General features: G+C 71.2%; 57 protein-coding genes (1 of these 57 only partly in view). 28 read left to right on the forward strand and 29 right to left on the reverse strand.

Features of this window, described 5'->3' with window-relative positions; all coding sequences use genetic code 11:
* A partial coding sequence (locus RIC31_RS04710) for a FliG C-terminal domain-containing protein (protein ID WP_350103612.1) occupies window positions 1–261 on the forward strand: 261 nt, incomplete at its 5' end.
* A gap of 39 nt (window positions 262–300) precedes the next feature.
* On the opposite strand, the gene RIC31_RS04715 is transcribed toward RIC31_RS04710, so the two are convergent.
* The 5 genes from RIC31_RS04715 to RIC31_RS04735 form a co-directional block, all read right to left on the reverse strand.
* The gene (locus RIC31_RS04715) at window positions 301–912 is read right to left on the reverse strand and encodes a hypothetical protein (protein WP_350103614.1); all 612 of its coding nucleotides are present in this window, start codon (window positions 910–912) and stop codon (window positions 301–303) included.
* 82 nt (window positions 913–994) lie between these two features.
* On the reverse strand, window positions 995–2,095 hold the full coding sequence (locus tag RIC31_RS04720; RefSeq protein ID WP_350103617.1) for an ABC transporter ATP-binding protein: 1,101 nt from the start codon (window positions 2,093–2,095) through the stop codon (window positions 995–997).
* A 58-nt stretch (window positions 2,096–2,153) separates the two neighbouring features.
* The gene (locus RIC31_RS04725; RefSeq protein ID WP_350103619.1) at window positions 2,154–3,083 is read right to left on the reverse strand and encodes a carbohydrate ABC transporter permease; all 930 of its coding nucleotides are present in this window, start codon (window positions 3,081–3,083) and stop codon (window positions 2,154–2,156) included.
* A complete protein-coding gene (locus RIC31_RS04730) occupies window positions 3,080–4,015 on the reverse strand; it encodes a carbohydrate ABC transporter permease (protein ID WP_350103621.1) in 936 nt (311 codons plus the stop codon). The genes RIC31_RS04725 and RIC31_RS04730 overlap by 4 nt, the downstream gene beginning before the upstream one ends.
* A 91-nt stretch (window positions 4,016–4,106) precedes the next feature.
* Complete coding sequence (locus RIC31_RS04735; protein WP_350103623.1) at window positions 4,107–5,444, reverse strand: ABC transporter substrate-binding protein; 1,338 nt, start codon at window positions 5,442–5,444, stop codon at window positions 4,107–4,109.
* Window positions 5,445–5,696: 252 nt separating this feature from the next.
* Between RIC31_RS04735 and RIC31_RS04740 the strand changes: the two genes are divergently transcribed.
* The 5 genes from RIC31_RS04740 to RIC31_RS04760 are packed head-to-tail and all read left to right on the forward strand — an operon-like array spanning window position 5,697 to window position 11,872.
* Window positions 5,697–6,296 carry a TetR/AcrR family transcriptional regulator gene (locus RIC31_RS04740; RefSeq protein ID WP_350103626.1) on the forward strand — a complete coding sequence of 200 codons (600 nt, stop codon included), beginning with the start codon at window positions 5,697–5,699 and terminating at the stop codon, window positions 6,294–6,296.
* A gap of 3 nt (window positions 6,297–6,299) precedes the next feature.
* Window positions 6,300–7,904 carry an acyl-CoA carboxylase subunit beta gene (locus tag RIC31_RS04745; RefSeq protein WP_350103630.1) on the forward strand — a complete coding sequence of 535 codons (1,605 nt, stop codon included), beginning with the start codon at window positions 6,300–6,302 and terminating at the stop codon, window positions 7,902–7,904.
* A 19-nt stretch (window positions 7,905–7,923) separates the two neighbouring features.
* Window positions 7,924–8,724 (forward strand): enoyl-CoA hydratase-related protein, encoded by an 801-nt coding sequence (locus tag RIC31_RS04750; RefSeq protein ID WP_350103632.1) that lies wholly within the window; start codon window positions 7,924–7,926, stop codon window positions 8,722–8,724.
* Window positions 8,721–10,730 (forward strand): acetyl/propionyl/methylcrotonyl-CoA carboxylase subunit alpha, encoded by a 2,010-nt coding sequence (locus RIC31_RS04755; protein WP_350103634.1) that lies wholly within the window; start codon window positions 8,721–8,723, stop codon window positions 10,728–10,730. The genes RIC31_RS04750 and RIC31_RS04755 overlap by 4 nt, the downstream gene beginning before the upstream one ends.
* A complete protein-coding gene (locus RIC31_RS04760) occupies window positions 10,727–11,872 on the forward strand; it encodes an acyl-CoA dehydrogenase family protein (protein WP_350103637.1) in 1,146 nt (381 codons plus the stop codon). Before RIC31_RS04755 ends, RIC31_RS04760 begins: the two co-directional genes overlap by 4 nt.
* A gap of 4 nt (window positions 11,873–11,876) precedes the next feature.
* Here RIC31_RS04760 and RIC31_RS04765 read toward each other — a convergent pair whose 3' ends face one another.
* Window positions 11,877–13,535, reverse strand: a complete 1,659-nt coding sequence (locus tag RIC31_RS04765; RefSeq protein WP_350103639.1) for an SH3 domain-containing protein — start codon at window positions 13,533–13,535, stop codon at window positions 11,877–11,879.
* Window positions 13,536–13,712: 177 nt separating this feature from the next.
* On the opposite strand from RIC31_RS04765, the gene RIC31_RS04770 reads away from it, so the two are divergent.
* Window positions 13,713–15,971, forward strand: coding sequence for a hypothetical protein (locus RIC31_RS04770; RefSeq protein ID WP_350103641.1), 2,259 nt, complete (start codon window positions 13,713–13,715; stop codon window positions 15,969–15,971).
* Between the two features lie 9 nt (window positions 15,972–15,980).
* Here RIC31_RS04770 and RIC31_RS04775 read toward each other — a convergent pair whose 3' ends face one another.
* On the reverse strand, window positions 15,981–16,883 hold the full coding sequence (locus tag RIC31_RS04775; RefSeq protein ID WP_350103643.1) for a Rossmann-fold NAD(P)-binding domain-containing protein: 903 nt from the start codon (window positions 16,881–16,883) through the stop codon (window positions 15,981–15,983).
* 195 nt (window positions 16,884–17,078) lie between these two features.
* Between RIC31_RS04775 and RIC31_RS04780 the strand changes: the two genes are divergently transcribed.
* From RIC31_RS04780 to RIC31_RS04810, 7 genes are all read left to right on the forward strand, one after another.
* Window positions 17,079–18,167 (forward strand): sirohydrochlorin chelatase, encoded by a 1,089-nt coding sequence (locus tag RIC31_RS04780; RefSeq protein ID WP_350103646.1) that lies wholly within the window; start codon window positions 17,079–17,081, stop codon window positions 18,165–18,167.
* A gap of 199 nt (window positions 18,168–18,366) precedes the next feature.
* Window positions 18,367–18,993, forward strand: a complete 627-nt coding sequence (locus tag RIC31_RS04785; RefSeq protein ID WP_350103648.1) for a precorrin-8X methylmutase — start codon at window positions 18,367–18,369, stop codon at window positions 18,991–18,993.
* 2 nt (window positions 18,994–18,995) lie between these two features.
* Complete coding sequence (cbiE, locus tag RIC31_RS04790; RefSeq protein WP_350103650.1) at window positions 18,996–20,219, forward strand: precorrin-6y C5,15-methyltransferase (decarboxylating) subunit CbiE; 1,224 nt, start codon at window positions 18,996–18,998, stop codon at window positions 20,217–20,219.
* A complete protein-coding gene (gene cobI / locus RIC31_RS04795; protein ID WP_350103652.1) occupies window positions 20,216–20,920 on the forward strand; it encodes a precorrin-2 C(20)-methyltransferase in 705 nt (234 codons plus the stop codon). The genes cbiE and cobI overlap by 4 nt, the downstream gene beginning before the upstream one ends.
* The gene (gene cobJ, locus RIC31_RS04800; protein ID WP_350103654.1) at window positions 20,917–22,701 is read left to right on the forward strand and encodes a precorrin-3B C(17)-methyltransferase; all 1,785 of its coding nucleotides are present in this window, start codon (window positions 20,917–20,919) and stop codon (window positions 22,699–22,701) included. The genes cobI and cobJ overlap by 4 nt, the downstream gene beginning before the upstream one ends.
* Window positions 22,698–23,471 (forward strand): precorrin-4 C(11)-methyltransferase, encoded by a 774-nt coding sequence (cobM, locus tag RIC31_RS04805; RefSeq protein ID WP_350103655.1) that lies wholly within the window; start codon window positions 22,698–22,700, stop codon window positions 23,469–23,471. The genes cobJ and cobM overlap by 4 nt, the downstream gene beginning before the upstream one ends.
* A 20-nt stretch (window positions 23,472–23,491) precedes the next feature.
* Window positions 23,492–23,932, forward strand: coding sequence for a GNAT family N-acetyltransferase (locus RIC31_RS04810; RefSeq protein WP_350103658.1), 441 nt, complete (start codon window positions 23,492–23,494; stop codon window positions 23,930–23,932).
* 102 nt (window positions 23,933–24,034) lie between these two features.
* On the opposite strand, the gene RIC31_RS04815 is transcribed toward RIC31_RS04810, so the two are convergent.
* The 4 genes from RIC31_RS04815 to RIC31_RS04830 all read right to left on the reverse strand — a co-directional run bounded on the left by RIC31_RS04815 (window position 24,035) and on the right by RIC31_RS04830 (window position 26,624).
* Window positions 24,035–24,790, reverse strand: a complete 756-nt coding sequence (locus RIC31_RS04815; protein ID WP_350103660.1) for a cobalt-precorrin-6A reductase — start codon at window positions 24,788–24,790, stop codon at window positions 24,035–24,037.
* Complete coding sequence (locus RIC31_RS04820; protein ID WP_350103662.1) at window positions 24,783–25,871, reverse strand: cobalt-precorrin-5B (C(1))-methyltransferase; 1,089 nt, start codon at window positions 25,869–25,871, stop codon at window positions 24,783–24,785. The genes RIC31_RS04815 and RIC31_RS04820 overlap by 8 nt, the downstream gene beginning before the upstream one ends.
* 45 nt (window positions 25,872–25,916) lie before the next feature.
* Complete coding sequence (locus RIC31_RS04825; RefSeq protein WP_350103664.1) at window positions 25,917–26,246, reverse strand: putative quinol monooxygenase; 330 nt, start codon at window positions 26,244–26,246, stop codon at window positions 25,917–25,919.
* 90 nt (window positions 26,247–26,336) lie between these two features.
* Complete coding sequence (locus RIC31_RS04830) at window positions 26,337–26,624, reverse strand: helix-turn-helix domain-containing protein (protein ID WP_350103667.1); 288 nt, start codon at window positions 26,622–26,624, stop codon at window positions 26,337–26,339.
* A gap of 247 nt (window positions 26,625–26,871) precedes the next feature.
* Between RIC31_RS04830 and cobA the strand changes: the two genes are divergently transcribed.
* A complete protein-coding gene (gene cobA, locus RIC31_RS04835; protein WP_350103669.1) occupies window positions 26,872–27,711 on the forward strand; it encodes a uroporphyrinogen-III C-methyltransferase in 840 nt (279 codons plus the stop codon).
* Window positions 27,708–29,075: a cobyrinic acid a,c-diamide synthase CobB gene (locus RIC31_RS04840; protein WP_350103671.1), complete on the forward strand. Its 1,368-nt coding sequence runs from the start codon at window positions 27,708–27,710 to the stop codon at window positions 29,073–29,075. Before cobA ends, RIC31_RS04840 begins: the two co-directional genes overlap by 4 nt.
* A gap of 52 nt (window positions 29,076–29,127) precedes the next feature.
* On the opposite strand, the gene RIC31_RS04845 is transcribed toward RIC31_RS04840, so the two are convergent.
* On the reverse strand, window positions 29,128–29,622 hold the full coding sequence (locus tag RIC31_RS04845; RefSeq protein WP_350103673.1) for a GNAT family N-acetyltransferase: 495 nt from the start codon (window positions 29,620–29,622) through the stop codon (window positions 29,128–29,130).
* Complete coding sequence (locus tag RIC31_RS04850) at window positions 29,619–30,170, reverse strand: GNAT family N-acetyltransferase (protein WP_350103675.1); 552 nt, start codon at window positions 30,168–30,170, stop codon at window positions 29,619–29,621. Before RIC31_RS04850 ends, RIC31_RS04845 begins: the two co-directional genes overlap by 4 nt.
* Before the next feature lie 84 nt (window positions 30,171–30,254).
* Here RIC31_RS04850 and RIC31_RS04855 point away from each other — a divergent pair, with 84 nt between their 5' ends.
* On the forward strand, window positions 30,255–31,415 hold the full coding sequence (locus RIC31_RS04855) for a M20 aminoacylase family protein (protein WP_350103678.1): 1,161 nt from the start codon (window positions 30,255–30,257) through the stop codon (window positions 31,413–31,415).
* Window positions 31,416–31,426: 11 nt separating this feature from the next.
* Window positions 31,427–32,593 (forward strand): M20 aminoacylase family protein, encoded by a 1,167-nt coding sequence (locus RIC31_RS04860; protein WP_350103680.1) that lies wholly within the window; start codon window positions 31,427–31,429, stop codon window positions 32,591–32,593.
* A gap of 21 nt (window positions 32,594–32,614) precedes the next feature.
* Here RIC31_RS04860 and RIC31_RS04865 read toward each other — a convergent pair whose 3' ends face one another.
* The 6 genes from RIC31_RS04865 to RIC31_RS04890 all read right to left on the reverse strand — a co-directional run bounded on the left by RIC31_RS04865 (window position 32,615) and on the right by RIC31_RS04890 (window position 37,527).
* A complete protein-coding gene (locus tag RIC31_RS04865; RefSeq protein ID WP_350103682.1) occupies window positions 32,615–33,163 on the reverse strand; it encodes a PAS domain-containing protein in 549 nt (182 codons plus the stop codon).
* Window positions 33,164–33,283: 120 nt separating this feature from the next.
* Entirely contained in the window at window positions 33,284–34,195 is a 912-nt protein-coding gene (locus tag RIC31_RS04870) for an NAD(P)-dependent oxidoreductase (RefSeq protein ID WP_350103684.1), read from the reverse strand.
* Between the two features lie 26 nt (window positions 34,196–34,221).
* Window positions 34,222–34,863, reverse strand: a complete 642-nt coding sequence (locus RIC31_RS04875) for a 2-dehydro-3-deoxy-6-phosphogalactonate aldolase (protein ID WP_350103686.1) — start codon at window positions 34,861–34,863, stop codon at window positions 34,222–34,224.
* Window positions 34,860–35,801: a 2-dehydro-3-deoxygalactonokinase gene (locus RIC31_RS04880; RefSeq protein ID WP_350103691.1), complete on the reverse strand. Its 942-nt coding sequence runs from the start codon at window positions 35,799–35,801 to the stop codon at window positions 34,860–34,862. Before RIC31_RS04880 ends, RIC31_RS04875 begins: the two co-directional genes overlap by 4 nt.
* Complete coding sequence (locus RIC31_RS04885; protein ID WP_350103693.1) at window positions 35,798–36,514, reverse strand: glutathione S-transferase N-terminal domain-containing protein; 717 nt, start codon at window positions 36,512–36,514, stop codon at window positions 35,798–35,800. Before RIC31_RS04885 ends, RIC31_RS04880 begins: the two co-directional genes overlap by 4 nt.
* Window positions 36,511–37,527 (reverse strand): NADP-dependent oxidoreductase, encoded by a 1,017-nt coding sequence (locus RIC31_RS04890; RefSeq protein WP_350103695.1) that lies wholly within the window; start codon window positions 37,525–37,527, stop codon window positions 36,511–36,513. Before RIC31_RS04890 ends, RIC31_RS04885 begins: the two co-directional genes overlap by 4 nt.
* A gap of 326 nt (window positions 37,528–37,853) precedes the next feature.
* Here RIC31_RS04890 and RIC31_RS04895 point away from each other — a divergent pair, with 326 nt between their 5' ends.
* From RIC31_RS04895 to RIC31_RS04910, 4 genes are all read left to right on the forward strand, one after another.
* The gene (locus RIC31_RS04895; RefSeq protein ID WP_350103697.1) at window positions 37,854–38,270 is read left to right on the forward strand and encodes a hypothetical protein; all 417 of its coding nucleotides are present in this window, start codon (window positions 37,854–37,856) and stop codon (window positions 38,268–38,270) included.
* A gap of 522 nt (window positions 38,271–38,792) precedes the next feature.
* Window positions 38,793–39,638, forward strand: a complete 846-nt coding sequence (locus RIC31_RS04900) for a fumarylacetoacetate hydrolase family protein (RefSeq protein ID WP_350103700.1) — start codon at window positions 38,793–38,795, stop codon at window positions 39,636–39,638.
* Window positions 39,639–39,643: 5 nt separating this feature from the next.
* On the forward strand, window positions 39,644–40,822 hold the full coding sequence (locus RIC31_RS04905) for a fumarylacetoacetate hydrolase family protein (RefSeq protein ID WP_350103702.1): 1,179 nt from the start codon (window positions 39,644–39,646) through the stop codon (window positions 40,820–40,822).
* 14 nt (window positions 40,823–40,836) lie between these two features.
* A complete protein-coding gene (locus RIC31_RS04910; RefSeq protein WP_350103705.1) occupies window positions 40,837–41,592 on the forward strand; it encodes an SDR family NAD(P)-dependent oxidoreductase in 756 nt (251 codons plus the stop codon).
* 6 nt (window positions 41,593–41,598) lie between these two features.
* Here RIC31_RS04910 and RIC31_RS04915 read toward each other — a convergent pair whose 3' ends face one another.
* Window positions 41,599–42,630 (reverse strand): calcium-binding protein, encoded by a 1,032-nt coding sequence (locus RIC31_RS04915; protein WP_350103708.1) that lies wholly within the window; start codon window positions 42,628–42,630, stop codon window positions 41,599–41,601.
* 113 nt (window positions 42,631–42,743) lie between these two features.
* Between RIC31_RS04915 and RIC31_RS04920 the strand changes: the two genes are divergently transcribed.
* Both RIC31_RS04920 and RIC31_RS04925 read left to right on the forward strand, forming a co-directional pair.
* Complete coding sequence (locus RIC31_RS04920) at window positions 42,744–43,625, forward strand: SMP-30/gluconolactonase/LRE family protein (RefSeq protein ID WP_350103710.1); 882 nt, start codon at window positions 42,744–42,746, stop codon at window positions 43,623–43,625.
* A 72-nt stretch (window positions 43,626–43,697) separates the two neighbouring features.
* Window positions 43,698–44,105 (forward strand): nuclear transport factor 2 family protein, encoded by a 408-nt coding sequence (locus RIC31_RS04925; RefSeq protein WP_350103714.1) that lies wholly within the window; start codon window positions 43,698–43,700, stop codon window positions 44,103–44,105.
* 110 nt (window positions 44,106–44,215) lie between these two features.
* On the opposite strand, the gene RIC31_RS04930 is transcribed toward RIC31_RS04925, so the two are convergent.
* Window positions 44,216–45,070, reverse strand: a complete 855-nt coding sequence (locus RIC31_RS04930; protein WP_350103716.1) for an OmpA family protein — start codon at window positions 45,068–45,070, stop codon at window positions 44,216–44,218.
* 434 nt (window positions 45,071–45,504) lie between these two features.
* On the opposite strand from RIC31_RS04930, the gene RIC31_RS04935 reads away from it, so the two are divergent.
* From RIC31_RS04935 to RIC31_RS04950, 4 genes are all read left to right on the forward strand, one after another.
* Window positions 45,505–46,311 (forward strand): DUF2189 domain-containing protein, encoded by an 807-nt coding sequence (locus RIC31_RS04935; protein ID WP_350103719.1) that lies wholly within the window; start codon window positions 45,505–45,507, stop codon window positions 46,309–46,311.
* Between the two features lie 142 nt (window positions 46,312–46,453).
* Window positions 46,454–47,938 carry a L,D-transpeptidase family protein gene (locus RIC31_RS04940; protein ID WP_350103722.1) on the forward strand — a complete coding sequence of 495 codons (1,485 nt, stop codon included), beginning with the start codon at window positions 46,454–46,456 and terminating at the stop codon, window positions 47,936–47,938.
* 67 nt (window positions 47,939–48,005) lie between these two features.
* Window positions 48,006–48,557, forward strand: a complete 552-nt coding sequence (gene mepK, locus RIC31_RS04945) for a peptidoglycan L,D-endopeptidase MepK (protein ID WP_350103724.1) — start codon at window positions 48,006–48,008, stop codon at window positions 48,555–48,557.
* Window positions 48,558–48,631: 74 nt separating this feature from the next.
* Window positions 48,632–48,886 carry a DUF6460 domain-containing protein gene (locus RIC31_RS04950; protein WP_350103726.1) on the forward strand — a complete coding sequence of 85 codons (255 nt, stop codon included), beginning with the start codon at window positions 48,632–48,634 and terminating at the stop codon, window positions 48,884–48,886.
* Window positions 48,887–48,889: 3 nt separating this feature from the next.
* Here RIC31_RS04950 and ccoS read toward each other — a convergent pair whose 3' ends face one another.
* The 8 genes in view from ccoS to ccoN are tightly spaced (at most 38 nt apart) and all read right to left on the reverse strand, a layout consistent with a single transcriptional unit that may run on beyond the window.
* Window positions 48,890–49,060 (reverse strand): cbb3-type cytochrome oxidase assembly protein CcoS, encoded by a 171-nt coding sequence (gene ccoS, locus RIC31_RS04955; protein ID WP_350103728.1) that lies wholly within the window; start codon window positions 49,058–49,060, stop codon window positions 48,890–48,892.
* A gap of 17 nt (window positions 49,061–49,077) precedes the next feature.
* Complete coding sequence (locus RIC31_RS04960) at window positions 49,078–51,351, reverse strand: heavy metal translocating P-type ATPase (protein WP_350103729.1); 2,274 nt, start codon at window positions 51,349–51,351, stop codon at window positions 49,078–49,080.
* A 12-nt stretch (window positions 51,352–51,363) separates the two neighbouring features.
* Entirely contained in the window at window positions 51,364–51,882 is a 519-nt protein-coding gene (locus RIC31_RS04965; protein WP_350103732.1) for a FixH family protein, read from the reverse strand.
* 2 nt (window positions 51,883–51,884) lie between these two features.
* Window positions 51,885–53,375 (reverse strand): cytochrome c oxidase accessory protein CcoG, encoded by a 1,491-nt coding sequence (ccoG, locus tag RIC31_RS04970; RefSeq protein ID WP_350103736.1) that lies wholly within the window; start codon window positions 53,373–53,375, stop codon window positions 51,885–51,887.
* Window positions 53,376–53,413: 38 nt separating this feature from the next.
* Window positions 53,414–54,286, reverse strand: a complete 873-nt coding sequence (gene ccoP / locus RIC31_RS04975) for a cytochrome-c oxidase, cbb3-type subunit III (RefSeq protein WP_350103738.1) — start codon at window positions 54,284–54,286, stop codon at window positions 53,414–53,416.
* Window positions 54,287–54,289: 3 nt separating this feature from the next.
* On the reverse strand, window positions 54,290–54,439 hold the full coding sequence (locus RIC31_RS04980) for a cbb3-type cytochrome c oxidase subunit 3 (protein ID WP_350103740.1): 150 nt from the start codon (window positions 54,437–54,439) through the stop codon (window positions 54,290–54,292).
* 10 nt (window positions 54,440–54,449) lie between these two features.
* Window positions 54,450–55,190 (reverse strand): cytochrome-c oxidase, cbb3-type subunit II, encoded by a 741-nt coding sequence (gene ccoO, locus RIC31_RS04985; RefSeq protein ID WP_350103743.1) that lies wholly within the window; start codon window positions 55,188–55,190, stop codon window positions 54,450–54,452.
* Between the two features lie 4 nt (window positions 55,191–55,194).
* Window positions 55,195–55,353, reverse strand: the 3' end of a protein-coding gene (gene ccoN, locus RIC31_RS04990) for a cytochrome-c oxidase, cbb3-type subunit I (RefSeq protein ID WP_350104690.1). It continues 1,308 nt past the right edge of the window; only the last 159 of its 1,467 coding nucleotides appear in the window; its start codon lies beyond the right edge, outside the window — the gene reads right to left on this strand; its stop codon occupies window positions 55,195–55,197.

Below are 55,353 nucleotides of genomic sequence, written 5' to 3' on the forward strand. Positions count from 1 at the left end.
ACGCTGCTGCGGGCGGTCGACAAGGACAAGCTGGTGATCGCGCTGAAGGGCGCGTCGGAGGAACTGCGCGACCTGTTCTTCTCGAACATGTCGGAACGCGCCGCCAAGCTGATGCGCGAGGACATGCAGGCGCTCGGGCCGGTCCGGCTCAAGGACGTCGAGGACTCCCAGCAGATGATGGTGCAGTCCGCCAAGGACCTGGCCGACCGCGGCGAGATCGTTCTCGGCAGCACCAGCGGCGACGATCAGATCATCTACTAGCCGGTCGGCCCCTGCAGCACCGCGATCCGGCCAGCACCGCTATCCGGCACGCAGTCGCTCGTACTCGGCCTTGCTGATCTCGCCCCGCAGGAACCGGTCCATCAGGTCCTGCAGCCGGTCCCTGCCGACGCCGGTCGATCCGGCCGATGCCTGGACGACCGTCGGCGACGCCACGCCCGAAGTCTGGTGCAGGCGCTGGTCGGTCGGCGTACGCACGCCGGGCGCGTCGACCGGCGTGCCGGCCTCGCGGACCGCCACCTCGGCCGCGACCCGCTCGGCGTCGGCATCGGCGACGGTCAACGGCCGGGCGGTCCGGCACCGCCCCTTGGCCGCCAGCTGCGCCAGCACCGCGTTGCGCTGCTCCAGCGAGTTCGCCTCGGTGCCGGCGGCGTCCTTGAGATCCATCGCCAGGGCCGCCGGCAGGAACAGGATCAGCGCGGCCGCCCCGACCACGATGTTGCGCTGCTCGGTGTCGGCGACCTCGCGCACCTTGGCGCGCAGCAGGTCGTTGTTGCGCTGGATCTCGGTGTCGACCTCGCGACAGGACATCTCCTTGTCGTTCGGCAGGTAAGCCGATACCGGGACGGCATCGCGTCCGGCACAGCCGGCCATCATCAGGCCGGCGCACGTCAAGGCGCACAGTCGGTTCAAGGGCCCCACTCCCCCCGCATTCATCGCGAATGCAGGGTACCGGCGGGCCGGCAGGCGTACAACCCTGGATCGCGGCGCCGGGCTACAGCACCACGCCGGACTGACCGTCGATCAGATGCATGTGGTTGAGGTCGGCCAGCAGCTGCATCGGCTGGCCGGCCTCGGCCCCGGCCGCCGGGTTGACCCGGCCGCACACCTCGACCCCGTCGATCTGGAAGTAGATCAGGGTCTCCATGCCCATCGGCTCCGTGACCTCGAGCGACACTTCGAAGGTCTCCTGCCCCGGTTCGACGTTGCGGTGGGTCTCGGTGATGTGCTCGGGGCGCAGGCCGAGCTGCAGGTCGCCGCGTCCGGCATTATCGCGGTAGCGTGCGGTACGCTCGGCCGGAACCGGAAAGGCGTGGCCACCCGGCAGCACGATGCGCAGCCCGCCGGACGCCTCCTCCAACCGGCACGGCACGAAGTTCATGGCCGGCGAGCCGATGAAGCCGGCCACGAACTTGGTCCGCGGATGGTGGTACAGCTCGTTCGGCGTGCCGACCTGCTCGATCAGACCGGCGTTCATGACGACCACCCGGTCGGCCAGGGTCATCGCCTCGACCTGATCGTGGGTGACGTAGACGGTGGTGGTCCGGACCTTCTGGTGCACCTTCTTGATCTCGGTGCGCATCTGCACGCGCAGCTTGGCGTCGAGGTTGGACAGCGGCTCGTCGAACACGAACACCTTCGGGTCGCGCACGATCGCCCGGCCCATGGCGACGCGCTGGCGCTGGCCGCCGGACAGCTGTTTCGGCTTGCGGTTCAGCAGCTCGGTGATGTCGAGAATCCGGGCGGCATTCTCGACCCGCTGGCGGATCTCGTCCTTGGGCACCCGCTTCAGCCGCAGCCCGAACGACATGTTCTCGAACACGGTCATGTGCGGGTACAGCGCGTAGTTCTGGAACACCATCGCGATGTCGCGGTCCTTGGGCGGCACGTCGTTCACCACGTGGCCGCCGATCACGATGTCGCCGCCGGTGATGTCCTCGAGCCCGGCGATCATGCGCAGGGTCGTGCTCTTGCCGCAGCCGGACGGGCCGACCAGGACCACGAACTCCTTGTCGGCGATGTCGAGGTCGATGCCCCGCACGGCGGGCGTCTCGTCGTAGTTCTTGACGATCTTGTTCAGCGTCACCTGGGCCATGCGTGTTCTCCGAGGGATGGATCGGGATCGGACGGCGGACGGCGGGCCGCGGACACGGTCAGCCCTTGGTGGCGCCGGCGGTCAGGCCGGCGATGTAGTAGTCCATCAGGAAGGCGTAGATGACGAGCGGCGGCGCCGCCGCGATCAGCGCGCCGGTCATGATCTGCCCCCAGTTGTAGACGTCGCCCTTGATCAGAGTGGTTACGATCCCGACCGGCAGCACCAGCTGGTCGGTCGAGGTCGTGAAGGCGAGCGGATACAGGAACTGCGCCCAGGACACCGTGAAGGCGAAGATCGTCGCCGCGATGATCCCCGGCAGGGCCACCGGGATGAAGATCTTGGTCAGGGTCTGCATGTAGGTGGCGCCGTCGATCAGCGCCGCCTCGTCCAGCTCCTTCGGGATGCTGGCGAAGTAGCCGATCATGATCCAGGTGCAGAACGGCACGGTCAGGGTCGGGTAGACCAGCAGCAGCACGTACCACTTGTTCAGCAGCTGGATGCCGGTGAACTGGTGGACCACCGCGAACATCTTGAACAGCGGGATGAACAGCAGGGTCTCGGGGATCAGGTAGCAGAGGAAGATCCCGGTCGCGAGCGTCGCAGACCCCCAGAACCGCATGCGCGACAGCGCGAACGCCGCCATCACGCTGACGATCATGGTCACCGAGACCACGATCACCGAGACCATCGCCGAGTTCAGGATGAAGGTCAGGAACTCGGTCGAGGTCAGCAGCGTCTGGTAGTTCATCAGGGTCGGGTCGAACACCCACCAGGGGTTCCGCGCGCCGGCGATCTCGGTGCTCGACTTGAGCGACGTGATGAACATGTAGACCGGCGGGGTCAGGAAGAAGATCACGAACAGCATCAGGAAGAAGTACGACCAGAACAGCGCCCGCCGGCGGTCCCGGCTCATGCTGCCCTGGTGGACGGGCCGGGTCGGCCCGCCCCGGTCGGATCCGTTCTTGTCGAAGGTTGCGGTCGCCGTCACGCCTCGTTCCCCCGCTTGGTGATGTCACGCAGGATGAAGACCGCCGAGATCCCCAGGATCGGCACCATGAACAGCGATACCGCCGCGCCCAGCGGGATGTCGCCGCCCTGGATGCCGAGCAGGAAGGAGTAGGTGGCGAAGACGTGGGTCGAGTCGATCGGTCCGCCGGCGGTCAGCACGCGGACGATGTCGAAGTTCGCGAAGGTGACGATCAGCGAGAACATCACGGTGATCGAGATGATGTTCCGCATCATCGGCAGGGTGATGTACCAGAGCCGCTGCCACCAGTTGGCGCCGTCGATCGCGGCCGCCTCGTAGAGCTGGTCGGGCACCGACTTCAGGGCCGCCAGGTACATGATCATGAAGAACGGCGCGCCGAACCAGACGTTGACCAGGATCACGCTGAACCGCGCCCAGTAAGGGTTGCCGAGGAACGGCACCGGGTCGATCCCCATATGCACCAGCAGCCAGTTGATGGCGCTGTAGGACGGGTCGAACAGCCAGAACCAGGCGAGCGTCGACATCGCCGGCGGGATCACCCAGGGCACCAGCAGCATGCCGCGCCACTTGCGTTGCCCCTTGGTCGGAATGGCGTGGATGAAATGCGCCACGAAGAAGCCGATCAGCGCCTTGAACACCACCGCGCTGATCGCGAAGACGCAGGACTGCTGCACCACCATCCAGAAGGTTTCGCGCTTGAACAGGAAGAGGAAGTTCCCGAAGCCGACGAACTTGGTCATCGACTTGCTGAGGGTGGCCAGGTGGACGGCGTAGAACGCCGGGTACACGACCAGCGACGCGATGATCAGGATCAGCGGCAGCGTCAGCAGGAACGCGATCGTGGACTTGCGCTGCATCAGCCGCTTCAGGCTGGATCGCGGGCGCGCCGCAGCATCGGCATAGCCGCCGGTCTTCGTCGCGGTATCGACCATGGTGTCGCTCCTCGTGCGGGGTCGCGGGGCCGGGGATGCGGCGCCGCGTCCGGCGCGGCGCCGCCCCCACCCCCCGATCAGCCGGACCGGATCAGGTCCGGCTGTAGCCCTCGAGCTCGGACTCGGCCCAGGACAGCACGCTCTCCAGCTTCTCGCCCTGCAGGTAGCGGACCACCATCTTGGTCTGCAGAGCCTGGTTGTAGATCTGGAAGGCGATGTTCGCCGGCGCCGGGGCGCCCGCAATCGACTTGATCTGCTGCAGGTACGGGTCCGGGTAGTGGAACAGCGTGCCCTTCGGCGGCGCTTCCTCGGCCCAGGTGTCGAACTTGGTGAGCTTGGCGAAGGACGGCAGGTCGTAGCCGCCGCTGGCCGCCACCAGCTTGCCGACGTTGTCCGGCGCCGACAGATGGACCAGCAGGTCCTTGGCCGCCGTCTTGTTGCTGCCGAACTCCCAGATGCCCCAGAAATACGGCAGGTACGGGCCGTAGCGCCCGGCCGGGCCCTTCGGCATGCCGTGGGTCCAGCACTGCTCGGCGATCGCCGGCACGTCGCGCTTGGCGACCGCCCAGGCGCTCGGCGGGTTCAGGATCATCGCGCCCTGGCCGGACACCAGGAACTTGTTGTTGGAGGCGTCGTCCCAGGCCGCGGCATCCTTCGGCAGCACCGAGCCGAGCCGCTTCATGTACTCCATGACCTGCCGGACGTTGTCCGACTTCGCATGGAGGTCGCCCTTCTCGTCGACCAGGTTCGCGCCGAACGAGCTGAAGAACGCCCCCACGCCGTCCACCGAGTCGGAGGTCACGCCGAGGCCGATGCCGAACGGGTTGCCGGCGGCGGCGCATTTCTCGGCCGCGGTCACGAAGGTCTCCATGTCCCAGCCGTCGGCCTTCGGCTCGGCACCCGCCGGATACATGGCCTGGACGTCGATCCCGGCATGCTTCTTCAGCAGATCGATGCGCGAGCACGGCCCCTTGAACTGGCTGCCGGTGGTGGCCGGAACCGCGATCCAGTGGCCTTCCTTGCGGCCGAGATACTTCACGGTGTCGTTGACGTCGCCGTTCTGCTTGATCAGCTCGCCCATGATGTCGTCGACGGGCTCGAGCGCGGCAGCCTTGTCGTTCGGCTGCCAGGTCGGCAGCGCCAGGATGTCGTGACCGGAGCGGGCCTGCATCTCGGCGGCGGCCGTCAGAAGGTTCTTCTGACCCTGCGACGTGATGTAGTCGATCTGGACCTCGATCTTGTTCTTGTCCGCCCACTGCTGGCAGATCTTGGTCATGGTGTCGTTCGCGCCGGGCACCCAGTGATCCCAGAAGCCGACGGTAACCTTGCCGGCGGCGTGGGCCCCCCGGACATAGGGCATGGCCAATGCGGCAGCCGTCGCGGCCGTGGTGGCGAGCACCTGGCGACGGCTCAACTTCGCTTTCGTCATGGGATGTTTCCTCCTCTGAGCGGCGTCGCCTTGCGCGGCGCCCGACCGTTCCCTTGGCCGAAACCGACCCTATGAGGCTGATTCCGGTGGGGTTTCTAACGTCATGGTCGCTGATATGTTAGATAACGGATGGCAGAGGGTCCACGGGGAAATTAACCTAGGCCACGACTCGTCGAGATCCGGTGCCGGCGAATGAAATCCGCAGCGTTGACGCGTCGCGGAAATCTACCTAACGTTCGTTAGATGATCGGCATGGCGACAAAGGCGCAGGACACCCGGCAGCGCGTGCTGGACGTGGCGGCGCGGCGGTTCCGCGAGCACGGCTACGCCGGGGTCTCGCTGCGCGACATCGCCGACGAGGCCGGCATGAAGGCGGGCAGCCTGTACTATCACTTCCGTTCCAAGGACGAGATCGTCGCCACCGTGCTCGACATCGGCATCGAGCTGGTCCACGACGCGGTCGAGCGGGCGGTCGCCGGGCTGCCGGCCGAAGCGCCCGCCCGGGCCGTGATCGCAGCCGCGGTCCGCAGCCACCTGCAGACCTTCCTCGCCTATTCCGACTACACCTCGGCCAACGTCCGCATCTTCGGCCAGCTGCCGCCGGAGGTCCGGCGCGCCAACCTGGCCGCCCGGCGGCGCTACGAGGCGCTCTGGGATTCGGTGATCGAGCGCTGCCGCGCCCGCGGCGGCGTCCGGCCCGCCGTCGACACCGCCACCTTCCGGCTGTTCCTGCTCGGCGCCATGAACGCCACCCTGGAATGGTTCGACCCGGCGAAGGGCGACATCGACCGGCTGGCGGACCGCTACGCCGACCTCGCCCTGGACGGGCTTCTCGAGCGCTCGGAGTCCTGACCCTTGGCCACCCTGACCAGCCGCATCGACACCCGCGCCGACAGCTTCCAGGCGAACGCCGCCCGCTACGACGAACTGCTGGCGCGGTTGCGCGACCGCATGGCGACCGCGATCCGCGGCGGCCCGGACCACCTGCGCGCCCGCCATCGCGACCGCGGCAAGCTGCTGGTGCGCGACCGCATCGACCGGCTGCTCGACCCGGACACCCCGTTCCTGGAGCTGTCGCCGCTGGCCGCCTGGGGGCTGTACGGCGGCGACGTGAACAGCGCCGGCATCGTCACCGGGATCGGCACGGTGGCCGGCCAGCCGATCATGATCATCGCCAACGACGCCACCGTGAAGGGCGGCTCGTTCTTCCACGAGACCGTCAAGAAGCACATCCGCGCCCAGGAGATCGCCGAGCAGAACCGCCTGCCCTGCCTGTATCTGGTGGACTGCGGCGGCGCCTACCTGCCGGAGCAGGACCGGGTGTTCCCGGACCGCGACCATTTCGGCAACGCCTTCCACCGGCAGTGCCGGATGTCGGCCATGGGCCTGCCGCAGATCTCGGTGGTATTCGGCGGCTGCACCGCCGGCGGTGCCTACATCCCGGCGCTGTCCGACCAGGTGATCATGGTCGACGGCAATGCCCGCATCCACCTGGGCGGCCCGTCGATCGTCAAGGTCGCGATCAACGAGGACATCGACGGCGAGGCCCTGGGCGGCGCAGCGATGCACACCCGGGTGTCGGGGGTGTCCGACCACCTGGCGGCCGACGAGCCGGCGGCGCTGGCGCTGGCCCGCGACATCGTCGGCGAGATCAACCTGCACCGCACGACCCCGCCGACGCGCCGTCCGAGCCGGCCGCCGCTGCACGACCCGGCCGAGCTGACCGGCATCGTCGGCCTGGACCGCCGGCAGCCCTACGACGTGCGCGAGGTGGTCGCCCGGGTCGTGGACGCCGGCGAGCTGCAGGAGTTCAAGCCGGGATGGGGCGAGACCCTGGTGTGCGGCACCGCCCGCATCCACGGCTATCCGGTCGGCATCCTCGGCAACAACGGGCCGCTGTTCTCGACCGCCTCGCTGAAGGGCGCGCATTTCATCGCGCTGTGCGAGCAGCGCGGCATCCCGCTGCTGTTCCTGCACAACATCACCGGCTTCATGGTCGGCTCGGAGGCCGAGCGCGGCGGCATCGCCAAGAACAGCGCCAAGATGGTGTACGCCATGTCGACCGCCACCGTGCCGAAGCTGTCGGTGATCCTCGGCGGGTCATACGGCGCCGGCAACTACGGCATGTGCGGCCGCGGGTTCCGCCCGCATTTCCTGTTCGCCTGGCCGACCGCCGAGGTCGCCACCATGTCGGCCGACATCGCCTCCAACGTGATGCTGGAGCTGCGCCGCGGGCGCCACGGCGCCGCCGCCGCGGACCCCGCCGAGCTCGCCGGGATCGAGCGCAAGGTCCGCGCCCAGTATGCCGAGCAGAGCGACCCCTACTACGCGACCGCCCGGCTGTGGGACGACGGCATCATCGAGCCGGCGCAGACCCGCGACGTGCTGGGGCTGTGCCTGGAGATCGTCTGCGGGGTGCCGGCCGACCCGCCGCGCCGGACCCCCGTCTACCGCATGTGACCCTTCGCCCGGAGATCCCATGACTTCCTACGAGACCCTCACCGTCGAGACCGACGACCGCGGTGTCGCCCGCGTCACCCTGAACCGGCCGCAGCGCCACAACGCCCTGAACGACACCATGATCGCCGAGCTGCGCCGGGCGGCCGACGCGCTCGGCAACGACGACCGGGTGCGCGTGGTCGTGCTGACCGGCAGCGGCAGCGGCAAGAGCTTCTGCGCCGGCGGCGACATCACCTGGTTCGCCAGGAACCTGGAGCGCTCGCGGGCCGAGCAGATCCACGAGAGCGGCGAGCTGGCGCGCATGCTGCTCGACCTGTACAGCCTGCCGAAGGCGCTGATCGGCCGGATCAACGGCTCGGCCTATGGCGGCGGGGTCGGCATGATCTCGGTCTGCGACGTGGCGGTCGGGGCCCGCGGCGCCCGCTTCGGCCTGACCGAGGTCCGGCTCGGCCTGGTCCCGGCCAACATCTCGCCCTACGTGGTCAAGCGCATCGGTGTCGCCAACAGCCGGGCCACCATGCTGTCCGGCGCGCTGTTCGACGCCGACCGCGCCGCCGCCATCGGCCTGCTGCACGAGGTGGTCGAGCCCAGCGACCTGGACGCCAGGGTCGAGGCGGTGGTGTCCGAGCACCTGCAGGCCGAGCCCGGGGCGGTCGCCGATACCAAGAAGCTGATCGACTTCGTGTCGCGCAACGCCATCGCCGACAGCATGGTCTACACCGCCGACCGGCTGGCCGACGGCTGGGAGAGCGAGGCCGGCCGCACCGGCGTGCGCTGCTTCCTGGACAAGAAGCTGCCGCCCTGGAGATCGCGGACGTGACCGTCGGCTCGGTGCTGATCGCCAACCGCGGCGAGATCGCGGTGCGGATCGTCCGGGCCTGCCGGTCGCTCGGGCTGCGGTCGGTCGCGGTGTACTCCGACGCCGACCGGGGCGCCCGGCACGTGGCGCTGGCCGACGAGGCCGTGCGGATCGGCGGGGCCGCGGCCGGCGAGAGCTATCTCGACATCGAGGCGGTGGTCGCCGCGGCCCGTGCCGCCGGCGCCGACGCGGTTCACCCCGGCTACGGCTTCCTGGCCGAGAACGCGCGGTTCGCGGCGGCCTGCGGCGAGGCCGGCCTGACCTTCGTCGGCCCGACGCCCGAGGTGATCGCGCGCATGGGCTCGAAGATCGCCGCCAAGGCCGCCGCCGAGCAGGCCGGCGTCGCGGTGGTGCCGGGCTATCACGGCGCGGCCCAGGACGACGCGACGCTGGCGGCGGAGGCCGGCCGCATTGGCTTCCCGCTGATGATCAAGGCGAGCGCCGGCGGCGGCGGCCGCGGCATGCGCCGGGTCGACCGCGCCGAGGACTTCCCCGACGCCCTGGCGATGGCCCGCGGCGAGGCCCGCGCCGCCTTCGGCGACGACGCCATGCTGCTGGAACGCTTCGTCGACCGCGGCCGCCATGTCGAGGTTCAGGTGCTGGCCGACCGTCACGGCAACGTCGTGCACCTGTTCGACCGCGACTGCTCGATCCAGCGCAGCAACCAGAAGCTGGTCGAGGAGGCGCCGGCCCCGAACCTGCCGGCGGCCACCCGCCGGGCCATGCTCGACCAGTCGGTAACGCTGGCGCGCCACATCGGCTACCGCGGCGCCGGCACCGTCGAGTTCATCTACGACGCCTCCGCCGACCGGGCCTGGTTCCTGGAGATGAACACCCGCCTGCAGGTCGAGCACCCGGTCACCGAGATGGTCACCGGCATCGACCTGGTCGCCTGGCAGCTGCGGATCGCGGCCGGCGAGAAACTGGGCTTCGGCCAGGACGACCTGCGCTGCACCGGCCACGCCGTCGAGGCCCGGATCGCCGCCGAGGACCCGGCCGCCGGCTACCGGCCGCAGACCGGCACCGTGGTCGGCTACGACGAGCCGTCCGGCGACGGCATCCGGGTCGACAGCGGCATCGCCGCCGGGTCCGTCGTGACGCCCTACTACGACTCGATGCTGGCCAAGGTGATCGCCCACGGCCCCGACCGGGAGGCGGCGCGGCGGCGGCTGCGGACGGCCCTGTCCGACCTTCGGGTCGACGGGGTGCGGACCAACCGGGCGTTCCTGGCCGAGGTGCTGGACCTGGCGGCGTTCCGGGACGGGAGGCACGACACCGGCCTGCTCGCCGAGGCGTTCCCCGGCGGCTGGACGGCGCCGGCGGTCACCGGCCGCGCCCTGGGAGAGGCGGCGCTGGCGTACTGCCTGGCCGGCGCGGCGACGAACGGGCCGGGCGCGCCGCCCTCGCGGGCCCTCGGCGCCTGGCGGGTGACCGAGCCGGCCGGGCGGCCGGGGTCGAGCCACCTGCAGGTCGCGGTGGACGGCGCCGCGCCACAGACCGTCACCGTCTCCGGCCGCGGACCGGCACGCCGCGTCGAACGCGCCGGCGAGGTCCTGCTCGACGCCGCGGCCCCGGCGCTGGGCGGCGGCGTGCTGGCCTACGAGGAAGCCGGCCGGCGGTACCGGACCCGGCTGACCCTGGCCGCCGATCGGGCCTGGCTGCCGACCGGCGCCGTGGTCGCGTTCCTGGTTCCCGGGACCGGACGGCAGGGCGACCGCGGCGGTGCCGGAAACGACGGCCGGATCCGCGCGCCGATGCCGGGCCGGCTGGTCGAGGTCCGGGTCGCGGTCGGCGACCCAGTGGCGGCCGGCCAGACCGTCGCCGTGGTCGAGGCCATGAAGCTGTTCCAGGAACTGAAGGCGCCGGCCGCCGGCACCGTCGCGGCGGTGCGCGGCCGGGCCGGCGAACCGGTCGACGCCGACACCGTCCTGATCGAGATCGACCTCCCCAGCCAGGAAGCCCCATGACCGACAGCCCGTATTTCGGCGACGAGCACAACGAGCTGCGCCGGCAGATCCGCCGCTTCGTCGAGACCGAGGTCGTCCCGCAGGGCGAGGCGTGGGAGCGCGAGGGCGCGACCCCACGCGAGGTGCTGCGCAGGATGGGCGGGCTCGGCTTCCTCGGCATCCGCTACCCGGAGGCCTACGGCGGCTCGGCCATGGACACCCTGGCGACCATGGTTCTGGCCGAGGAGCTCGGCCGCTCGACCTTCGGCGGCTTCGCGATCACCGTGCTGGTGCACACCGACATGGCGTCGCCGCACCTGGCCAACGCCGGGTCGCCGGAGCAGCAGGAGCGCTGGATGCCGGGGGTCGTCTCCGGCGAGACCATCACCGCGGTGGCGGTGACCGAGCCCGACGCCGGCTCCGACGTCGCCGGCATCCGGACCCACGCCGTGCAGACCCGCGGCGGCTGGCTGCTGAACGGTGCGAAGATGTTCATCACCAACGGCGTCCACGCCGACCTGACCTTCGTCGCCGCCAAGACCGAGGCAGATGAGCCTCGCTCACGGTCGGTCACGATCTTCGCGGTCGAGAAGGGCGCCGAGGGCTTCCGGGTCGGCCGGGCGCTCGACAAGATGGGCTGGCGCAGCTCGGACACCGCCGAGCTCGTGTTCGAGGACTGCTTCGTGCCGGACGCCAACGTGCTGGGCGACGTCCACCGCGGCTTCTACGCGATCATGCGCAATTTCCAGAACGAGCGGCTGGTGCTGGGCGCCCAATGCATCGGCGAGGCCTCGAAGGCGCTGGAGATGACCGTCGACTACGTGCGCCAGCGCAAGGCCTTCGGCGGCACCCTGTGGGACAAGCAGGCGATCCGCCAGCGCCTGTCGCAGCGCCTGGCCGAGGTCGAGGCCGGCCGCCAGCTGCTGTACCACTCGGCCTGGCTCGACGCGCAGGGCCGCGACTGCGTCAAGGAGGTGTCGATGGTGAAGGCCTACTGCGGCGAGCTGGTGAACCGGGTGATGTACGACTGCCAGCAGTTCCACGGCGGCTTCGGCTACATGCGCGAGGCCGCCATCGAGCGCATGACCCGCGACGCCCGCGTCCAGGCGATCGGCGGCGGGGCAACCGAGGTCATGCTGGAGGAGGTGGCGAAGCGGGTGTAGCCGGCTAGAGAATCCGCCAGCTCGCCAGCACGGCCTCGACCGCCCGCCGGCCGGCCTCGTAGGCGTCCGTCGGCGCGGTGTAGTACCAGACCAGGAAGCCACTGTCCGCGGGGCGCACCGCAACCACCATCCATTGCCGGAAACGCCGACCCGCGAGGCTGTAGTCGACCACGAGTTCGTGCGCCGTCGACGGCCCCTGTGTGCCGGGGATCTCCCGGCCCCGATCGACCGGCACCCCGGTGACGTCGGCCGTCGAGTAGAGCTGCGACCACAGGCCGTCGACGGCGTCGGCCAGCGTCCTGTAGGGCCCGCCGTCCCCCGCATGGGACAGGCCCTCGACGCCGACGGTCGGCGTCTCGCCCGGAGGCCCTTCGGCGAGCAGGAACTGAACGATCCCGGGCCGCGGCGTCCGGAAACTCCAGCCGGCGCCGTAGCGGATGGTGTATCCGTCGCGGTCGCCGCCGTAGAGGTTCGGCAACCCGTCACCCGCAGCGGCGGACGAGGTCGCCGCTTGGGGAACGTCGGAACCGCCCGATGCGGGGAGGTCGAGGTAGCGGCCGGAAACGAAGGCCGTCAGGCCGTTCCCGGTGACGACCTGGCGCCAGTCCGCGTCGGCGCGGGCGACCACCGTCACCTCGTCGCCCTTCCGCAGGCGGCCGACGACGGCATGGCCGGTGCCGGGGCCGCTGCGCAGGTTCACCGTGGTCGTGGCCACCATCCGCACCGGCACCGGCAGCTTCTGCACCACGGGTGCCGGCGGCGGCGGCACGACCGCGGGGGCGGGCACGGGCTTCGAGGTCGCGGTCCCGCCGGCGGGCGGACGGGCGTCCGGGGTGGAGAGCCGCTGGCCGGAGACCCGCGAACCGTGCTGGTTCTTGCCCTCGAGGCGCTGGCCGTCGGCCGACAGCACCAGGGTGTCGACGAAGCGGCTGCCCCAGCGCAGCACGAAGGTGCGCGTCTCGGCGTCCTCGCAGGTCCAGACGTTGCCCGGATTGCCGCCTATCGTGCCACCCGGGTCGAGGACCACGGTCGAGCCGGTGAACCATTTCCAGGCGCCGACCACCGAATCGCAGGCCGCCGTGTCGGGAGTCGAGCCGGTCTTCGGCGGCAGCGTCGCCAGCAGCGACGGGACCAGGAACGAGCGCATCACCCGTTCGGCCTCGCCGCCGCGGGCGGCCACGAGATGCGACGGGACGATCCACCAGACGATGTAGCCCTTGCTTCCGAACGCCCCGTAGAACGCGTGCAGGGTGGCGTCGATCCGGCCGCCGGTGCCGTCGTACGGACCACGGTAGACCCCGTAGACGCCGGCCAGTCCGTTCAGGACGTAGGGCCGCAGCGAGGATCGCTGTCCACCAGACAGGATGGTGGTGAGAAGGTTCCCCTCGAATGCCGCATGCACTTCGTCCGACGTCAGCGGCCGGGCGGCATCGATGCTGGTGACGGCGACGGCGACGGCCTCGTCGGGGCTGAGGCCGATTGCGATTCGCCCGCCCTGCTGGTCCTGCCGCTGCACGCGCCAAGCGTCCGGATACTCGACCTGGTAGCCATACTCGGCGTCGCGAGTGGTCCCGGCCGCGGCTCCGGCGCTCCATGCCAGCACGGACGCCAGCACGAAGACTGCCGCCATCCGGCGGGCGCCCCGTTCGCTCGTCAGAGACATCGCTGCCGTCCCCCAGTCGTTCAGCGGAAGGCCAACGCTATGGGCCGCGGCGGAGATGCACACTGACGTACATCAAAGCCCGGGAGACCGGCGGCGGGCAGTCTTCCGGCGGAGAGGGGGGAAGCCATGATCGGTCGCACTGGAATGCACGGACCGGCCCGCCGGCGGAACGCTTCGGTGGTTGCACTGGCACTGGCATGGGTGCTGTTCGCGGTCTGGTCGCCACCGGCGAAGGCCGCGTCCTGGCAGGGCGACGGTCAGCCCGCCGAAATCGCGATGGTCAATGCCATGCTCGGCCGGATCACCGCGGCCTCGGGCGGCGTGAGGACCGAGTTCCAACCGGTCAGGCCGGCCTACAATCAGCCGCTCCGCGCCGTCCACACGGTGGAGAGCTTCGAGGCCCGCGCATTCGCCACGATGCCGCATAGCGCGGGGGTCAGTGCCAAGACCCGTCTGAGCGTCCTCACCTACGAGGCATCCCCGGAGCGGCCGACGGTTCGGCGACCGCCGGAAACAATCGGAAGCACCACGGTCTACATCCTGAACACCGTCGAGATGGGCCGCTTCATCCGCGCCCAGATGGAAGCGGTGTGCGGTCTACACAAGGTCGGCTTCTCCACGGAGATCGACTGGAAAGGCGCGTCGGACCCGGTCGTGCAGGGCCTGCGCACCGCCGACCTGCTCGCCGAGACCCTGGCCGGCGGCAAGGCGTTGCTGCTGGCCGCGTGCGCCGCGACGCCGGCCGCGGCACCGATCAGGCCGACGGTCGCCGCAGCCTGGAACGCTGGCGGCGCCTGGCAACCGTTTCCGGTGCGTCTGGCGCCCGGCGGCAGCGTTGCCGTCCGCTTCACGGTGGCGCCGTCCGAGGGCTATGTCTTGGTCGACCCGGTCGCCTGGGGGACGGCCTCGCGCAAGGGCGGCAAGGTCGCGCCGTCGGAGCCGTTCCAATTCACCGTCGACCTGCCGTCCACCGCCGGCATCTACGGCCTGCACTACAGCGTGAACTTCGGCGACGGGCTCGGCTTCGTGACCGGCGACCTCGCCTTCGACCTGAAGCCCCCGGCGCTCGCCCTCATGAGCGACCGGTACCGTCGCGACCCGGTCGGGAACCCGGCCGCACAGCCGGGCGCCCGGTCCCTGCGCTACCTGCTCTGGCAGAAATACGAGCAGGACATCGACGTCGCGCGCTTCGGCGGCCGCGTCAACGCGCTCACCCACGAACTGCTGCACGATCCGTCCTGGCGCGAGGTCGTCGCCGCGGCCGCCGCGCCGGAGATCGAGCGCATAAAGGCGACGCGAAGCCTGCCGGACACCCCCGGCGCGGAGCGGGCGAAACGCTTCACCAAGGCCTTCGCCAGCTACTGGAAATGGGGCGTCGACGTTCCGGTGAAGATGACCGGCGATGAGCTCGGCAGTCTGGCGCTGAGCATGACCAGCGAGCGCAGCTTCAAGAAGATCGGCCAGCATTTCTGGGCCATCGACGAGGCGGTCGAGTACACCCGCAGCGGCGACATCCTGGGCAAATTCGGGCTGGCCGCGGCGACCATGGAGCTGTGGCTCGGCATGCACGACGCCGTGAACACCTGGGACGTGCAGGAAGCCCAGGCCAAGTTCGGCTTCGGCGTCTTCGACAATGCGCTCGGCGGCGTGATGACCGAGCTCCTGGGGCAGGCAGGCGGTCTGCCGGGCTGGTACGTCAATTTCATGCTCTCCGAGGGACGCGAGATCCTGCTGTCCGAGCACGAGCGCTACTGGAACGCTGCGTTCGCGCGCTGGGCCCACGACCAGCACTGGGTCGGCGGCAACCGAGACCTGGCGGCGCTCGATAAGGTCACCCGGGCGATCCGGTCGGGCATCGGCATCGAAGGAGCGATCCTGGGCGATCTCGAGAAGGCCCTGCGCGACCCGAAGCGGTTCGGCGAGATCTACGCGGTTCGCGGCGAGGATCTGATGCAGGCACGCGGACTCGCCCCGAAATTCGTACGATCCCTGATCTACAGCGAGGAACTGCAGATCGATCCCCTCACCTCCGAGCGGGTCTTTCTGACGCCGAAGCGCTTCTACGCCACCGCCGTCCGCAAGGTGCTGGACGAGGCCCTGGCCAGACGGGCACGCGAGATGGCGCTGATCCTGGTGCGCGGAGAAATGGCGGTCTGGCAGTCCCTGGAGGCGCAACGGTACCGCGGGCGCTTCCGGCTGGTGCGGGCCGACGACCCGGCCGTCGGTGTCGGCGGCCTCCCGGCACGGCGGTTCACCCCGGAGGAGATGGCCGACCAGCCGCGTTGGACCGCCGATCCCGAGGGCTGGATCGACGTCGAGGTGTCGGCGCTGGACTTCACCGAGGCCGAGCAGCTGATGCTGGCGGTCGAGGACGGGTCCGGCGAGCCGAAGGTGTTCTTCACGCAGTTGGCGGACTACCGGCGTGTGACACCTTAGGCCCTCCGCCTATACCGCCCCCGCCGCGATAGCCTGAAGCCCTTCCCGGTAGGTCGGGTAGCTCAGCCGCACCCCGAGTTCGTCGCGTAGCCGGGTGGTGTCCAGCCGCTTGCACTCGGCGTAGAAGCTGCGCGCCATGTCGGACAGCTCGGCGGTGTCGAAGTCGAGCGGCGCCGGCGGCTCGACGCCGATCAGCCCGGCCGCGAACCGGATCGGGTCGCCGGGCGGGCAGGCCTCGTCGTCGGCGACGTTGTAGACGCCGCCGTGCCGCGGCCGCGCCATCCCGGCCAGCAGGATGCTGCCGATGTCGTCGACGTGGATGCGGTTGAACACCTGGCCCGGCTTGTCGATGATCCGCGCCTTGCCGGCCCTGAGCTGCTCGATCGGGTTGCGCCCCGCCCCGGGGCCGTAGATCCCGGCGATCCGGAACACCTGCACCGCGACATCCGTGCCGTCGAACGCCGCGATCCAGGCCCGCTCGGCCGCCGCCCGGCGTTCGCCGCGCACCGAGCCCGGGGTCGGCGCCTCGTCCTCGCGCGCCCAGCCGCCCTGGCGGTCGCCATACACCGCCGGGGTCGAGAGATAGCCGGCCCAGCGCAGGGTCGGGGATGCCCGCATGTCGGCCGCGTGATGCAGCAGCGGCGGCGCGCCCGCGGCCGCCGGCGGGACCGAATCGACCACATGGGTCACCCCGTCGAAGCCGCGCTCGGCCATCGGCGCGCTGCCGTCGAAGACCCGCACGGCCATGCCCTCGGCCGTCGCCAGCGCCGCCGCCTTGGCCGGATCGCGCACCGTGCCGGACACCCGCCAGCCCGCGGCCTTCAGCCGCCGCGCCAGCCTGAGCGCGGTGTAGCCGAGGCCGAAGAAGAACGCATGACCGGCAGCGATGGTCGGTTCCGGCAAAGCGGGCATGGTTGCGGTCCTCCAGCCTCGGGGTCTAGAAAGCAGCATACGGCCCGGGACACGCCAGTCGTGACGGGCGCCCCGAGGGAAACCGAGGGGCCGGATATATCGCAAGCGATATCCGCGACAACCTGGACCGGATGATGACACGGGCGCTCCCCGGTTCATCCCCCCGGCGCGTTGTCCGCGGTCGGAGGGATGGGAATGAGCAAGCTCGGCGTGATGATCTGCGGCCATGGCAGCCGCGACCAGGGGGCGGTGGACGAGTTCGCCGCGGTCGCGCAGCGCCTGAAGGAGCGGCTGGCCGGCCGCTACCCGGTCGACTACGGCTATCTGGAGTTCGCCACCCCGATCATCCGCACCGGGCTCGACGCCCTGCGCGCCCAGGGGGTGACCGAGGTGCTGGCGGTGCCGGGCATGCTGTTCGCCGCCGGCCACGCCAAGAACGACATCCCCTCGGTGCTGAACACCTACGCCGCCGGCCATGACGGCCTGACGATCCGCTACGGCCGCGAGCTCGGCATCGACACCCGCATGCTGCACGCCGCCGGCGAGCGTATCGAGCAGGCGCTTCAGGCCGCCGGCGGCGACGTCAAGCGCGAGGAGACGCTTCTCATGGTGGTCGGCCGCGGCGCCAGCGACCCGGACGCCAACTCCAACGTCGCCAAGGTCATGCGGCTGCTGTGGGAGGGCATGGGCTTCGGCTGGGGCGAGACCTGCTATTCCGGGGTCACCTTCCCGCTGGTCGAGCCGGGTCTGGAGCACGCCGCCCAGCTCGGCTTCAAGCGCATCGTGGTGTTCCCCTACTTCCTGTTCACCGGAGTGCTGGTGCAGCGGATCTACGACGCCACCGACGTGGTCGCCGCCCGCCACCCGGACATCGAGTTCGTGAAGGCGCCGTATCTCAGCGACCACGAGATGGTGCTGCGCACCTTCGAGGCCCGCATCCAGGAGATCCTGGAGGGCACCGGCAACATGAACTGTCAGATGTGCAAGTACCGCGAGCAGGTGCTGGGCTTCGAGGCCGAGACCGGCCTGCCGCAGGAGAGCCACCACCACCATGTCGAGGGCATCGGCAGCGGCGGGCATTCGCACGGGCATGGGCATGGGCACGACCATGGGCACGACCATGGGCACGGCCATCACCATCATGACCATGGCCACGCGCACGGTCATGACCACGGACACGGCCACTCGCACGATCACCATCACCACCCCTACCCGCATGCCGACCACCCGCTCGGGCCGAAGACCCTGAAGACCGAGTACAAGCTCGATCGCGGCGAGGAGTAGGAGGCGGTGGACGCCCGTCGCTTCGTGGGTTCCGGATGCGCTCCGCCTTCGGCGGCCCGCTCCGGAATGACGTCAAGGTGGAAACCTGTCGCGCCCTCCCCACTTCCGTTGTCATTCCGGACGAGGCGGGCCGCACCAGCGGGCCGCGTCGAGCCGGACCCCACCGACGCGCACCGGGCCCTAAGCATGGAGGCCCCTCGTGCCCTCCCGTAGCTGGGTCACCGATCCGGCCGAGATCACCCGGCGGTCGTTCGAGATCGTCGAGACCGAGGCCGACCTCGGGCGCTTCGATGCGACGGAGCGCGGCGTCGCCGTCCGTCTCATCCACGCCTGCGGCATGGTCGAGATCGCCCCGGACCTGCGGTTCGCGCCGGATGCCGCCGCCGCCGGACGGGCGGCCCTGGCGGCCGGGGCGCCAATCCTGGTCGACGCGAAGATGGTCGAGGCCGGCATCACCCGGGCCCGGCTGCCGGCCGGCAACCGCATTCTGTGCACCCTCGACGACCCGGCGGCGGCGGCGATGGCCAGGGAAGCCGGCCTGACCCGATCGGCGGCCGCGGTCGACCTGTGGCTGCCGCACCTGGCCGGCGCGGTGGTGGCGGTCGGCAACGCCCCGACCGCGCTGTTCCGGCTGCTCGAGCTGCTGGCCGGGGGCGCGCCGCGACCGGCGGCGATCCTGGGATTCCCGGTCGGCTTCGTCGGGGCGGCGGAGTCGAAGGATGCACTGGCATCGACCGATCTTCCCTACCTGACCCTGCTGGGCCGGCGCGGCGGCAGCGCCATCGCCTCCGCCGCCGTCAACGCCCTGGCGCGGGAGGGCCACTGAGCATGGCCCCGTGGCTCAGCATCGTCGGGGTCGGCGAGGACGGGCTGGACGCCCTGTCGCCGGCGGCCCGCGCCCTGGTCGACGCGGCCGAGGTGCTGGTCGGCGGCGACCGCCACCTGGCCATGCTGCCGGCCGGGGACCGGCGCGAGCGCATCCCTTGGCCGTCGCCGCTGAGCGCCCTGGTCGGGACCATCGCGACACTGAAGCCGCGCCGGGTCTGCGTGCTGGCGACCGGCGACCCGTTCTGCTTCGGCATCGGCACCACGCTGGCCCGGCGGATCCCGCTCGACGAGATGATCGTGCTTCCCGGGGTTTCCGCCCGCAGTCTGGTGTGCAGCCGGCTCGGCTGGCCCGAGCACATGACCACGCTGCTGACCCTGCACGGCCGGCCGATGGCGCTGCTGGAACCGCATCTGCAGCCGGGCGCCCGGCTGATCCTGCTGTCCGAGGACGCCGCCACCCCGGCCGCGGTCGCCGCCCGCCTCGCCGAGCGCGGCTTCGGGCCGAGTGCCGTCACCGTGCTGGAGCGCATGGGCGGGCCGGCCGAGCGTCGCCTCGACGGTCGCGCCGACACCTGGGACCACCCGCCGGGCGACGACCTGAACACCATCGCCGTGACCGTCGCCGCCGGGCCGGATGCCCGGCCGCTGGCCAGCCTGCCGGGCTTGCCGGACGACGCCTTCGCCCATGACGGCCAGATCACCAAGCGCGAGGTCCGGGCCATGACCCTGGCCGCCCTCGCCCCGCATCCGGGCCAGCTGCTGTGGGACGTCGGCGCAGGCTGCGGCTCGGTCGCGGTGGAGTGGATGCGAACGCATATCTTGAACCGGGCGATCGCGGTCGAGCCGAAGCCGGCGCGGCGGGCGATGATCGCCGCCAACGCGGAGCGGCTGGGCACTCCAGCCCTTACGGTCGTCGACGGCACCGCTCCGGCGGCGCTGGCCGGGCTGGAGGCACCGGACGCGGTGTTCGTCGGCGGCGGCGCCTCGGTGCCCGGCGTGATCGAGTTCTGCTGGGCGGCGCTGCGGCCCGGCGGCAGGCTGGTCGCCAACACCGTCACCCTGGAGAGCGAGGCGGTCCTGCTGGCGAAGCGGGCCGAACTCGGCGGCGAGTTGGTGCGGATCTCGGTCGAGCGGGCCGAGCCGGTCGGGCCGTTCCACGGCTGGCGGCCGCTGATGCCGGTGACCCAGTGGCGGATCGCGAAGCCGTTCGGAGCAGGCGGATGACCGGCACCCTGTACGGCCTCGGCGTCGGGCCGGGCGATCCCGAGCTGCTGACCCTGAAGGCGCTGCGCCTGCTGCGCTCGATCGACCTGGTCGCCTACCCCGCGCTGGAGGACGGCGACAGCCTGGCCCGCGCCATCGTGGCCGAGCATCTGCCGGACGGAGTCGAGGAATACGCCATCCGCATCCCGATGACGGTCGCGCGCGCCCCGGCCCAGGCGGTCTATGACGAGGCCGCCGGGCATCTCGGCGTCGCGCTGGACGCCGGCCGTTCGGTCGCGGTGCTGTGCGAGGGCGACCCGTTCTTCTACGGCTCCTTCATGTACCTGTTCGGGCGGCTGGCAGAGCGCCACCGGGTCGAGGTGGTGCCCGGGGTGTCGTCGCTGACCGCCTGCGCGGCCCGGCTCGGCAGCCCGCTGGCGGCCCGCAACGACACCCTGGCGGTGCTGCCCGCCCCGCTCGACGACGCGGTGCTGGCGGCCCGGCTGGACGGCGTCGACGCCGCCGCCATCATCAAGGTCGGCCGGCACTTTCCGCGGATCCGCGCCCTGCTCGACCGGCTCGGCCTCGCCCACCGGGCGCGCTATGTCGAGCGCGCCACCATGGGGACCGAACGCATCCTGCCGCTCGACGCGGTCGAGGCCGGCGGCGCGCCCTACTTCTCCACCATCCTGATCCACCGTCGCGGCGAGGCCTGGTCGTGAGTCCCGACGTCATCCCCGTTACCGCCTCCGGCCGGGCGACCGCCGGTCGGATCGCCGAGGCCACCGGCGGCCGGGTGGTCGATCCCGCCGCCGGTGTCGCCGAGACCCTGCGGGCCGCCTTCCGCCGCGGGCGTCCGTGCGTGCTGGTCGGGGCCGCCGGGATCGCGGTGCGTGCGCTCAGCCCCCTGATCGCCGACAAGTCCGACGAGCCTCCCGTGCTGGCGGTCGCCGAGGACGGCTCGGCCGTTGTGCCGTTGCTCGGCGGCCACCGCGGCGCCAACGACCTGGCCCGGACCATCGCCGCGGCCCTGGGCGTAGCGCCGGCGATCACCACCGCCAGCGACCTGCGCTTCGGGGTCGCGCTGGACGCCCCGCCGCCGGGCTGGACGCTGGCCAACCCCGGGCGCCACAAGGAAGCCGCCGCCGCCCTGCTGAAGGGCGCGTCCGCCCGGGTCGAGGGACACCTGCCCTGGCTCGACGGATCGTCGATCCCGCGGGCCGAGGACGGCGCCGTCGCCCTGGTCGCGACCACCCGCAGGCTCGAGGACCGGTTGGACCGGCTGGTCTACCACCCGGCCGCCCTGGCGCTCGGGGTCGGGTGCGAGCGCGGCTGCGACCCGGACGAGCTGTGGAACCTGGTACGCGCCACCCTGGCGGAAGCGGGCCTGGCGCCCGAGGCGGTGGCCTGCGTGGTGTCGCTCGACCTGAAGGCCGATGAACCGGCGGTTCATGCAGTCGCATCCAGACTCGGCGTGCCGACCCGGTTCTTCGACGCTACCCGGCTGGAGGCCGAGACCCCGCGGCTGGCCAACCCGTCGGAAGTGGTGTTCCGCGAGGTCGGCTGCCACGGCGTCGCCGAGGGTGCGGCGCTGGCGGCCGCCGGCCCGGAGGCTATGCTGGCGGTGCCGAAGAACCGCTCGACCCGCGCCACCTGTGCGGTCGCCGAGGCGCCGGCACCGATCGACGCGGCCACCATCGGCCGGGCCCGCGGGCTGGTGGCGGTGGTCGGCACCGGCCCCGGCACGCCGGACTGGCGCACCCCCGAGGTCGACGCCCTGGTCGCCGCCGCCGACGACCTGGTCGGCTACGACCTGTATCTCGACCTGCTGGGTCCCGCGGCGGGCCGCGCGGCACGGCACGCCTTCCCGCTCGGCGCCGAGGAGGAGCGGGCACGCTTCGCCCTCGACCTCGCCGCGACCGGACGGAACGTGGCCCTGGTCTCATCGGGGGATCCCGGCATCTACGCCATGGCGACCCTGGTATTCGAGCTGCTGGACCGGGCCGGCCGGCCGGACTGGCGGCGGGTCGAGGTACGGGTCGCCCCCGGCATCTCCGCCCTGCAGGCGGCGGCGGCCCGGGTCGGCGCCCCGCTCGGCCACGACTTCTGCACGGTCTCGCTGTCCGACCTGCTGACCCCCTGGGAGGCGATCGAGGGCCGGCTGCGGGCCGCCGCCGAGGGCGACTTCGTGGTGGCGTTCTACAACCCGGTGTCCCGCCGCCGCCGCACCCAGCTGCACGCCGCCAGGGCGATCCTGATGGGGCATCGCCCGGCCGACACCCCGGTGGTGCTGGCCCGCTCGCTCGGCCGGCCCGAGGAGACCGTGAGCGTCACCACGCTGGCCGAGCTCGACCCGGAGACCGTCGACATGCTGACCGTGGTGCTGGTCGGCTCGTCGGCGACCCGCGCGGTGCCGCGCGGCGACGGCGGCACCTGGGTCTACACCCCGCGCGGCTATGCCGGGAAGCCGGGCTCCGTGCTGACCTTCAAGGATCCGACATGACCGTGCATTTCATCGGCGCCGGGCCGGGCGACCCGGACCTGCTGACCATCCGCGGCCGCGACCTGATCGCGCGCTGCCCGGTCTGCCTGTATGCCGGCTCGCTGGTGCCGGCCGCGGTGGTGGCGCATGCCCCGGCCGACGCGCTGGTGGTCGACACCGCCCCGCTGACCCTGGACGAGATCCTGGCGCTGATCGAGCGGGCCCACGGCGAGGGCAAGGACGTGGCGCGGGTGCATTCCGGCGACCCGTCGCTATACGGCGCCATCGCCGAGCAGATCCGCCGGCTGCGCGCCCTCGGCATCCCGTTCGCCATCACTCCGGGCGTCCCGGCCTTCGCCGCCGCCGCGGCGGCGCTGGGCACCGAGCTGACGGTGCCGGAGGTGGCGCAGACCGTGATCCTGACCCGCACGGCGATGAAGTCGTCGCCGATGCCGGCCGGCGAGGAGCTGGAGAGCCTGGCGCGCACCAAGGCCACGCTCGCCATCCACCTGTCGATCCGCAACCTGCGCGAGGTGCGCCGGGCGCTGGAGCCGCATTACGGCGCCGACTGCCCGGTCGCCGTGGTCTACCGGGTCGGCTGGCCGGACCAGCAGATCCTGCGCGGCACCCTGGCCGACATCGCCGGCAAGGTGCGGGCCGAGAAGATCACCCGCACCGCGCTGATCCTGGTCGGCCCGGCGCTCGACGCGCACGGATTCCGCGATTCGGCGCTTTACGACGGCGCCCACGCCCATATCCTGAGGCCGGTCCGGCGTACCGCCGGCGAGTGACCCGTTGCCCTGGGACGACCATGCCGACGCCGAGACGGGGCCTGCTGCGGCCGGCCGCCGAGACCGACTTCCCGCGGCTTTATGAGATCTGGAGCTCGGTCGACGAGCACCGCTTCCTGCAGGACTGGGGGCGGTTCGTCGAGACCGCCACGGCGATGCTGCGCGGCAGCCGGGTCTGGGTCTGGTCGGACGGCGTCCAGGTGCACGGCTTCGCCGCTGCCGACCCGGTGAGCGCCGAGATCGCGGCGGTGTACGTGCACCCCCGGGCCCAGGGCCGCGGCATCGGCCGGGCGCTGCTGCGCAAGTGCTGCGACGGGCTGGTCAAACGCGGCCACCGCCATGCCTGGCTGGTCACCTCGCCCGGCACCCGGGCCGAGCGGATCTACCGCGATGCCGGCTGGCAGGAGGCCGGCATCGAGGCCAGCGGCGCGGTCCGCCTGCGCAAGCGGCTGGTCGCTTAGCCCTTCGTGGCCCCCGCTTGCGCGGTGGTACCTCAGGATGACGGTCCTTCACTTCCTATCGCCCTGAGGTGCGCGCCGAAGGCGGGCCACGAAGGGCCGGCATCAACGCCTCAACCGTTCGGACAACCACACCGTCGCCTCCGCCACGCTCGCCACGACCGGCGGCTCCGGCGGCGGCGGGCGGCGGATCATCACCACCGGCAGCCCGAGTGCCCGGGCGGCGTCGAGCTTGGCCCGGCCGGAGCCGCCGCCGCTGTTGCGGCAGGCCATGGCGGCGACGGACTCGGTCTCGAGCAGCGTCCGCTCGGCGGCCTCGTCGAACGGCCCGCGCCCGACGACCGTGCGGCAACCCGGCCAGGGCGGCTCGATCGGGTCGACGGTCCGCAGCACGAAGCGCAGGCCCGGGACTTCCGCGAACGCCGCCACCCGCTGGCGGCCGAGCGCCAGGAACACCGCGGACTCCCCGGGCAGCCCGAGATCCCCGAGCGCCGCCGCCGCTCCCGCCTCGTCGGCCGCCTCGATCCAGCGGTCGCGCGCGCCCGGTTCCCAGGCCGGCCGCACCAGCGCCAGTCGCGGCACCGCGGCGGTCCGTGCCGCCTCGGCGGCGTGCGCCGAGATCTGCCGGGCGAACGGGTGGGTAGCGTCGACCAGGGCGGCGTAACCGCCGTCGCGCAGATGCTCGGCCAGCCCCGCCGGGCCGCCGAAGCCGCCGATCCGGACCGCACCCGCCACCGCTGCCGGCTCGGCGGTGCGCCCGGCCAGCGCCGTCACCGGCGCGGCGATGCCGCCGCCGGCCAGCGCGGCGGCGAGCGCCCGCGCCTCCTCGGTGCCGCCCAGGATCAGGACCCGGTCAGCCACCGGCCTCTCCGACCACCGCGCCCTGGCGGTCGACCACCAGCAGCTCGACCGCCACCGGCGCATCGCGCAGGGCCGCGCGCGCCGTGGCGAGCGCCAGTTCCGCGATCCGGTCGGCGACCGGCAGCCCGGCCGCGGTCGCCAGCCCCAGCACCTCGGCGGCGGTGTTGGCGCCCCGCGCCGCCGCGGCCAGGTCCTCGTCGCCGCCGAGATCGGCGAGCTGCCCGGCCAGCCAGTCCATGCCGACCTGGCTGCGGCCCGAGTGCAGGTCGAGATGGCCCTCGGCCAGCTTGGCGAACTTGGCGAATCCGCCGGCCAGAGTGAGATGCGGCACCGGATGGGCGCGCAGGTATTTCAGCAGCCCGCCGGCGAAGTCGCCCATGTCGAGAAACGCGGTCTCCGGCAGGGCGTGGCGCCGCCGCACCGCCTCCTCCGAGGTCGAGCCGGTGCAGCCGACCACGCGGTCGAGCCCGGTCGCCCGGGCGACGTCGATGCCGCGGTGGATCGAATGGATCCAGGCGGCGCAGGAAAACGGCACCACCACGCCGGTGGTGCCCAGGATCGACAGCCCGCCGACGATGCCGAGCCGCGGGTTCCAGGTCTTCCCGGCCAGCGCCTCGCCGCCGGGGATCGAAAGCTCGATCACGACATCGCCGGGGTCGCCATGGGCGGCCGCCAGCTCGGCCACGACCTCGGCCATCATCCGTCGCGGCACCGGGTTGACCGCCGGCTCGCCGGGCGGCACCGGCAGGCCCGGCAGCGTCACGGTACCGACCCCCTCGCCCGCCCGGAAGCACACGCCGGAGCCGGCGGCGCCGCGCCGCACCGTGGCGATCACCGTGGCGCCGTGGGTGACGTCCGGGTCGTCGCCGGCGTCCTTGACGATGCCGGCCGACGCCCAGCCGTCGCCCAGCACCTCGACCGCCAGCGCGAAGGCCGGCTGCTCGCCCTTCGGCAGCCGGATCGTCACCGGGTCCGGAAAGACGCCGGTCAGCAGCGCACCATACGCCGCCTTGGTGGCGGCGGCGGCACAGGCGCCGGTCGTCCAGCCGCGTCTGAGGGGTCCATCGGGCTTGCGGGCCATGGCGCGGTTGTAGCGCGGCCGGCCGGTCAGCGGCCAGTGCCCGGCTCACACCGCCGCATACGGAACGAACGGCAGGCGCTCACGAAACGCGACCCGCTGCACCAGATCCGGGATCGCGGCCTTGAAGTGCGCGGTCTCCTGGTGGGCGGCCCAGGCCGCCTCCTCGGTGTAGAGCTCGAAGATGAAGAACCGCGCGGGATCGATCGGCGAGCGGTAGGGCAGGAACAGTTTCACGCCGGGCTCCGCCATGGTCGGGGCAACCAGCCCGGCGAGCAATTCGGCCACCGACTCCTCCTCGCCGGGCCGGGCGACGATGTCGATGGCGACGACGAAGCCGTCGTTAAGCTGGGCCGGGGTGAAGTTGACGTCGGTCACGACCGTTCTCCTCGAATCTCTGAGTGCGGCCTCAAGGTGCCACGGGGAGGGTCGCGGTGTTTCGGCGAGCGCCGAACCGTCGTGAAGCGTCTACGCAGCGTTCCGATCGGTGAGCTCTATGGTGATCCGCTGGCCGAGCGCCGCCGCCATCTTCACCAGAGCGTCGAGCGAAAACTTGTGGAAATGCCCGCGCAACAGGGCGTTGACCCGCGGCTGGCTGACCCCGCAGCGCCGCGCGGCCTCCTGCTGGGTCCAGCCATTGCGTTCGATGATCTCTTGTACCTGTATCATGAGGTCGGCACGTGCCCGCATATGCGCCGCCTCCTCAGGCGTATCGGCAATCAGGTCGAAGGCGGTCTCGTAGGTTTCGATCTTCACGGCCGGTCTCCTCCCAACAGCTTCTTCAGCCGCAGCTTGGCATGCGCGTAGAACGCGTTGATTTTCCTCCGGGCGTCCCCGAGAAACCTCAGCGGCTTCAGCACAGGCATTATATCCGTTCCGATATAACCAGCAAACTCAGCACAGCTATGGACGGCGCGCGGTGGGCATTCCGATGGCGGCTTTCCACCCCGCCCCGTCGCCTCGGGACTAGGCCCGGCCCCCCGGCCTCGGGTAGGTTTCCGCCATGGAGCGCGTCCCATACACCCCGCCGGTCTTCGAGGCCGGCCATGTCTGGCTGTGCGGCGCCGGGCCGGGCGATCCCGGTCTGCTGACCCTGCATGCCCTGCACGCCCTGCAGAGCGCCGACGTGGTGGTCTACGACGCCCTGGTCAGCGACGGCGTGCTGGGGTTGGCACGGGCCGACGCGACCCTCGAATTCGCCGGCAAGCGCGGCGGCAAGCCGTCGCCGAAACAGGCCGACATCTCGCTGCGGCTGGTGCAGCTGGCGCGCGACGGCCGGCGGGTGCTGCGGCTGAAGGGCGGCGACCCGTTCGTGTTCGGCCGCGGCGGCGAGGAGGCGCTGGCGCTGGTCGCCGCCGGCGTGCCGTTCCGGATCGTGCCCGGGGTGACCGCCGGGATCGGCGGCCTCGCCTATGCCGGCATCCCGGTCACCCACCGCGACACCAACCACGCGGTCACCTTCGTCACCGGGCACGACGCCACCGGCGAGGTCACCGGGGTCGACTGGGCCGCGCTGGCCAAGGGGCCGTCGGTGCTGGTGATCTACATGGCGATGAAGCACCTGGAGACGATCGCCGGGCGGCTGGTCGCCGGCGGCCGGGCCGGCGACACCCCGGTGGCGATCGTCTCGAACGCCGCCCTGCCCGACCAGAAGGTGTTGGAGACCACCCTGGCGAGCGCCGCCGCCGACGCCGCGGCCGCCGGCATGGCGCCACCCTGCGTGGTGGTGGTCGGCCCGGTCGCCCGGCTGCGCGCCGGCCTGGACTGGCTGGGCGCCCTGACCGAGGGACGGGTGCTGGATCCGGACCCGCTGCGGCTCGGCCGGGCGCGCCACGCCGGGTGACCGCCCCGCTGCCAGCGCCGGGCCTGATCGTCGCGGCCCCGTCCTCGGGCGCCGGCAAGACCACGGTCGCGACCGCGCTGATGGCCGGCTTCGCGCGCCGCGGCCTGCGGGTGGCGCCGGCCAAGGTCGGCCCCGACTACATCGACCCGCGCTTCCACGAGGCCGCCGCCGGCCGAACCTCGGTCAACCTCGACGGCTGGGCGATGCGTCCCGACCTGCTCGACGGCCTGGTCGCGGCCCGCGGGAGCCAGGCCGACCTGGTCGTGGTCGAGGGCGTGATGGGGCTGTTCGACGGGGCACCCGCGGCGGGCGCGGTCGACGACGGCTCGACCGCGGCGCTGGCGCGGCGCACCGGCTGGCCGGTGCTGCTGGTGGTCGACGCCGCCCGCCAGGCCGGCTCGGTCGCCGCCCTGGTGCACGGCTTCCGCTGCTTCGATCCGGCGGTGCCGGTCGCCGGCGTGCTGCTCAACCGGATCGGCGGCGACCGGCACGCCGGCCTCCTGCGCCGCGCGCTCGACCCGCTCGGGCTGCCGGTGGTCGGGGCGATCCCGCGCGACGCCGCGGTCGACCGGCCGTCGCGCCATCTCGGACTGGTGCAGGCCGGCGAGGATCCGGCCCTGGGCGACTGGCTCGACCGGCTGGCCGCCCTGGCGGACGCCCATGTCGATCTCGACGCGGTCCGGGCGCTGGCCCGCCCCGCCGGACCGGCGACCGGCGGTACCGGGTCGCTGCCCCCGCTCGGCGCGCGCATCGCGGTGGCCCGCGACGACGCCTTCGGCTTCCTGTACCCGCACCTGCTGGACGGCTGGCGCGCCGCCGGTTCCGACCTGTCGTTCTTCTCGCCGCTCGCCGACCAGGCACCCGACCCGGCGGCCGACGCGGTGTTCCTGCCGGGCGGCTATCCCGAACTGCATGCCGGAAGACTGGCGGCCGCCGAACGGTTCCGGCACGGGCTGCAGGCCGCCGCCGGACGGGACGCCTGGATCTACGGCGAGTGCGGCGGGTTCATGGCGCTCGGCGAGGCGCTGGTGGACGCCGACGGCGGGTCGCACCGGATGGCCGGGCTGCTGCCGCTGACCACCCGGTTCGACGCCCGTCGCCTGCATCTCGGCTACCGGCTGGTCACGACCAGGGCCGACACCCCGTTCGGACCGGCCGGCACGCGGCTGCGCGGACACGAGTTCCACTACTCGTCGATCGGCCGGGAGGGCGCCGCCGACCGGCCGTTCACGGCCGAGGACGCGCTCGGCAACGGGGTCGGCGAGACCGGGCTGCGCCGGGGCCGGATCCTCGGATCCTACATGCACTTGATCGACCGCGACCGCACCCGAATGCCCGAAAACGGAACGGAACGCGAAAATTAACCAAAATTAACCACGACCGACCGTAAGGTGAACATTGCCGTCCGGCGGGACGCTAACGCGGCTCCCGGCCGGCATGTTCCTCGGCGAGCGTGGCGAAGTCCGCGTCCACCACCGCATAGGCCATGGTGGACAGCTCGACCGACGCCAGCGTCTTGTAGAACGCCCGGGCCTCGGTGTTGCCGGCCTGCGCGACCCACCAGACATAGCGGCGACCGCGGGCGCGGCCGTGATCCGCGACCGCCGCGATCAGCCGCCGGCCGAGGCCGCACCGGCGCGCCGACGGACGGACGTAGAGGTCGGCCAAGTAGACGCCGCAGGCCGCGTATGCCGGCTCGTAGGCGTCGTAGAACAGGGCGTAGCCGACCAGGCCGTCGGCGTCCTCCGCCACCAGCACCCGGAACTCGGGCTCGTCCCCGAAGCCGTCGCGGCGGATCGCCTCGGGCGTGAGGTGGCCGGTCGGATCGCCATGGGCCGCGTGGAACTCCGCGGCCAGCGCCGCCAGGGCCACGGCGTCGGCCGCCGCCGCGAGGCGGATGGCGGCCGTCATGATCCCCCCGCCGTCCGCCGCCATTCCGCAACCGCGATCTCGTAGCCGCGGACCCGGAACCCGTTGTAGTCGGTGTCGCCGGTGGCGCGCAGGCCGACCGCCTCGAGCACCCGCGACGAGGCGGCGTTCTCCGGCACCACGAAGGCGACGATCCGCTCCAGCCCGACCTGCTCGAACCCGAAGCGCAGGGCCGCCGCCGCCGCCTCGCGGGCATAGCCGCGGCCCCAGAACGGCCGGGCCAGCGCATACAGCACCTCGACCTCGCCGGAGCGCTCCATCGACGCCAGGCCGGCCTGGCCGACGAAGGCGCCGGTCGCCGTCTCCTCGACCGCCCACACCCCATAGCCGCGCGACCAGGCATCGCGGAAGGCGGCGATGCGGGATTCCGCGATCTCGTTCGCGAACGGCACCAGGGCCTCGCCGCCCGGCAGGAAACGCACCACGTCGGGATCGGCACGAAGCGCCGCATAGTCCGGCCGGTCGGCAGCAACGAACGGCCGCAGGGTCAGCCTGCCGGTCGCGACGGTGGGGATGCGAAACTCGGGCATCGGTTCTGTCCGGGTCCCGGGTTGCGATGGAGCGTTGCCCGCTCGATACTCCGCTGCTCGTCCGTCCGCAACCCGGAGCCCGCCATGCCGATCGTCAACCGCATCGCCGAGTTCGCCCCCGAGATGGCGGAGTGGCGCCGGGACCTCCACGCTCATCCGGAGCTCGGCTTCAAGGAAGCCCGGACCAGCGACGTGGTGGCGGCCAAGCTCGCCGAGTGGGGAATCGAGGTGCATCGCGGGCTGGCCGGGACCGGCGTGGTCGGGGTGCTGAAATGCGGCAGCGCCGACCGCGCCATCGGTCTGCGCGCCGACATGGACGCGCTGCCGATCCGGGAACGGACCGGCAGGCCCTACGCCTCGACCAACGACGGGGTCATGCATGCCTGCGGCCATGACGGCCACACAACCATGCTGCTGGGCGCCGCCCGCTACCTGGCCGAGACGCGGAATTTCGACGGCACCGTGCGCTTCATCTTCCAGCCCGCCGAGGAGGGGATCGGCGGCGCCAAGAAGATGGTCGAGGACGGCCTGTTCCAGCAGTTCCCCTGCGAGCGTGTCTACGGCATGCACAACATGCCGGGCATCCCGCTCGGCGAGTTCGCGGTCGTCGAGGGACCGGTGATGGCCGCCGGCGACACCTTCGAGATCCGCATCCAGGGCCGCGGCAGCCACGCCGCCATGCCGCACCAGGGCATCGACCCGGTGGTGGTCGCGTCCAGCCTGGTGATCGCCCTGCAGACCATCACCAGCCGCAACATCAAGGCGCAGGACGCCCTGGTGGTGTCGGTCACCGAGTTCCATGCCGGCGAGACCTTCAACGTGATCCCGGACGGCGTGGTGCTGCGCGGCACCTGCCGGACCCTCGACCCGGACATCCACGCCTCGCTGCCGGACCGGTTCCAGCGCATCGTCGACGGGGTCTGCGCCACCTATGGGGCCAGCGCCGAGATCGACTACCGGCAGGTGTTCCCGGTCACCATGAACGCGGCCGAGCCGACCCGGGTCGCCCAGGACGCCGCGACCGCGGTCGCCGGCGCCAGCCGGGTCATGACGGACCGCCGGCCACTGATGGGCTCGGAGGATTTCGCCTACATGCTGAACGCGGTGCCGGGCTGCTACGTGTTCGCCGGCAACGGCGACAGCGCGGCGGTCCACCATCCCGAATACGACTTCAACGACGACCTGCTGGCGCACGGCGCCAGCTACTGGACGACCCTGGTCGAGCGCGAGCTGAAGCGCGCGTAAGGAGACTCACAATGCCGATCGTCAACCGCATCGCCGAGTTCGCCGACGAGATGACCGAGTGGCGTCGCGACCTGCACGCCCATCCGGAGCTCGGCTTCGAGGAGCACCGCACCAGCGACGTGGTCGCCGCCAAGCTGGCGGAGTGGGGGATCGAGGTGCATCGCGGCATCGCCGGCACCGGCATCGTCGGGGTGCTGAAGGCCGGCAGCGGCACCGGCACCATCGGCCTGCGCGCCGACATGGACGCGCTGCCGATCCTGGAGCGCGGCGAGGGCCCGCGCGACCACCGCTCGACCAATGACGGCGTGATGCACGCCTGCGGCCATGACGGCCACACCACCATGCTGCTGGGCGCCGCCAGGTACCTGGCGGAGACCAGGAATTTCGACGGCACCGTGAACTTCATCTTCCAGCCCGCCGAGGAGGGCAAGGGCGGCGGCGACCGGATGGTGAAGGAGGGGATGTTCGAGCGCTTCCCCTGCGACACGGTCTGGGGCATGCACAACATCCCCGGCATCCCGGTCGGCCACTTCGCGGTGTCGCCGGGCCCGATGATGGCGGCCCGCGACAACTTCATCATCAAGGTCCAGGGCCGCGGCAGCCACGGCGCCATGCCGCACCAGGGCATCGACCCGGTGGTGGTCGGGGCGCACCTGGTGATGGCCCTGCAGACCATCACCTCGCGCAACATCGAGGCGCAGGACGCGCTGGTGATCTCGGTCACCCAGTTCGAGGGCGGCAATGCCTTCAACGTGGTGCCGGACTCGGTCGAGCTGCGCGGCACCTGCCGGGTGTTCGACCCGCAGGTCCAGGCCAGCCTGCCGGAACGCATCGAGCGCATCGTGAACGGGGTGTGCGCCACCTTCGGGGCGACCGGGACGCTGGAGTACCTGAAGGGCTACCCGGCCACCATCAACGACCCGGCGCAGGCCGCGGTCGCCGCCGAGGTCGCCGAGGCCCTGGCCGGCAAGGAGCGGGTCGACCGCAACCCGAAGCCGATGATGGGGGCGGAGGACTTCTCCTACATGCTGAACGTGCGCCCGGGGGCGTATCTCTGGGCCGGCAACGGCGACACCGCCGGCGTCCACCATCCGGACTACGACTTCAACGACGAGCTGCTGCCTCACGGCGCCAGCTTCTGGGCCCGGCTGGTCGAGGACCGGCTGTCCCGGCCCTGACCGGGGAGGCGTCGTAGCGGGTCAGTTCCGCTCGAGCGGCACGCTCTGGAAGCTGAGCAGGATGAAGTCGCAGGTTCCGGCGCCCCGCTGGCTGTCGGTGAACGGCAGCAGCAGCCGGTGATAATTGCCGACCGAGCGCCGCTCCAGCTCGTAGGGGACGATGCTGAACACCGGCCGCCCGCTCTCCAGCACCTCGACGTAGCTCTGCAGGTAGATCCGGTTCAGGTCCGGCGGGAACACGTCGGGATCGCCGATATACTGACCGGTGAGGTCCTTGCCGCGAATGTCGGCGACCCGGGTTCCGTAGAGCCGGAACCGGAAGCGCGGCCCCGGGCGCTCGACCTCGACGACGGCGAGGTCGCGCAGCAGGTTCGGGATGTCCAGAGGATCGAACCGGCGATAGTCGACAGCGCCGTTCTCGCGCAGCGACAGCCAGTACCGCATGAGCTGGACCTTTTGCGGCGTGGTTTCGTGTTCCAGCCGCGCCAGCAATTCCTGCAGAACCTGCTCGACCGAACCGACTTCCTCGACCGTCCCGCCCTCCGGACGGACCCCCGGGGTCGAAATCATGCAAACTCCCCCTGCCGCTCGCGCTGGATCGCGCCAGTGCCACGCCCCCCGGAAGACATTAGGTCGTTATAATTAACGAATGGTTACCATCGTATGGGGGCCGGTCGCGCCCGCGAGGCCTCACATCGGTGTCAGGTCCGGCCTGTCGCCGACCCGGTGCGGCGCGTTGCGATGCTCGATCTCGAGCAGCAGGGCGGTGTGGTCGTAGCCGGTCACGCCGCGGTCGTACAGCGACTGGTACAGCGAGCGCGCCAGGCTCACGAACGGCAGGTCGAGGCCGCAGTCGTCGGCCGCCTCGATCACCGCGTTCAGGTCCTTGAGCATGTTGCGGACCTGGCCGCCCGGCAGCCAGTTGCGGTCCACGATGCGCTGGCCATGCTCCTGCAGGATCCGGCTCTCGGAGAAGCCGCCGCGCAGGGCCTCGCGCACCGACGCCGGGTCGGCACCGCCGGCGGCCGCCAGCAGCATCGCCTCGGACAGCGCGCCGACGCCGATCGCCACGATCACCTGGTTGCACAGCTTGGCGAGTTGCCCGGCGCCGTCCGGCCCGACCCGGGTCGGACGACCCATCGCGGCCAGCACCGGCGTGGCGTCGACGAAGGTGTCCTTCTCGCCGCCGACCATGATCGCCAGGCTGGCCTCGCTGGCGCCGCGGGTGCCACCGGACACCGGCGCGTCCAGGTGCCGCAGCCCGGTCGCCGCCAGACGCTCGGCGTGCTGCTTCTCGACCTTCGGCGGGATCGAGCTCATGTCGACGAAGATCGCCCCCGGCCGCATGGCGGCGGCGACGCCATGGCCGAACAGGACGTCCTCGACCGCATCGGCATTGGTCACGATGGCGCAGACCACGTCGGCGTCGGCGACCGCCTCGGCCGCGCTGTCGGCGACCCGCACCCCGTACTGCGCCAGATCCGCCGACTTCTCCGGGGATCTGTTCCAGGCGGTGACCGGCAGGTCGGCGCGGGCGATGTTCGTGGCCATGGGCGCGCCCATCAGGCCAGTGCCCAGGAAGGCAACGCGCGGCGACGGCATTCTCGGACCTCCGAGGGACCAGACGATCAGGCCGTCATGCTTCCGCGCAGGGCGTCGAACGCCTGCCGGAAGGCCACTGCCTTCCGGTGCACCGTAGCAGGAGCGTCGCCGGGTTTGTAGAGAGCCGATCCGAGACCGAAGCCGCGGGCGCCGGCAAGCCAGTACCCGGCCATGGTCTCCGGCCGGATGCCGCCGACCGGCAGCACCGCCACGCCGGCCGGCAGCACCGCCAGCATGGCCTTGAGCACGGCCGGCGGGGCCGCCTCGGCCGGGAACAGCTTCAGCGCGTCGGCACCGGCGGCGAGCGCCGCGAACCCCTCGGTCGGGGTCGCGAAGCCCGGAACCGCGAGCAGCCCCGCCCCCTTGGCCGCCCGGATCACCGTGGTATCGGCATGCGGCATCACGACCAGCCGGCCGCCGGCGGCCGCCACCCCGTCCACCGCCTCGGGCGTCAGCACGGTACCGGCCCCGACCAGGGCGCGGTCGCCGAGCGCCGCCGACAGCCGGGCGATGCTGTCCAGCGGCGACGGCGAGTTCAGCGGCACCTCGACGATCGCGAAGCCGGCGTCGACCAGGGTCTCGCCCACCGCCACCGCCTCCTCGGGGCGGATGCCGCGCAGGATCGCCACTAGCGGCAGGCGCTCCAACCAGGAATCAAGGGCGGTCATGATCCGCGCGCCTCCGTCGCATGCGTCGCCAGCCGGTGCAGGCCGCGCGCCGCGGCGTCGGACGGACCCTCGCGCGACGGTATGCCGAGCCGGGCGAGCGCCTCGGCGTAGAGCCGCACCAGCCCGGCCTCGCCGATCAGCACCACCGGGTCGCCACCGGCGGACGCACCCTCCGGGACCGCTGCCCGCAGCTCGTGGCCGATCACCAGCCCGGACAGGAACGCCCCCGACCGGGCCGGGTCGAGTTCCCCGAACAGGCCGGACGCCCGCACACCGAACAGGTGATGCAGCAGGCCGCCGGCCGCCCCGGACCGCTCGACCCCGGCCGCGAAGGCCGCGTCGTCCCACGCCGCGTGGTCGATGGTGCTGCCGAGGATGGTATGACGGCGCAGGGCATCGAACGCCTCGCCGGTCATGTAGGTGGCGAAGCCGGTGACCCGCCCGCCCTCGACCCGGGCCCATTTGGAGTGGCTGCCGGGCAGGCAGAGGGTCGCCCGGTCGACGCCGATCCGGTCGACCGCCCCCAGGATCTGGACCTCCTCGCCGCGCATCACGTCCGGGATACCGTCGGCGCTGCGGGTCGACAGCCCGGGCGCGACGAACACCCGGCGGCCGCGCGCCAGATCCAGCGGCACCAAGGCGCCGGCGAGGTCCGCGACCGCCGCCGGGCAGGCCAGGTAGGGCGCCTCCAGCCAGCCCTGGCGGCTGCCGATCATCCCCGACATCACCACCGGCACGTCCGGCGACGCGTCCAGCCAGTCGCCCACGAGCTGCTCGAGGGCGCCGTCGAAGTCGCCGTCGTCCACCGCGCGGATCCCGGCATCGGCCCGCCGCGCCGCCAGCACGCCGCCGCCGGCATCCAGCCGATAGGCCCGGAAGGACGTGGTACCCCAGTCGATTCCCAGCGATGCGACTTCCGCGACCTCGGCGACGGTCACGGGGCGGGATCCGCCTCGGCCGGGTCGGCCGCCGGCGGGATCGTCGGCTCGAGGCAGATCGTCCGCCACTCGGCATCGTGACGCTCGAACCAGGTGCGCACCGGGTTCACCAGCTCCGGTACCGAGCGCGGCGACGCGAAGGCGATCCACGCCAGGTAGCTGTAGACCACGATGTCGAGCCAGCCGATCTCGTCGCCGCCCAGATAGCGGTGCTCCTCGAGTTGCGGCTCGAGCCGGCCGAGCGAGAAGGCGAGATCGAGTTCCAGGCCCGGGCGCAGGGTCTCCAGTTCCTCGAAGCTCTTGCCGAACCGGGCCTCGCGGCTCTGCTTGTAGTAGTCCCGGTCCTCGGGCAGCAGGCGGCGCACGAAGTCGGCGCCGACCAGCGGGCCGATCCGGTGGCTGAACTCCCGCTCCAGATCGGCCCCGACGGCCGCCGCGTCGCCGCGCATCAGCGGCATGCCGTCGGGCACCATCGCGTCCAGGCGGGCGGCGATGGCGTCGGAACCGACCACCATCGCCCCGTCGATGGCCAGCACCGGGACCGTGCGGCTGCCGGTGATCTCAGCCAGCCGGTCGACATCGGCGAATCGCATCGCCCGGCGCTCGGCGTCGACACCCTTCAGCGCCAGCGCGATGCGGGTCCGCCAGCACACCGGGCTCGGGCACAGGCCCTCGAGACCCGCACGCTCGTACAGGATCGGCCGGCCGCTCATGGATCCACTCCCACCCGCACCAGCGCCTTGCCGGCGTTATTGCCCGACAGCAGGCGGACCAGCGCCGCGCCGGCGCCCTCCAGCCCGTCCGTCACGTCCTCGCGCCAGCGGAACGGCTCGGCGCGATGCCAGTCCGAGAGCCGGTCGATGATCGCCGCGTAGCGGTCGAAGTGGTCGAGAATCAGAAAGCCCTGCATCCTGGCGCGCTTGATCAGCAACTGGCGGTTCGGCCGCGGCCCCACCGGCAGCGGGAACGACGGCATGCCGATGGTACCGCAGATCGCGATCCTCGCGCCAACGTTGATACGCTCCAGCACCCGATCGAACTGCTCGGCACCGACATTGTCGAAGAAGCAGTCGACGCCGTCCGGGCAGGCCGCGTCGAGTGCCGCGCCGAGGTCCGGCGTCCCCTTGTAGTCGATCGCGGCATCGAAGCCGAACTCCTCCAGGCAGGCACGGACCTTGTCGGGGCCGCCCGCGACCCCGACCGTGCGGCAGCCGAGCCGTTTGGCGATCTGCCCGACCATCGATCCGACGGCACCGGCCGCGGTGGTCACCACCACGGTCTCGCCCGGCTTCGGGTCGCAGACCTCGACCAGCCCGACATGGGCGGTCGCCCCGTTGATGCCGAGCACCGAGACCGCCGTCGCGATCGGCGCCAGCGCCGGGTCGACCTTGCGGTCGATGTCGGACCCGTCGGACACCGCGTAGCGCCGCCAGCCCTGGCGGCCCTGCACGATGGTGCCGACCGGATAGGCGGGATGCCGCGACTCGACGACCTCGCCGACGGTGAACCCGGTCATCGGCGAGCCGAGCGGCACCGGCGTGGCGTAGTTGGCGGCCTCGGCGATCCAGCCGCGCATCGCCGGCTCCAGCGAAAGCCAGATCACGCGGATCAGGAACTGTCCGTCTCCCACGGACGGCATGCCCGCCGCTACCGGCTCGAACAGCCCGGCCGTCACCGACGGGTTCGGTCGCGCGCGCAGCACGACGTGCAGGTTTTCGTCAGCCATCGCCACCCCGGTCGAAGATCGTCCGGGCGGATCATAGCGCCGGGACGGCGGCAGGCCAGCGCCGCTTTCGCGCGCCGGTACGGGTCGGCTGCAGATCAATTGTCACAAAATCTCATCGTAAAAAAAATGCTCGACGAGCGTGTATTTCCTCCGCCAACCCGATGATATTCAATTGACAAAGCGATATGCTTTTCATGGTTTCCAAAATAATACATTCGGATAATCAGAAAAATACAGCGAAATACAATCGACATGAAGATCAATATCTGGCAAATTGGCCGCTGATCATAAGAATATCCACAATTCAATTTGACGGGAGAATTGGCATGAGCAGCAAGTGGAATGAGTTCCAGCCTTCGAAGTCGCTCTGGTTCTGGTCGTGCGCCGGCAGTGCGGTCGCCACCGTGATCGTGGGCTTCACGCTCGGCGGCTGGGTCGGCGGCGGAACCGCCGCCAAGATGGCGAGCGACGCCCGCAGCGAAGGGCGCATCCAGCTCGCGGCCGACGTCTGCGTTGCGCGTTTCAAGGGCAGCGACGGCTTCGCGATGCAGCTCGCCGACCTCAAGAAGGAGGACTCCTGGAAGCAGGACGACTTCGTCGCGGCCGGCGGCTGGGTGACCCTGGCCGGCCTGGACGACCCGGTTGCAGGTTCGGCCAAGCTCTGCGCCGAAATGCTCACGAAGATCGACGCGCCGACGGCGTTCGACGCGACGGCGAAGCCGGCCGCCAAGATCAGCGGCTGACGCCGGCACGCATACCGGTTTCGAGGGAGAGGTCCGGCCGGGCACGCCTTTTCGAGGCGGTCCGGCCGGTGCTCTGCCCGGCGCTGCGTCCGCGGAGCTTCCAGGCATATGATGACCTGAGAGCTTGAGAATGTATTCCGGTATGGCCTGCGCCGGCTTTCCGCGTCCGTCCGCCAGGAGGCCGGCGCAGCGCGATGCGGTGCATCGGGCAAGCCGGCCGACGCCGCGGACGGGCGCGGAAAGCCGGCCCTTCGGGTCGCGTCAGGAAGCCCGCCGACGGCGTCGCGACGTCTCGCCGATGCGCCGCATCGCCTTCGCCGCCGCTCCTGGCCGGCGGACTTCCTGACGCGACGCAAGCCATGCCGGAATACACTCTCAAGCTCTGAGGACCGGGAGTTTCGGTTCGCACGCCCCAGCTTGACGAAAATCCCCCCGCTTGCGAGGCTCGGCGCGACCTGTCGGTCCGCGCCCGCGGCTGCCGACGATCCGTTGCCAAGACACCTGCAATCAGGGGGAAACACCATGAAGCTGCTGCGCTATGGCCCGCGCGGCCAGGAGAAGCCGGGCGTCCTCGACGCCTCGGGCGCGATCCGCGACCTGTCGGGCGTGATTTCCGACCTCGATTCCGCGACCCTGGCCGGCGGCGGCCTCGCCAAGCTGAAGGGGGTCGACCCGGCCAGCCTCCCCAAGGTCGACGGCAGCCCGCGCATCGGCGCCTGCGTCGGCGGCATCGGCAAGGTGATCTGCATCGGCCTGAACTATTCCGACCACGCCGCCGAGACCGGGGCGGCGATCCCGAAGGAACCGATCGTCTTCCTGAAGGCGACCAGCGCCGTCCAGGGCCCGAACGACGACGTCCACATCCCGCGCACCTCGAAGAAGACCGACTGGGAGGTCGAGCTCGGGGTCATCATCGGCAAGACCGCGAAATACGTCTCCGAGGCCGACGCGCTGAGCCACGTCGCCGGCTACTGCGTGGCCAACGACGTCTCCGAGCGCGAGTTCCAGGCCGAGCGCGGCGGCCAGTGGACCAAGGGCAAGTCCTGCGACACCTTCGGCCCGATCGGCCCGTGGTTCGTCACCGCCGACGAGGTCGCCGACCCGCAGGACCTGGACATGTTCTGCGACGTCAACGGCAAGCGCATGCAGACCGGCAACACCAAGACCATGATCTTCCCGGTCAAGCACATCATCCACTACCTCAGCCAGATGATGTCGCTGCACCCGGGCGACGTGATCATGACCGGCACCCCGCCGGGCGTCGGCCTCGGCATCAAGCCGACGCCGGTGTTCCTGAAGCCGGGCGACGAGATGCATCTGGGCATCGCCGGCCTCGGCGAGCAGACCCAGAAGCTGGTCGCCGACTGACCGCCATGGCCGACCTGAACCTCAGCGTGGAGGCCTGCCTGCCGAAGGACCGGCAGGCGGCCACCCTGGTCGGCCGGGTCTGGCGGCCCGACGCCGACGGGCCATCGGTGGTGGCGATCCGCGGCGACGCGGTGGTCGACATCACCGCGACCGTCCCGACCGTCGCCGAGTTGGCCGGCCGGTCCGACGCCACTGCCGTGGTCCGGGAGGCCCGCGGCGAGACCATCGGCGACCTGGCCGCGATTCTGGGCAACTCGGCGCACGACCGCCTCGACCGGGGCGTGCCGTGGTTCCTGTGCCCGTCCGACCTGCAGGCCATCAAGGCCTGCGGGGTGACCTTCGCCGAGAGCATGCTGGAGCGGGTGATCGAGGAGAAGGCCAAGGGCGACGCCTCGGCCGCCGACACGATCCGCGGCGAGATCGTCGGCCAGATCGGCCTCGACCTGTCGAAGATCGTGCCCGGTTCCGACGAGGCCTTGCGCCTCAAGGCCGCGCTGGTCGAGCGGGGCATGTGGTCGCAATACCTCGAGGTCGGCATCGGCCCGGACGCCGAGGTGTTCACCAAGGCGCCGCCGATGGCGGGGGTCGGCATCGGCGCCCAGGTCGGCCTGCACCCGATCTCGTCCTGGAACAACCCGGAGCCCGAGGCGGTGCTGGTGATCGCCGCCGACGGCCGGATCGTCGGCGCCACCCTCGGCAACGACGTCAACCTGCGCGACGTCGAGGGCCGCAGCGCGCTGCTGCTCGGCAAGGCCAAGGACAACAACGGCTCGGCCGCCCTCGGCCCGTTCATCAGGCTGTTCGACGACGGCTTCGGCCTCGACGACGTGCGCGCCGCCGAGCTCGACCTCAGGGTCGAGGGCGAGGACGGCTTCGTGCTCGACGGTCACTCGTCGATGAAGCGGATCAGCCGCGACGTCGCCGACCTGGCCGCCCACGCCATCGGACCGCACCACCAGTATCCCGATGGCCTGGTGCTGATGACCGGCACCCTGTTCGCGCCGACCAAGGACCGCGGCAAGCCGGGCCAGGGCTTCACCCACGAGCTGGGCGACGTGGTGACCATCCGGTCGCCGCGCCTGGGCGCCCTGGTCAACCGGGTCGGCCGGGCCGACCGGATCCCGCCCTGGACCTTCGGCGCCGGTGCGCTGATGCGGAACCTGGCCGCCCGCGGCCTGCTCTGAGAGGAAGACTCCGAATGGTCGCCTACGACTTCACCGGCCGCAGCGCCATCATCACCGGCGGCGCGCGCGGCATCGGCCTCGCGATCGCCCAGCGCCTGACCGCCGCCGGCGCCTCGGTCAGCCTGTGGGACGCCGACGCCGCCAAGCTCGCGGAGACCAAGGCGGCGTTCGGCCTGCCGGACGAGCGGGTGCATACCGCGGTGGTCGATGTCACCGACGACAAGGCGGTCGACCGCGCCGCCGCCGAGGTCGAGCGCGAGTTCGGACGGATCGACGTGCTGGTCGCCTCGGCCGGGATCACCGGCCCGAACACCACGACCTGGGAATACCCGGTCGATGCCTGGCGGCGGGTGATCGACATCGACCTGACCGGGGTGTTCCTGTGCTGCCGGGCGGTGGTGCCCTACATGCGGTCGCGCAACTACGGGCGGATCGTCAACATCGCCTCGATCGCCGGCAAGGAGGGCAACCCCAAGGCCCCCGCCTACTCGGCCGCCAAGGCCGGCGTGATCGGCCTCACCAAGTCGCTCGGCAAGGAACTGGCCGACACCCCGATCACCGTGAACTGCGTCACGCCGGCGGCGGTCAAGACCGAGATCTTCGACCAGATGACCCCGGAGTTCACCCAGTTCATGCTGAGCAAGATCCCGATGGGCCGGTTCGGCCAGGTCGAGGAGATCGCCGCCATGGTGACCTGGCTGGCGTCCGAGGAGGCGAGCTTCTCGACCGGCGCGGTGTTCGACTGCTCGGGCGGCCGCGGGACCTACTGACCGGCGCTAGACCAGCCAGTCCTCGCTGAAGTCACTGCGGCCGATATACACTGTCACGCTGGTGTGCCGCGCCAGATTCGAGAAGTTCACGGTGCCCTCGTCTTCGTTGAAGATCACCGTGGCCGCCTGGCCGATGTAGACCGTGCTGATCCGATCGCCCTCGTCGGGATCGAAGTCCTCCCAGTGCACGGCGGTCCCGCCGAGCACCGGCTGCAGGATGTCGACGCCGTCACCGCCGTAGACCGTGCTGCCTGCCCCGCCGAAGACGGTTTCGTTGCCGCCGACAATGGTGTCGTTGCCGTCGCCGCCATAGACGGAGTCCGCGCCTGCGTCGGTGGCCCGCATGTCGATCAGGTCGTCACCGTTGCCGCCGTACAGCAGGTCGCTGCCGCGGTTTCCGAACAGCGTGTCGTCGCCGGCGCCGCCCGACAGGGTGTCCGCATCCTGCCCGCCGTAGAGGGTGTCGGCGCCGTCTCCGCCGGAGAGCAGGTCGGCCCCGTGATTGCCGTAGACAAGGTCGTTGCCGGCACCGCCGGACAGCGTGTCGACGCCCTCGCGCCACACCCCGTCGCTCCCGGCGGGGCCGTCGTTCTGGCCGCCGAACAGGGTGTCGTCGCCAGCCCCGCCGATGAGGAGATCCGCGTTGCGGTTGCCGTACAGCAGATCGCCGACGGTTCCCCCGGTCAGGGAATCCGCCCCGTCCTCGCCCTTGAGGGTCGCGCCGTCGGGATAGCCCGCCGCCGTCAGCGCATCGGCGGTATCGGCGCCGTTCTTGTACACCGGGCCCGAGCCGTCCCGGCCTTCGGCATCGCCGAATGTGACGAAGTGCGCCCATCCGCTGGCGAAGTGGCCGTCGGCAACGGCCTCGGCGACATCGGCGTAGCGCCCGAGGTAGGAGGCCTCGTTGTAGGACGCGGTGGTCCGCCCTTCGGACAGGCCGAACTGCAGAAAATGCTCGTAGGGATCGACGCCGGCAGCCGCCACGTCGAGGTTGCTGTCGAGGTACCAGGTCTCGTCGAACTGCGACGGTGCCGCCATGCCACAATGCCTTTCCACCACAACCGCCCGCACGGTTAACTTGGCGGCGGGACACTCGGTTGCGATCATCTGTAGCCGTCCAGGGTAAGGGCGGGACTGCCGGAGGAACATCGATGAACCACGTCGAGACACTCTGGCCCCTGGCCGCCGTGCTCGGCGAAGGGGCGCTGTGGAATCCGGCCGACGGCTGCGTCTGGTTCGTCGACATCAAGAATCCGACGGTGCACCGCTGGCGCTGGTCGGACGGCGCCCGGGCGAGTTGGCCGATGCCCGAGCGGGTCGGCTTCGTGGTGCCGCGGACCGGCGGCGGCTTCGTGCTCGGACTGAAGTCGGGGCTGGCGCGTTGGACGCCCGGGTCCGAGCCGGTGCCGTGGCTGGCGGTCGACGCCGACCGGCCCGGCAACCGGCTGAACGACGCCACCACCGACCCCGACGGCCGACTCTGGTTCGGCAGCATGGACGACGCCGAGACCGACCCGACCGGCCGGCTGTGGCTGCTGGACCCCGCCGGGCCGTCCGCCATCCCGCAGGACGGCCCCTATGTGGTGACCAACGGCCCGGCGGTCGCGCCCGACGGCCGAACCCTGTACCACACGGATACCCTCGGACGGACGGTCTGGGCGTTCGACCTCGCCGTCGGCGGCGCTTTGTCGAACCGCCGCGTGTTCGCCCGGTTCGGCGACGGTGACGGCTACCCCGACGGCATGGCGACCGACGCCGAGGGCGGGCTCTGGGTGTGCCACTGGGGCGGCGGGCGGGTCACCCGGTTCCGGCCCGACGGCAGCCGGGACCGCGCGATCGCCATCCCGGCGCCGCAGGTCACGAAATGCGCGTTCGCCGGCCCGGACCTCGACCGGCTGGTGGTAACGACGGCGGCGATCGGGCTCGACCGCGCGGCCCATCCGCAGGCCGGCGACCTGTTCCGGGTCGACCCCGGAATGCGCGGCTGGGTACCGCCGCCGGCACTGGCCCGGGCCGATCCTGCCACCGCCTGACGCCCCGCAACGAACGTGCTAGCGTCGGCGGTGCCGGGCAGACCGGCGGCGGCGCCCATGGAGAGGGACCGGATGAGCCAGGAAGCGGCTGTTCTGTTCGCCAACGAGGCGTTCTACCTCGCCTTCGCCCTCAAGGACATCAAGGGCATGGACGAGCTCTGGTCGCGGCACCTGCCGGTCACCTGCATCCATCCCGGCTGGCAGCCGCTGTTCGGCCGCGACGCGGTGATGGACAGCTGGATCGGCATCTTCGGCAACCCGGCCTCGCCGGCCATCGAGTGCCGGCAGCCCCGGGTCGTGCTCTACGGCGATTTCGCGCAGGTGTACTGCTACGAGGTCATCGAGGAAGGCACGCTGATCGCCTCCAACCTGTTCGCGCTCGACGCCCGCGGCTGGAAGCTGCTCCACCACCAGGCGTCGCCGGTGGCCGAGAAGCCGCAGTTCGACGAGCCGGCCCCGCAGCGCACCCGGTTGCAGTAGCGCTTTCGTGGCCCGCCGCAGCGCGACGGGTCCACAAGCCCCCGAAACGAAGACGGGGCGGATGGTTTCCCATCCGCCCCGCCGATCCGTGGACCGGTGTCAGGTCGAGATTACTTGCGGATCTCGATCTTCACCCGGCGGTTCTTGGCTTCCTTCACACCGTCCGGGGTGACCACCTTGTTCTGGGTCTCGCCGAAGGCCTGCAGGGTCATCGCCGGCGCGTTGGCACCGATCAGCGTGGTCAGTTCCTTGGCCACCGCCTCGGCACGGCGCTGCGACAGAGCCATGTTGTAGGCGGGCGAGCCGGAGCGGTCGGTGTAGCCGGACACAGTGACGGACTTCGCCGCCATGTCGTCGGCCGCGTTCGCCGCGTCGATCAGGGTCGACTGGGTCTCGGCGGTCAGGGCCGACTTGTCGAAGTCGAAGTACACCGTGAAGTTGGCGAAGGTGATCGACGGCTTCGGAGCCTCGGCCTTCGGCGTGGCGAACTGGGCCATCGCGGCGTCGAAGCGGTCCTTGCACCACTTGATGTCGGCCGGCTGGAAGTTCTCCTCCTGCTCCTGCATCCAGCAGTCGAAGCTGGCCTGGGCGCGGGCGGCGGCATCCGGCTTGGACTTGCCGAACCCGGCGGCCAGGGCCTCGGTCAGCTTGCGGCGGGCCTCGGCCAGTTCACCCTTGCTCGCGCCGGGGAGGTTCCTCGCGTCGAGCTCTTCCGGGCCCGGCGGGTTGCCGTTGGCCGACGCGATCGCCCGGTTGGCGAAGGTGTCGGAATCCATGTAGTCGCCCTCGGCGAACTCCATCTCCGCGAGGACGAGATATTCCTTGTAAAGCGCCGCGCTGAAGGCGTCGCCGGACGGCGACAGACCCTTGGCGTTCTGGACTTGGAAGCCCGCACACGCGCTCAACCCGAGCATCGCGGCGGCTGCCACCGCCAGCTTGGTGGCACCGATCATCCTGGTGAACATGCGCGTCTCCTTCTCGTGATCTGTCACGCCTCGTTTCTGAGACGGCAGGCCCCCGACATCCGATCGGGAACGCGAACCCCGCCTCCCGCCATGCCGCCCGGTCACGGGTCGGCGGCAAGACCGGCACTATGGCCTAATCGCAGGAAAAGTCCAATCCAGACAGCAACAAACACCGTGAATCGGCTGCCAAGTGTTTCGCGGATGTCACATCCGACATCGCAATCGAATGCCCTGACGCGAAACGACGGCGGCGTTCGACAATCGACCGTCGTGGAAGCGGGCTCCCGGAACGCGACCGGGATCGGATTCGTCCGGAACGGCAGCCGAACCGGCCGACTGGTCGGATTCCGACACGAAAATTGATCCAGCGCACGGCGCGACGGTCTGGTTTGATGGATTCCAGACTCGGCGCAGACCGGTCCTGGGAGGGAATCATGGCCAAGGCGAAAGCCGTTCGCGTGCGCGGCGGTGCCGTTCCGCCGGAAATCCGGGTGGTCCAGCCGGACGCCCCGTGGGCCTGGCTCGGCGCCGGGTGGCGCGACCTGTGGGCGGTTCCGCAGGTGAGCCTGGCCTACGGGCTGCTGTTCGCGGCGGTCAGCGGCATTCTGACCTGGAGCCTGTTCCGGCTCGACCTGCAATACCTGCTGATGCCGCTCGCCGCCGGATTCATGCTGGTCGGCCCGATGCTGGCGGTCGGCCTGTACGAGACCAGCCGCCGGCTCGCCGCCGGCGAGACGGTAGGCCTCGGCCACGCGCTGCTGGTCAAGACCCGGGCACCGGCCCAGCTGGCCTTCCTCGGCGCCCTGCTGATGATGATGCTGCTGGCCTGGATCCGGATCGCCCAGCTGGTCTATGCGCTGTTCTTCGGGCTTTCGGACTTCCCCGGCTTCGGAGATTCGGTCCAGCTGGTGTTCTTCACCCCCGAGGGCCTGGGAATGCTGGCGGCCGGCTCCGCGGTCGGCGGCGTGATCGCCGCCGGGGTGTTCGCGGTGTCGGCGTTCGCGGTGCCGCTGCTGATGGTGCGCGACATGGATGCGGTCAGCGCGATGATCGCCAGCGTGGCTGCGATGCGCGCCAATCCCTGGCCGATGCTGGTGTGGGCGTGGCTGATCGTGGTGCTTACCGGGGTCGGCATCGTCACCCTCTATGTCGGCCTGATCATCACATTCCCGCTGCTCGGCCACGCCTCCTGGCATGCCTATCGCCATGTGATCGAGGGGGTAGAGCCGGGCGACGCATAGCCCGGACCGGCCCCACGGCTCTGCCGGTTTGACCTTTGGACGCCGCGGACGCGATCATGGGCCCGTGACCGACCGGAATGGAGACACAGCGCCCATGGGCGTCCGATCGACAGCCGGGAACAGGCCGTGGGCCGCGATACTCGTGCTGGCCGCATTCCTGCCGTCCGCCGCGGGCGCCCAGGAGCCGGATCCGGCGGCCGTGGTCGAGGCCTTCCACACGGCCCGGGCGAACGCACGGGTCTGGGTCGAGGACGGCCCGGAGCCCGCCCTCAGCGCCGCCGGCCGGGCGGTACGGCAGGCCCTGCAGGACGCCGACCGGGAAGGCCTCTCGCCGGCGGACTACGACTTTCCGGCCGCCGCCACGCCGCAGGCCCTCGACCGTGCGGTCACGGCCGCGCTGCTCGCCTATCTCACCGACCTGCAGGCCGGCCGGATCGCGCCGCGGAAGGCCGACCCCGACCTGTTCGTGTACCGGCGCGAGGTCGACGGCGAGCGCCTGCTGCAGACCGTCGCCGATGCGTCCGACCCGGCGCGCACCCTGGCCGACCTGGCACCGGCGAATCCGGTTTACCGGCGGCTGCGCCGGCTGCTGCTGGAGTATCGCGGGCTCGTCGAGACCAGCGGCTGGGGCACGCTGCCCGGCGGTGAGCCCCTGAAGCCCGGCATGACCGACGCGCGCGTCGGCATGGTCCGGCGGCGGCTGGCGGCGACCGGCGACCTCACGATGCCGGCCGACCCGACCGACCGCTACGACGAAACCCTCGAGGTCGCGGTCCGCGCCTTCCAGCGCCGCCACGGCCTGGATGCCGACGGGGCGATCGGCAAGCGGACGGTGGCGGCCCTCAACGTCCCGGTCGAGCAGCGGGTCCGGCAGATCGAGCTGAACATGGAGCGTTTCCGGTGGATGCCGGACGAGTTCGGCGACGACCACGTGTTCGTGAATCTCGCCGGATTCGAGCTCGACTACGTCAGGCAGGGCGTCACCCGGCTGTCGATGCGCGTGGTGGTCGGCCGGCAGTACCGCGAGACCCCGGTGTTCAGCGACCGGATCCGCTACATGGAATTCAATCCCACCTGGACGGTGCCGCCGAAGATCGCGATCCAGGACCTGCTGCCGAAGATCCGCAAGGACCCCGGCTTCCTGTCGGCCGGCGGCTACGAGGTCTATGCCGGCTGGTCCGACGATGCGCCGCAGATGGCCGCCGGGTCGATCGACTGGACGGCCTTCGGCAAGGACCGCTTCCCCTTTCGGCTGCGCCAGACCCCGGGCAAGAAGAACGCCCTCGGCCGGGTGAAGTTCATGTTTCCCAACCGGTTCGACATCTACCTGCACGACACGCCCGCGCGCGAGCACTTCCGCCGCTCGGTTCGGACCTACAGCTCCGGCTGCATACGCCTGGAAAAGCCGCTGGCGCTGGCCGAGGCCCTGCTGCGGGGCGACAGGCAGGATCCGGCGCAGGTTGACGACATCATCGGCGCCGGGCAAACCACGCGGGTGAGCCTGGCGACGCCGATACCCGTCCACCTGACCTATCTGACCGCTTGGATCGGCGAGGGCGGAACGGTAGAGTTCCGCGAAGACGTCTATGGGCGGGACGCCCTGCTCGCCGAGGCACTTGGGTCCTGAACCTCAACGTTCCGGTTAAGAGGAGTTCGTAGATGACCGTCGATCATCCACCTGCCGGAGCGCCCGCATGATCTCCCGTCGCTCGGCCATCTTCGGACTCGGCGCCGCCGCCCTGGCCACGTGGGCCGGCGGCAGCGCCCAGGCGCAGCCACGGATGCCGGCCACCCTCGTGGAGCGCCGGCTGAACCTGCGGCACCTGCACACCGGCGAGACGCTCGACGTCGTCTACCAGCGCAACGGGCGCTATCTGCCGGCGGCGCGGAAGGCCCTGAACAGGTTCCTGCGCGACCACCGCGACAACTCGGTACACGCGATCGACGCCGGCCTGTTCGACTTCCTGCACGAGTTGAAGACGGAACTCGGGATTCCCGGCCGGATCGACATCGTCTGCGGCTACCGGTCGCCGCGCTCCAACGAGATCCTGCGCGCCAAGAGCTCCGGCGTCGCCAAGCGCAGCCTCCACCTGCAGGGCATGGCGGTCGACATCCGGGTGCCGGGTATGCGGGTCGCGACCATCGCCGAGGCGGCGCTGGACCTGCGGCGGGGCGGGGTCGGCAAGTACACCCGGTCGAACTTCGTGCATATCGATACCGGGCAGTTCCGGACCTGGGGCGCCTGACGCGCCCGCCGGCGAGACAGACGGCCGCCCCACCTGCTATGACGCCTCAGGGCTTCACTCTCGCGGACCGCGTCATGCCGAAGATCACGCCGGCCACAATCGTCAAGCTGCTGATCGTCTCGTTCTTCGTCGGCTGGGGCCTGTCGGTCCTCGATCTCACGCCGATGGAGCTGTTGCGCGGCATGTTCGACCGCTTCGACGCCGTGCTGAACTGGGTCAGCCGGTCGATGGGCGATATCGTGTCCTACGTGCTGATCGGCGCCATGATCGTGGTGCCGATCTGGGCCATCCTGTATCTGATCGAATGGTCGCGGCAGCGCGGCCGTTGAGGATCAGCGGCGTTCTTCGTCGTTGAGGCGGTCGTCATGGGCGTCGTGCAGGGCCCGCCAGGCGGCGCCGTCGAGATCCTCGAACTGCCCGGTGCGCAGCGCCCACAGGAAGCAGGCCAGGCCGAACCCGCCGAGCAGCAGGGCGGCGGGGATCAGGTAGACGAGCGCGACCATCTCGGCCTCCGTTCGGTTCAGCGTCCGCGCTGGACGCGCAGCGCGTTGCCGGTGACCGCCAGCGACGACGCCGACATCACCACCGCGGCGATCAGCGGCGTGACCAGCCCGGCCACCGCCAGGGGCACCGCCACCAGGTTGTAGGCCAACGCCAATCCGACATTCTGCCGGACCAGCATGTCGGCCCGGCGGGCGACGTCGAGCGCCTCCAGCACCGGCGCCAGGGAGTCGCCGCGGAACACCAGGTCGGCGGCGGTCTGGCTGACGTCGGCGGCGGTCGCCGGCGACAGCGACACGAAGGCGGCGGCCAAGGCCGGCGCGTCGTTCAGGCCGTCGCCGACCATCGCGACCCTGCGGCCCTCGGCGGCCAGCCGCTCCAGCACCGCGATCTTGTCGCCCGGCAGGCACTCGGCCCGGCGCTCGTCGATGCCGATCCGGTCGGCCAGGTCGTCGACCACCGCCCGGCCGTCGCCGGACAGCAGCACCACCCGCAGGCCGCGGGCCTGCAGCCCCGCCACCACCTCGGCGGCGTCCGGCCTCGGCGCATCGACGAAGCGCAGCCGCACGGCCGGGGCATCGCCGCGCCGCAGCCAGATCTCCGGCCCGGCGTGCGGGGTTGCGGCCGTCGCCCCGCCGACCCAGTCGCGACGACCGAGCCGCACCCGGACGCCCGACAGTACCGCCTCCAGGCCGCATCCCGGCTCCTCGCGGACGTCATCGGCCGCCGGTCCGTCACCGGCGGCGGCGGCCAGCGCCCGGGCCAGAGGATGGGTGCTGCGGCGCGCGAGCGCGGCGGCGACCGCGAGCACCTCCCCGGAATCGCCAACGCAATCCGCGTCGTCGATGCCCTCGAGCCGCGGCCGCCCGAGGGTCAGGGTCCCGGTCTTGTCGAACACCACGGTATCGGCCCGCGCCAGCCGCTCCAGGGCATCGCCGCTCTTCACGTAGGCGCCGCGCTTCAGCAGCCGGCCGACCGCGCCGACCTGCACCGCCGGCACCGCCAGCCCGAGCGCGCACGGGCAGGTCACGATCAGCACCGCCACCGATATCATCAGGGCGTGCCGCCAGTCGGCACCGCCGAGCGCCATCCAGCCGGCGAAGGCGGCGAGCGCCAGGGCATGGATCACCGGCGCATAGATCCGCGAGATCCGGTCGGCCAGCCGCACGTAGCGGGCCTTGGCCTGGCCGGCCCGGTCCATCATCGCGGCGATCTCGGCCAGCAGGGTTCCGCTGCCGGCGGCCGCGGTCTCGACCTCGATCGGCGCCGTCAGGTTCACGGTCCCGGCGTGCACGACCGTCCCGGGCGCCACCGGCTGCGGCAGGCTCTCCCCGGTCACCAGGGCGGCGTCCACGTCGGACCGGCCGGCCGCGACCCGACCGTCGACCGGCACCGTCTCGCCGACCGCCACCGCCACCAGGTCGCCCGGGCGCACCGCGTCGATCGCCCGCACCTCGGTCCGGCGGTCCCTGCCGATCACCACGGCGCTGACCGCCCGCAGGGCCAGCAGGTTCTGGGCGGCGGCAAACGCCCGGCCGCGCAGCGAGCGGTCCAGGAATCGTCCGATCAGCAGGAAGAACAGCAGCCCGAGGGCGGCGTCGAAAAACACATGCGGTCCGTTGCGCGTGGTCTCCAGCAGGCTCATTCCGGTCGCCAGCGACACCCCGATGGCGATCGGCACGTCCATGTTGGTGGTGCCGGACCGCAGCGCCGCCAGCGCCGAGCCGAAGAACGGCCGGCCGGCGTAGACGATCGCCGGCAAGGCGATCAACGCCGACACCCAGTGCAGGAAGGCGCGGGTTCCGGGCCCCATGTCCTGGGCCAGCCCGGCCCAGACCGCGACCGAGACCAGCATGACGTTGGCGAAGGCGAAGCCGGCGACGGCCAGCGCCCGCAGCAGGCCACGCCCGACCTCGTCGACCTCGCGGCCGCCGAGCCGGGCGGCGTCGTAGGCGGCGATGCGATGGCCCAGGCCGTCGAGCGCGCCAAGTATCCGGTCGAGGTCGAGCCGGGCCGGATCCCATTCCAGGTGGATGCGGCGCTGGCCGGCATTGACGCGGGCCGCCAGCATGCCGTCCAGGCGGCCGAGGACGCCCTCGATCGACGGCACGCAGGACGGGCAGTCCAGGGTCTCGACCACGGCGTCCAGGCGCGCCGTCCCATCGTCGCCGACGACGACGTAGGCGCGCGGGTCGGCACCGGTCCCTGCCCGGCTCGCCGGCGCCGCCAGGCCGCCGATCGAGCAGCAGCCGGCGTCGATCGCGGTCGGGTCGAGGGAGGCCTGCAGCGCCATCGCGGATCCCCGTCAGCGGACCGTGGTCACGGTGTCGATGCGATAGACCGTGCCGTCCGGGCGCGCGGCGACCAGCTTCAGCCCCCAGTCGCCGGCGCCCGGCAGGACGACGGTACCGACGTAGCGGCCGCCGCCGGCCTCGGCGAAGGCGAGGCTGCGGTCGGCGGCTTCCAGGACCGGATGGAGGGCATCGCCCGACAGAGTCAGGCCGGTCAGCGGCCGACCGTCGCGGTCGCGCAGGGTCAGGGTCAGCTCCAGCCGGCGGTCCTCGCCGGCGCCGGACCGCTCGGCCCGGGCATCGATGCCGACTGACCAGCCGAGCGCCTTCTGGGCGGCATCCCGCTCCAGCGTGCGGTTCCAGGACAGGCCGGTCCGGTAGCTGTCGTGGTCGGTCAGGCCGGTCCAGCTGTCGAGCGCCAGATGCACGAAGGTGATGTTGACGGCGATCACGACGCCGAAGAACCCCAGCATCGCGAACAGGACGTGCCGGCCGGTGATGCGAAAGCCGCCGGAGCCGGGTTCGGTGAGCATGGTCATTTCTCCGGTCCCCTGAATATCGATGAACTGCGGGCGACCCGGCGGCCCCCCTCCTCGGTCACCACAACGGTGATGTCCGTGACGTCGGACGCCAGCGCGTCGGCGGGAACCGCGACGAACACCCGGAAGGCGGCGAGCCGGTCGGACCCGACCTCGACCCCGTCGGCCGCACCGGGTTCCTGCCCGACGATCGACACCGTGTGCGGCGGCAGCCCCTTGAAGGAGATGTCGAAGCGGGCGTCGATATGCTCCTTGTTCAGGATCTTGACGGTGTAGCCGTTGCGGATCGAGCCGTCGGCCAGCTGGACGAACAGCGGATTGCGGTCGTGCTGGACGTTGACGTCCAGGGTCGCGCGGGTGGTCAGGGCGACCAGCATCACCAGCCCGACCAGGACGATCAGCGCGGCGTACAGCACGGTCCGCGGCCGCAGCCACCGGACACGGGTCGGTTCGCCGCGCTTGCGGCGGTCGTGGTTGATGAGGGTGTCGTAGGCGATCAGGCCCTTGGGCCGGCCGATCTTGACCATGACGTCGTCGCAGGCATCGATGCACAGCGCGCAGGCGATGCACTCGAGCTGCTGGCCGTCGCGAATGTCGATGCCCATCGGGCAGACCGCCACGCATTGCCGGCAGTCGATGCAGTCGGCGCGGGTCGACCAGTCCTGGCCCTTGCGGAACGGCATCCGCGGCTCGCCGCGGTCGTCCTTGTAGGAGACGATCAGCGAGTCCTCGTCCTGCATGGCCGCCTGGATGCGCGGCCACGGGCACATGTAGGTGCAGACCTGCTCGCGCATCAGCCCGCCGAGCGCGTAGGTGGTGAAGGTCAGCACGCCGATGGTGATGTAGGCCACCGGCAGGGCCTGCAGGGTGACCAGGTCCCGCAGCAGGGTCGGGGCATCGGCGAAGTAGAACACCCAGGCGCCGCCGGTCGCCATCGCGATCAGCAGCCAGATACCATGCTTGGCCGTGCGCTTGGCGAGCTTGCCGGCCGACATCGGCGCCTTGTCGAGGCGGATGCGCTCGGCCCGGTCGCCCTCGACCAGCCGCTCGACCATGATGAACAGGTCGGTCCAGACGGTCTGCGGGCAGGCATAGCCGCACCACACCCGGCCGGCCAGCGCGGTGATCAGGAACAGGCCGAACGACGCCAGGATCAGCAGGCCGGTGAGGTAGTAGACCTCCTGCGGCCAGATCTCGATGAAGAAGAAGTAGCACCGGCGGGCCGGGAAGTCGATCAGCACCGCCTGGTCCGGCAGGTTGGCCCCGCGGTCCCAGCGGATCCAGGGGGTGAGGTAGTAGACGGCGAGGGCAATGGCCATCACCGCCCACTTCAGGCGACGGAACGTGCCATGGGCGAGCTTCGGGTAGATCGGCTCCCGGCCCTTGTAGAGCGGGCGGTTCTCCTTCCGGTTAACCGCGGCGACGTCGGACCGCTCGACGGAATCACCGCCGACCTCCGCCGCCTTCGCCAGCTCCACCAGGTTCATGGCACGTTCCTCACAGGCCTGACGCTACCGCCCGCCGCTCACTGCCCGCCGCCGAGGGCGTGGACGTAGACGGCGAGCTGCTTGAGCGTCGCCTCGTCGAGCTTCAGGCCCCAGGCCGGCATGATGCCGAAACGGGCATTCACGACGGTCTCGGTCAACGCCGCCCGATCGCCGCCGTAGAGCCAGATCGAGTCGGTCAGGTTCGGGGCCCCGAGCTCGGGATTTCCCCTGGCGTTCTCGCCGTGGCAGGCCGCGCATTGCTCGACGAACACCGTCTTGCCGGCCTCGACCCGTGCGGCGTCGTGGTCCTGGCCGGAGATCGACAGGACGTATTCCACCACATCGGCGATCTGGCCGCGCTCGAGCAGGCCGTCCTTGCCGAACTTCGGCATCTCGGACCAGCGGGCATCCGGATCGTCGTCGTTGCGGATGCCGTGGGCGATCGTGAACAGGATCTCCTCCGGCTTGCCGCCCCACAGCCACGCGTCGTCGTTCAGGTTCGGGTAGCCCTTGGAGCCGGCGGCCCCCAGGCCGTGGCACTGCGAGCAGTTGACCGCGAAGGCGGAGCGGCCGCCGGCCATGGCGAAATCGCGGAGCTGCGGATCGGCCTGGATCTCGGTCACCGACGCTCCCTTGATCCGGTCGAGCCACTGCGCCTGGTCGGCCTTCGCCGCGGCCAGTTCCTCGATCAGGATCTCGCGCTGCGAGTGCCCGAGCAGGCCCTTGGTATAGCTGGACACCAGCGGCCAGGCCGGCATCACGATCCAGTAGCCGACCGACCACAGGCAGCAGGCGTAGAACACCCACAGCCACCAGCGCGGCAACGGGTTGTCCAGTTCCTTGATGCCGTCCCACTCGTGGCCGGTGGTGTCGACCCCGCTGACGGGGTCTTTGTCAGCGACGTGCGCCATCGATCAATCCTCCTCGAGGGGCAGGCGCGCGGCCTTCTCGAACCGGGCGCGGTTGCCCGGCCAGAGCGCGTAGGCACAGGCCGCCGTGAACAGCGTGACCAGGAACACGAGGCCCCAGGACTGCGCGAAAACCGAGACGTCGTGATAGCTCATGGCCGCCTCCTCACCGCGAGTTGTCGCCGGCGGTCGGCTGGTAGACCGAGAAGTCCACCAGCGTGCCGAGCATCTGCAGATAGGCGATCAGGGCATCGAGCTCGGTGAGCCGGTCCGGATCGCCGTCGAAGTCGCGGGCCTGGGCCTTCGGGTAGCGGGCCTTGAAGTCCTCGACGCCGTCGGCGTCGACGCTGGCCTGCACCATCAGGTCGGACCTGGCGGCCTCGATCATCGCCGCGTCGTAGGGCACGCCGAGGGTGGCGTTGACCTTCAGATGCTGCGCGATGTCCTCGAACTTCAGCTCGCGCTTCGCCAGGAACGGGTAGCCGGGCATGATCGATTCCGGCACCACCGAGCGCGGATCGACCATGTGCGCCCGGTGCCACTCGTCCGAGTACCGGCCGCCGAGCCGCGCCAGATCCGGCCCGGTCCGCTTGGAGCCCCACTGGAACGGCCGGTCGTACATGCTCTCGGCCGCCAGCGAGTAGTGGCCGTAGCGCTCGTTCTCGTCGCGGAACGGCCGCACCATCTGGCTGTGGCAGTTGTAGCAGCCCTCGCGGATGTAGATGTTCCGGCCCGCGAGCTCGAGCGGGGTGTAGGGACGCACGCCCTTCACCTTCTCGATGGTGCTCTCCAGGTAGAACAGCGGCGCCAGCTCGACGATGCCGCCGATCGAGACCACGATCAGCACCAGCACCAGGAGCAGGATCGAGTTGCGCTCGATCTTGCCGTGATGGTCCATCACCGACATTGGATCAGCCTCCCACCGCGCCGGCGGCAGCCGGAGCCGCGACGGGCTCGCCCGCCTCGCTCTCCACGTCGCCGCGGACGGTCCGCCACAGGTTGTAGGTCATGATCAGCGCGCCGGCGAGGAACAGCAGCCCGCCGCAGGCCCGGATCACATAGAACGGATG

The sequence above is a fragment of the Thalassobaculum sp. genome (assembly GCF_040219615.1).
In the GTDB taxonomy this organism is placed as follows: domain Bacteria; phylum Pseudomonadota; class Alphaproteobacteria; order Thalassobaculales; family Thalassobaculaceae; genus Thalassobaculum_A.

Coding starts and splice junctions, on each gene's coding strand:
- RIC31_RS04890 (WP_350103695.1), bottom strand. CDS start 37,527: ATGGCTGACGAAAACCTGCACGTCGTGCTGCGCGCGCGACCGAACCCG.
- cbiE (WP_350103650.1), top strand. CDS start 18,996: ATGGCCCCGTGGCTCAGCATCGTCGGGGTCGGCGAGGACGGGCTGGAC.
- RIC31_RS04855 (WP_350103678.1), top strand. CDS start 30,255: ATGCCGATCGTCAACCGCATCGCCGAGTTCGCCCCCGAGATGGCGGAG.
- mepK (WP_350103724.1), top strand. CDS start 48,006: ATGATCTCCCGTCGCTCGGCCATCTTCGGACTCGGCGCCGCCGCCCTG.
- RIC31_RS04885 (WP_350103693.1), bottom strand. CDS start 36,514: ATGAGCGGCCGGCCGATCCTGTACGAGCGTGCGGGTCTCGAGGGCCTG.
- cobM (WP_350103655.1), top strand. CDS start 22,698: ATGACCGTGCATTTCATCGGCGCCGGGCCGGGCGACCCGGACCTGCTG.
- RIC31_RS04750 (WP_350103632.1), top strand. CDS start 7,924: ATGACTTCCTACGAGACCCTCACCGTCGAGACCGACGACCGCGGTGTC.
- RIC31_RS04980 (WP_350103740.1), bottom strand. CDS start 54,439: ATGAGCTATCACGACGTCTCGGTTTTCGCGCAGTCCTGGGGCCTCGTG.
- RIC31_RS04850 (WP_350103675.1), bottom strand. CDS start 30,170: ATGCCCGAGTTTCGCATCCCCACCGTCGCGACCGGCAGGCTGACCCTG.
- RIC31_RS04765 (WP_350103639.1), bottom strand. CDS start 13,535: ATGTCTCTGACGAGCGAACGGGGCGCCCGCCGGATGGCGGCAGTCTTC.
- RIC31_RS04925 (WP_350103714.1), top strand. CDS start 43,698: ATGAGCCAGGAAGCGGCTGTTCTGTTCGCCAACGAGGCGTTCTACCTC.
- RIC31_RS04740 (WP_350103626.1), top strand. CDS start 5,697: ATGGCGACAAAGGCGCAGGACACCCGGCAGCGCGTGCTGGACGTGGCG.
- RIC31_RS04875 (WP_350103686.1), bottom strand. CDS start 34,863: ATGACCGCCCTTGATTCCTGGTTGGAGCGCCTGCCGCTAGTGGCGATC.
- RIC31_RS04730 (WP_350103621.1), bottom strand. CDS start 4,015: ATGGTCGATACCGCGACGAAGACCGGCGGCTATGCCGATGCTGCGGCG.
- RIC31_RS04860 (WP_350103680.1), top strand. CDS start 31,427: ATGCCGATCGTCAACCGCATCGCCGAGTTCGCCGACGAGATGACCGAG.
- ccoO (WP_350103743.1), bottom strand. CDS start 55,190: ATGTCGGTGATGGACCATCACGGCAAGATCGAGCGCAACTCGATCCTG.
- RIC31_RS04910 (WP_350103705.1), top strand. CDS start 40,837: ATGGTCGCCTACGACTTCACCGGCCGCAGCGCCATCATCACCGGCGGC.
- RIC31_RS04735 (WP_350103623.1), bottom strand. CDS start 5,444: ATGACGAAAGCGAAGTTGAGCCGTCGCCAGGTGCTCGCCACCACGGCC.
- RIC31_RS04895 (WP_350103697.1), top strand. CDS start 37,854: ATGAGCAGCAAGTGGAATGAGTTCCAGCCTTCGAAGTCGCTCTGGTTC.
- RIC31_RS04935 (WP_350103719.1), top strand. CDS start 45,505: ATGGCCAAGGCGAAAGCCGTTCGCGTGCGCGGCGGTGCCGTTCCGCCG.
- ccoP (WP_350103738.1), bottom strand. CDS start 54,286: ATGGCGCACGTCGCTGACAAAGACCCCGTCAGCGGGGTCGACACCACC.
- RIC31_RS04760 (WP_350103637.1), top strand. CDS start 10,727: ATGACCGACAGCCCGTATTTCGGCGACGAGCACAACGAGCTGCGCCGG.
- RIC31_RS04950 (WP_350103726.1), top strand. CDS start 48,632: ATGCCGAAGATCACGCCGGCCACAATCGTCAAGCTGCTGATCGTCTCG.
- RIC31_RS04900 (WP_350103700.1), top strand. CDS start 38,793: ATGAAGCTGCTGCGCTATGGCCCGCGCGGCCAGGAGAAGCCGGGCGTC.
- ccoG (WP_350103736.1), bottom strand. CDS start 53,375: ATGAACCTGGTGGAGCTGGCGAAGGCGGCGGAGGTCGGCGGTGATTCC.
- RIC31_RS04775 (WP_350103643.1), bottom strand. CDS start 16,883: ATGCCCGCTTTGCCGGAACCGACCATCGCTGCCGGTCATGCGTTCTTC.
- RIC31_RS04865 (WP_350103682.1), bottom strand. CDS start 33,163: ATGATTTCGACCCCGGGGGTCCGTCCGGAGGGCGGGACGGTCGAGGAA.
- cobA (WP_350103669.1), top strand. CDS start 26,872: ATGGAGCGCGTCCCATACACCCCGCCGGTCTTCGAGGCCGGCCATGTC.
- RIC31_RS04920 (WP_350103710.1), top strand. CDS start 42,744: ATGAACCACGTCGAGACACTCTGGCCCCTGGCCGCCGTGCTCGGCGAA.
- ccoS (WP_350103728.1), bottom strand. CDS start 49,060: ATGGTCGCGCTCGTCTACCTGATCCCCGCCGCCCTGCTGCTCGGCGGG.
- RIC31_RS04960 (WP_350103729.1), bottom strand. CDS start 51,351: ATGGCGCTGCAGGCCTCCCTCGACCCGACCGCGATCGACGCCGGCTGC.
- RIC31_RS04845 (WP_350103673.1), bottom strand. CDS start 29,622: ATGACGGCCGCCATCCGCCTCGCGGCGGCGGCCGACGCCGTGGCCCTG.
- RIC31_RS04870 (WP_350103684.1), bottom strand. CDS start 34,195: ATGCCGTCGCCGCGCGTTGCCTTCCTGGGCACTGGCCTGATGGGCGCG.
- RIC31_RS04720 (WP_350103617.1), bottom strand. CDS start 2,095: ATGGCCCAGGTGACGCTGAACAAGATCGTCAAGAACTACGACGAGACG.
- RIC31_RS04810 (WP_350103658.1), top strand. CDS start 23,492: ATGCCGACGCCGAGACGGGGCCTGCTGCGGCCGGCCGCCGAGACCGAC.
- RIC31_RS04780 (WP_350103646.1), top strand. CDS start 17,079: ATGAGCAAGCTCGGCGTGATGATCTGCGGCCATGGCAGCCGCGACCAG.
- cobI (WP_350103652.1), top strand. CDS start 20,216: ATGACCGGCACCCTGTACGGCCTCGGCGTCGGGCCGGGCGATCCCGAG.
- RIC31_RS04915 (WP_350103708.1), bottom strand. CDS start 42,630: ATGGCGGCACCGTCGCAGTTCGACGAGACCTGGTACCTCGACAGCAAC.
- RIC31_RS04965 (WP_350103732.1), bottom strand. CDS start 51,882: ATGCTCACCGAACCCGGCTCCGGCGGCTTTCGCATCACCGGCCGGCAC.
- RIC31_RS04905 (WP_350103702.1), top strand. CDS start 39,644: ATGGCCGACCTGAACCTCAGCGTGGAGGCCTGCCTGCCGAAGGACCGG.
- RIC31_RS04930 (WP_350103716.1), bottom strand. CDS start 45,070: ATGTTCACCAGGATGATCGGTGCCACCAAGCTGGCGGTGGCAGCCGCC.
- RIC31_RS04820 (WP_350103662.1), bottom strand. CDS start 25,871: ATGGCCCGCAAGCCCGATGGACCCCTCAGACGCGGCTGGACGACCGGC.